Annotated in this window: 61 protein-coding genes and 1 pseudogene (2 of these 62 running past the window's edge); 36 read left to right on the forward strand and 26 right to left on the reverse strand. The window is 62.9% G+C overall.

The window, feature by feature from the left end; translation table 11 throughout:
• The 5 genes from ABVV53_RS07785 to ABVV53_RS07805 all read left to right on the forward strand — a co-directional run.
• A protein-coding gene (locus ABVV53_RS07785; protein WP_353983825.1) for a Rossmann fold domain-containing protein crosses the window boundary here: on the forward strand, positions 1-22 show its end. Its footprint begins 320 nt before the window's first position; the window shows 22 of its 342 coding nt (coding positions 321-342); its start codon lies beyond the left edge, outside the window; its stop codon occupies positions 20-22.
• Positions 19-1,026, forward strand: coding sequence for a GTP 3',8-cyclase MoaA (gene moaA, locus ABVV53_RS07790; protein ID WP_353983826.1), 1,008 nt, complete (start codon positions 19-21; stop codon positions 1,024-1,026). Before ABVV53_RS07785 ends, moaA begins: the two co-directional genes overlap by 4 nt.
• Position 1,027: 1 nt before the next feature.
• Positions 1,028-1,270, forward strand: a complete 243-nt coding sequence (locus ABVV53_RS07795; protein WP_353983827.1) for a MoaD/ThiS family protein — start codon at positions 1,028-1,030, stop codon at positions 1,268-1,270.
• Complete coding sequence (locus tag ABVV53_RS07800) at positions 1,227-1,736, forward strand: molybdenum cofactor biosynthesis protein MoaE (RefSeq protein WP_353983828.1); 510 nt, start codon at positions 1,227-1,229, stop codon at positions 1,734-1,736. Before ABVV53_RS07795 ends, ABVV53_RS07800 begins: the two co-directional genes overlap by 44 nt.
• A gap of 82 nt (positions 1,737-1,818) precedes the next feature.
• Positions 1,819-2,238, forward strand: coding sequence for a hypothetical protein (locus ABVV53_RS07805; RefSeq protein ID WP_353983829.1), 420 nt, complete (start codon positions 1,819-1,821; stop codon positions 2,236-2,238).
• A 69-nt stretch (positions 2,239-2,307) separates the two neighbouring features.
• Here the strand turns inward: ABVV53_RS07805 and ABVV53_RS07810 are convergent, their stop codons facing one another.
• Complete coding sequence (locus tag ABVV53_RS07810) at positions 2,308-2,853, reverse strand: hypothetical protein (RefSeq protein ID WP_353983830.1); 546 nt, start codon at positions 2,851-2,853, stop codon at positions 2,308-2,310.
• 245 nt (positions 2,854-3,098) lie between these two features.
• Here ABVV53_RS07810 and rplU point away from each other — a divergent pair, with 245 nt between their 5' ends.
• The 4 genes from rplU to ABVV53_RS07830 all read left to right on the forward strand — a co-directional run bounded on the left by rplU (position 3,099) and on the right by ABVV53_RS07830 (position 5,182).
• Entirely contained in the window at positions 3,099-3,395 is a 297-nt protein-coding gene (gene rplU / locus ABVV53_RS07815; protein WP_353983831.1) for a 50S ribosomal protein L21, read from the forward strand.
• 25 nt (positions 3,396-3,420) lie between these two features.
• Positions 3,421-3,690: a 50S ribosomal protein L27 gene (gene rpmA / locus ABVV53_RS07820; RefSeq protein ID WP_353983832.1), complete on the forward strand. Its 270-nt coding sequence runs from the start codon at positions 3,421-3,423 to the stop codon at positions 3,688-3,690.
• A gap of 233 nt (positions 3,691-3,923) precedes the next feature.
• Positions 3,924-4,493, forward strand: a complete 570-nt coding sequence (locus tag ABVV53_RS07825; RefSeq protein ID WP_353983833.1) for a GNAT family N-acetyltransferase — start codon at positions 3,924-3,926, stop codon at positions 4,491-4,493.
• 131 nt (positions 4,494-4,624) lie between these two features.
• Positions 4,625-5,182 (forward strand): GNAT family N-acetyltransferase, encoded by a 558-nt coding sequence (locus ABVV53_RS07830; protein WP_353983834.1) that lies wholly within the window; start codon positions 4,625-4,627, stop codon positions 5,180-5,182.
• A gap of 10 nt (positions 5,183-5,192) precedes the next feature.
• Here the strand turns inward: ABVV53_RS07830 and ygfZ are convergent, their stop codons facing one another.
• Positions 5,193-5,942, reverse strand: a complete 750-nt coding sequence (ygfZ, locus tag ABVV53_RS07835) for a CAF17-like 4Fe-4S cluster assembly/insertion protein YgfZ (protein ID WP_353983835.1) — start codon at positions 5,940-5,942, stop codon at positions 5,193-5,195.
• Between the two features lie 55 nt (positions 5,943-5,997).
• On the reverse strand, positions 5,998-6,906 hold the full coding sequence (locus tag ABVV53_RS07840; RefSeq protein ID WP_353983836.1) for a LysR family transcriptional regulator: 909 nt from the start codon (positions 6,904-6,906) through the stop codon (positions 5,998-6,000).
• A gap of 101 nt (positions 6,907-7,007) precedes the next feature.
• Between ABVV53_RS07840 and ABVV53_RS07845 the strand changes: the two genes are divergently transcribed.
• Both ABVV53_RS07845 and ABVV53_RS07850 read left to right on the forward strand, forming a co-directional pair.
• Positions 7,008-7,703, forward strand: coding sequence for a pirin family protein (locus tag ABVV53_RS07845; RefSeq protein ID WP_353983837.1), 696 nt, complete (start codon positions 7,008-7,010; stop codon positions 7,701-7,703).
• A gap of 30 nt (positions 7,704-7,733) precedes the next feature.
• A complete protein-coding gene (locus tag ABVV53_RS07850) occupies positions 7,734-8,312 on the forward strand; it encodes a nitroreductase family protein (RefSeq protein ID WP_353983838.1) in 579 nt (192 codons plus the stop codon).
• Positions 8,313-8,400: 88 nt separating this feature from the next.
• On the opposite strand, the gene ABVV53_RS07855 is transcribed toward ABVV53_RS07850, so the two are convergent.
• Both ABVV53_RS07855 and uvrB read right to left on the reverse strand, forming a co-directional pair.
• Positions 8,401-9,288, reverse strand: coding sequence for an alpha/beta fold hydrolase (locus tag ABVV53_RS07855; RefSeq protein ID WP_353983839.1), 888 nt, complete (start codon positions 9,286-9,288; stop codon positions 8,401-8,403).
• 99 nt (positions 9,289-9,387) lie between these two features.
• Positions 9,388-11,574, reverse strand: coding sequence for an excinuclease ABC subunit UvrB (gene uvrB / locus ABVV53_RS07860; RefSeq protein ID WP_353983840.1), 2,187 nt, complete (start codon positions 11,572-11,574; stop codon positions 9,388-9,390).
• Positions 11,575-11,808: 234 nt separating this feature from the next.
• Here uvrB and ABVV53_RS07865 point away from each other — a divergent pair, with 234 nt between their 5' ends.
• Complete coding sequence (locus ABVV53_RS07865) at positions 11,809-12,582, forward strand: esterase/lipase family protein (RefSeq protein ID WP_419956761.1); 774 nt, start codon at positions 11,809-11,811, stop codon at positions 12,580-12,582.
• 126 nt (positions 12,583-12,708) lie between these two features.
• On the opposite strand, the gene ABVV53_RS07870 is transcribed toward ABVV53_RS07865, so the two are convergent.
• Entirely contained in the window at positions 12,709-13,467 is a 759-nt protein-coding gene (locus tag ABVV53_RS07870) for an EF-hand domain-containing protein (protein ID WP_353983841.1), read from the reverse strand.
• Between the two features lie 414 nt (positions 13,468-13,881).
• Between ABVV53_RS07870 and ABVV53_RS07875 the strand changes: the two genes are divergently transcribed.
• Positions 13,882-14,406, forward strand: coding sequence for a hypothetical protein (locus ABVV53_RS07875; protein WP_353983842.1), 525 nt, complete (start codon positions 13,882-13,884; stop codon positions 14,404-14,406).
• 131 nt (positions 14,407-14,537) lie between these two features.
• On the opposite strand, the gene ABVV53_RS07880 is transcribed toward ABVV53_RS07875, so the two are convergent.
• From ABVV53_RS07880 to ABVV53_RS07890, 3 genes and pseudogenes are all read right to left on the reverse strand, one after another.
• Positions 14,538-16,046 carry a YifB family Mg chelatase-like AAA ATPase gene (locus tag ABVV53_RS07880; protein WP_353983843.1) on the reverse strand — a complete coding sequence of 503 codons (1,509 nt, stop codon included), beginning with the start codon at positions 16,044-16,046 and terminating at the stop codon, positions 14,538-14,540.
• Between the two features lie 397 nt (positions 16,047-16,443).
• A pseudogene (locus tag ABVV53_RS07885) lies at positions 16,444-16,679 on the reverse strand (transposase); the annotation flags it as partial.
• A 252-nt stretch (positions 16,680-16,931) separates the two neighbouring features.
• On the reverse strand, positions 16,932-17,732 hold the full coding sequence (locus ABVV53_RS07890) for a class I SAM-dependent methyltransferase (protein ID WP_353983844.1): 801 nt from the start codon (positions 17,730-17,732) through the stop codon (positions 16,932-16,934).
• A 627-nt stretch (positions 17,733-18,359) separates the two neighbouring features.
• On the opposite strand from ABVV53_RS07890, the gene rpmH reads away from it, so the two are divergent.
• The 5 genes from rpmH (at position 18,360) to yihA (ending at position 21,682) form a co-directional block, all read left to right on the forward strand.
• A complete protein-coding gene (gene rpmH, locus ABVV53_RS07895; protein WP_039388288.1) occupies positions 18,360-18,494 on the forward strand; it encodes a 50S ribosomal protein L34 in 135 nt (44 codons plus the stop codon).
• Between the two features lie 143 nt (positions 18,495-18,637).
• Entirely contained in the window at positions 18,638-18,991 is a 354-nt protein-coding gene (gene rnpA / locus ABVV53_RS07900; RefSeq protein ID WP_353983845.1) for a ribonuclease P protein component, read from the forward strand.
• Positions 18,991-19,218 carry a membrane protein insertion efficiency factor YidD gene (yidD, locus tag ABVV53_RS07905; protein WP_353983846.1) on the forward strand — a complete coding sequence of 76 codons (228 nt, stop codon included), beginning with the start codon at positions 18,991-18,993 and terminating at the stop codon, positions 19,216-19,218. Before rnpA ends, yidD begins: the two co-directional genes overlap by 1 nt.
• 39 nt (positions 19,219-19,257) lie before the next feature.
• Positions 19,258-21,036, forward strand: coding sequence for a membrane protein insertase YidC (yidC, locus tag ABVV53_RS07910; RefSeq protein WP_353983847.1), 1,779 nt, complete (start codon positions 19,258-19,260; stop codon positions 21,034-21,036).
• Positions 21,026-21,682 carry a ribosome biogenesis GTP-binding protein YihA/YsxC gene (gene yihA / locus ABVV53_RS07915; protein ID WP_353983848.1) on the forward strand — a complete coding sequence of 219 codons (657 nt, stop codon included), beginning with the start codon at positions 21,026-21,028 and terminating at the stop codon, positions 21,680-21,682. Before yidC ends, yihA begins: the two co-directional genes overlap by 11 nt.
• 51 nt (positions 21,683-21,733) lie before the next feature.
• Here the strand turns inward: yihA and ABVV53_RS07920 are convergent, their stop codons facing one another.
• Positions 21,734-22,303, reverse strand: a complete 570-nt coding sequence (locus tag ABVV53_RS07920; protein WP_353983849.1) for a hypothetical protein — start codon at positions 22,301-22,303, stop codon at positions 21,734-21,736.
• A gap of 138 nt (positions 22,304-22,441) precedes the next feature.
• Between ABVV53_RS07920 and ABVV53_RS07925 the strand changes: the two genes are divergently transcribed.
• Positions 22,442-23,110, forward strand: a complete 669-nt coding sequence (locus ABVV53_RS07925; RefSeq protein WP_353983850.1) for a glutathione S-transferase family protein — start codon at positions 22,442-22,444, stop codon at positions 23,108-23,110.
• A 30-nt stretch (positions 23,111-23,140) separates the two neighbouring features.
• Here the strand turns inward: ABVV53_RS07925 and ABVV53_RS07930 are convergent, their stop codons facing one another.
• Positions 23,141-23,620: a cupin domain-containing protein gene (locus ABVV53_RS07930; RefSeq protein ID WP_353983851.1), complete on the reverse strand. Its 480-nt coding sequence runs from the start codon at positions 23,618-23,620 to the stop codon at positions 23,141-23,143.
• Between the two features lie 54 nt (positions 23,621-23,674).
• On the opposite strand from ABVV53_RS07930, the gene dapE reads away from it, so the two are divergent.
• The 3 genes from dapE to ABVV53_RS07945 all read left to right on the forward strand — a co-directional run bounded on the left by dapE (position 23,675) and on the right by ABVV53_RS07945 (position 27,916).
• The gene (gene dapE / locus ABVV53_RS07935) at positions 23,675-24,820 is read left to right on the forward strand and encodes a succinyl-diaminopimelate desuccinylase (RefSeq protein WP_353983852.1); all 1,146 of its coding nucleotides are present in this window, start codon (positions 23,675-23,677) and stop codon (positions 24,818-24,820) included.
• A 140-nt stretch (positions 24,821-24,960) separates the two neighbouring features.
• On the forward strand, positions 24,961-26,526 hold the full coding sequence (locus tag ABVV53_RS07940) for a DUF389 domain-containing protein (protein ID WP_353983853.1): 1,566 nt from the start codon (positions 24,961-24,963) through the stop codon (positions 26,524-26,526).
• Positions 26,527-26,614: 88 nt separating this feature from the next.
• Positions 26,615-27,916 carry a dicarboxylate/amino acid:cation symporter gene (locus tag ABVV53_RS07945; protein ID WP_353983855.1) on the forward strand — a complete coding sequence of 434 codons (1,302 nt, stop codon included), beginning with the start codon at positions 26,615-26,617 and terminating at the stop codon, positions 27,914-27,916.
• 2 nt (positions 27,917-27,918) lie between these two features.
• Here ABVV53_RS07945 and nth read toward each other — a convergent pair whose 3' ends face one another.
• Positions 27,919-28,578 (reverse strand): endonuclease III, encoded by a 660-nt coding sequence (nth, locus tag ABVV53_RS07950; RefSeq protein ID WP_353983856.1) that lies wholly within the window; start codon positions 28,576-28,578, stop codon positions 27,919-27,921.
• Entirely contained in the window at positions 28,575-29,315 is a 741-nt protein-coding gene (gene dapB, locus ABVV53_RS07955) for a 4-hydroxy-tetrahydrodipicolinate reductase (RefSeq protein WP_353983857.1), read from the reverse strand. Before dapB ends, nth begins: the two co-directional genes overlap by 4 nt.
• Before the next feature lie 35 nt (positions 29,316-29,350).
• Here dapB and ABVV53_RS07960 point away from each other — a divergent pair, with 35 nt between their 5' ends.
• Complete coding sequence (locus ABVV53_RS07960; protein ID WP_353984205.1) at positions 29,351-30,064, forward strand: NAD-dependent deacylase; 714 nt, start codon at positions 29,351-29,353, stop codon at positions 30,062-30,064.
• Here the strand turns inward: ABVV53_RS07960 and ABVV53_RS07965 are convergent.
• Genes ABVV53_RS07965 through ABVV53_RS07975 form a run of 3 tightly spaced genes read right to left on the reverse strand, consistent with a single transcriptional unit; the run spans position 30,061 to position 31,698 of the window.
• On the reverse strand, positions 30,061-30,480 hold the full coding sequence (locus tag ABVV53_RS07965; protein WP_353984206.1) for a DUF1810 domain-containing protein: 420 nt from the start codon (positions 30,478-30,480) through the stop codon (positions 30,061-30,063). The genes ABVV53_RS07960 and ABVV53_RS07965 overlap by 4 nt on opposite strands.
• A 2-nt stretch (positions 30,481-30,482) precedes the next feature.
• On the reverse strand, positions 30,483-31,262 hold the full coding sequence (locus ABVV53_RS07970; protein ID WP_353983858.1) for a HesA/MoeB/ThiF family protein: 780 nt from the start codon (positions 31,260-31,262) through the stop codon (positions 30,483-30,485).
• A gap of 10 nt (positions 31,263-31,272) precedes the next feature.
• Complete coding sequence (locus ABVV53_RS07975) at positions 31,273-31,698, reverse strand: DUF983 domain-containing protein (protein ID WP_353983859.1); 426 nt, start codon at positions 31,696-31,698, stop codon at positions 31,273-31,275.
• Positions 31,699-31,837: 139 nt separating this feature from the next.
• Here ABVV53_RS07975 and ABVV53_RS07980 point away from each other — a divergent pair, with 139 nt between their 5' ends.
• Positions 31,838-32,200 (forward strand): hypothetical protein, encoded by a 363-nt coding sequence (locus tag ABVV53_RS07980; RefSeq protein WP_353983860.1) that lies wholly within the window; start codon positions 31,838-31,840, stop codon positions 32,198-32,200.
• A 70-nt stretch (positions 32,201-32,270) separates the two neighbouring features.
• On the opposite strand, the gene dnaA is transcribed toward ABVV53_RS07980, so the two are convergent.
• The 3 genes from dnaA to mutM all read right to left on the reverse strand — a co-directional run bounded on the left by dnaA (position 32,271) and on the right by mutM (position 35,431).
• Positions 32,271-33,701: a chromosomal replication initiator protein DnaA gene (dnaA, locus tag ABVV53_RS07985; RefSeq protein ID WP_353984207.1), complete on the reverse strand. Its 1,431-nt coding sequence runs from the start codon at positions 33,699-33,701 to the stop codon at positions 32,271-32,273.
• 510 nt (positions 33,702-34,211) lie between these two features.
• Complete coding sequence (gene rpsT / locus ABVV53_RS07990) at positions 34,212-34,472, reverse strand: 30S ribosomal protein S20 (protein WP_353983861.1); 261 nt, start codon at positions 34,470-34,472, stop codon at positions 34,212-34,214.
• Positions 34,473-34,618: 146 nt separating this feature from the next.
• Positions 34,619-35,431 (reverse strand): bifunctional DNA-formamidopyrimidine glycosylase/DNA-(apurinic or apyrimidinic site) lyase, encoded by an 813-nt coding sequence (gene mutM / locus ABVV53_RS07995; protein ID WP_353984208.1) that lies wholly within the window; start codon positions 35,429-35,431, stop codon positions 34,619-34,621.
• Between the two features lie 129 nt (positions 35,432-35,560).
• Here mutM and ABVV53_RS08000 point away from each other — a divergent pair, with 129 nt between their 5' ends.
• The 5 genes from ABVV53_RS08000 (at position 35,561) to dut (ending at position 41,077) form a co-directional block, all read left to right on the forward strand.
• Positions 35,561-36,292, forward strand: a complete 732-nt coding sequence (locus tag ABVV53_RS08000) for a class I SAM-dependent methyltransferase (RefSeq protein ID WP_353983862.1) — start codon at positions 35,561-35,563, stop codon at positions 36,290-36,292.
• Positions 36,293-36,317: 25 nt separating this feature from the next.
• Entirely contained in the window at positions 36,318-37,886 is a 1,569-nt protein-coding gene (gene ubiB, locus ABVV53_RS08005; protein WP_353983863.1) for a 2-polyprenylphenol 6-hydroxylase, read from the forward strand.
• Positions 37,887-37,987: 101 nt separating this feature from the next.
• Positions 37,988-39,064 carry a hypothetical protein gene (locus tag ABVV53_RS08010; RefSeq protein WP_353983864.1) on the forward strand — a complete coding sequence of 359 codons (1,077 nt, stop codon included), beginning with the start codon at positions 37,988-37,990 and terminating at the stop codon, positions 39,062-39,064.
• A gap of 26 nt (positions 39,065-39,090) precedes the next feature.
• A complete protein-coding gene (locus ABVV53_RS08015) occupies positions 39,091-40,623 on the forward strand; it encodes a bifunctional phosphopantothenoylcysteine decarboxylase/phosphopantothenate synthase (RefSeq protein WP_353983865.1) in 1,533 nt (510 codons plus the stop codon).
• Complete coding sequence (gene dut, locus ABVV53_RS08020) at positions 40,607-41,077, forward strand: dUTP diphosphatase (RefSeq protein WP_353983866.1); 471 nt, start codon at positions 40,607-40,609, stop codon at positions 41,075-41,077. The genes ABVV53_RS08015 and dut overlap by 17 nt, the downstream gene beginning before the upstream one ends.
• Positions 41,078-41,166: 89 nt before the next feature.
• Here the strand turns inward: dut and ABVV53_RS08025 are convergent, their stop codons facing one another.
• Positions 41,167-41,859 carry a DUF4136 domain-containing protein gene (locus ABVV53_RS08025; RefSeq protein WP_353983867.1) on the reverse strand — a complete coding sequence of 231 codons (693 nt, stop codon included), beginning with the start codon at positions 41,857-41,859 and terminating at the stop codon, positions 41,167-41,169.
• A gap of 204 nt (positions 41,860-42,063) precedes the next feature.
• On the opposite strand from ABVV53_RS08025, the gene ABVV53_RS08030 reads away from it, so the two are divergent.
• Entirely contained in the window at positions 42,064-42,717 is a 654-nt protein-coding gene (locus ABVV53_RS08030; RefSeq protein WP_353983868.1) for an MOSC domain-containing protein, read from the forward strand.
• Between the two features lie 16 nt (positions 42,718-42,733).
• Here ABVV53_RS08030 and trpS read toward each other — a convergent pair whose 3' ends face one another.
• Genes trpS through secB form a run of 3 tightly spaced genes read right to left on the reverse strand, consistent with a single transcriptional unit; the run spans position 42,734 to position 45,899 of the window.
• Positions 42,734-43,753 carry a tryptophan--tRNA ligase gene (trpS, locus tag ABVV53_RS08035; RefSeq protein ID WP_353983869.1) on the reverse strand — a complete coding sequence of 340 codons (1,020 nt, stop codon included), beginning with the start codon at positions 43,751-43,753 and terminating at the stop codon, positions 42,734-42,736.
• Between the two features lie 13 nt (positions 43,754-43,766).
• Positions 43,767-45,362, reverse strand: coding sequence for a murein biosynthesis integral membrane protein MurJ (gene murJ, locus ABVV53_RS08040; RefSeq protein ID WP_353983870.1), 1,596 nt, complete (start codon positions 45,360-45,362; stop codon positions 43,767-43,769).
• A gap of 27 nt (positions 45,363-45,389) precedes the next feature.
• A complete protein-coding gene (secB, locus tag ABVV53_RS08045; protein ID WP_353983871.1) occupies positions 45,390-45,899 on the reverse strand; it encodes a protein-export chaperone SecB in 510 nt (169 codons plus the stop codon).
• A gap of 265 nt (positions 45,900-46,164) precedes the next feature.
• Between secB and ABVV53_RS08050 the strand changes: the two genes are divergently transcribed.
• The 3 genes from ABVV53_RS08050 to ABVV53_RS08060 are packed head-to-tail and all read left to right on the forward strand — an operon-like array spanning position 46,165 to position 48,631.
• The gene (locus tag ABVV53_RS08050; protein WP_353983872.1) at positions 46,165-46,839 is read left to right on the forward strand and encodes a Tim44/TimA family putative adaptor protein; all 675 of its coding nucleotides are present in this window, start codon (positions 46,165-46,167) and stop codon (positions 46,837-46,839) included.
• Positions 46,839-48,038: a murein transglycosylase A gene (gene mltA / locus ABVV53_RS08055; protein ID WP_419956769.1), complete on the forward strand. Its 1,200-nt coding sequence runs from the start codon at positions 46,839-46,841 to the stop codon at positions 48,036-48,038. Before ABVV53_RS08050 ends, mltA begins: the two co-directional genes overlap by 1 nt.
• On the forward strand, positions 48,035-48,631 hold the full coding sequence (locus ABVV53_RS08060; protein WP_353983873.1) for a Smr/MutS family protein: 597 nt from the start codon (positions 48,035-48,037) through the stop codon (positions 48,629-48,631). Before mltA ends, ABVV53_RS08060 begins: the two co-directional genes overlap by 4 nt.
• A gap of 87 nt (positions 48,632-48,718) precedes the next feature.
• Here the strand turns inward: ABVV53_RS08060 and ahpF are convergent, their stop codons facing one another.
• From ahpF to aroC, 3 genes are all read right to left on the reverse strand, one after another.
• Positions 48,719-50,329 carry an alkyl hydroperoxide reductase subunit F gene (gene ahpF / locus ABVV53_RS08065; protein ID WP_353983874.1) on the reverse strand — a complete coding sequence of 537 codons (1,611 nt, stop codon included), beginning with the start codon at positions 50,327-50,329 and terminating at the stop codon, positions 48,719-48,721.
• Between the two features lie 122 nt (positions 50,330-50,451).
• Positions 50,452-51,018 carry an alkyl hydroperoxide reductase subunit C gene (gene ahpC / locus ABVV53_RS08070; RefSeq protein ID WP_353983875.1) on the reverse strand — a complete coding sequence of 189 codons (567 nt, stop codon included), beginning with the start codon at positions 51,016-51,018 and terminating at the stop codon, positions 50,452-50,454.
• A gap of 172 nt (positions 51,019-51,190) precedes the next feature.
• Positions 51,191-52,276, reverse strand: coding sequence for a chorismate synthase (gene aroC, locus ABVV53_RS08075; RefSeq protein ID WP_353983876.1), 1,086 nt, complete (start codon positions 52,274-52,276; stop codon positions 51,191-51,193).
• A gap of 56 nt (positions 52,277-52,332) precedes the next feature.
• Between aroC and ABVV53_RS08080 the strand changes: the two genes are divergently transcribed.
• The 3 genes in view from ABVV53_RS08080 to ABVV53_RS08090 are tightly spaced (at most 56 nt apart) and all read left to right on the forward strand, a layout consistent with a single transcriptional unit that may run on beyond the window.
• Complete coding sequence (locus ABVV53_RS08080) at positions 52,333-52,644, forward strand: antibiotic biosynthesis monooxygenase family protein (RefSeq protein WP_353983877.1); 312 nt, start codon at positions 52,333-52,335, stop codon at positions 52,642-52,644.
• A gap of 40 nt (positions 52,645-52,684) precedes the next feature.
• Entirely contained in the window at positions 52,685-53,035 is a 351-nt protein-coding gene (locus ABVV53_RS08085; protein WP_353983878.1) for a hypothetical protein, read from the forward strand.
• A gap of 56 nt (positions 53,036-53,091) precedes the next feature.
• Positions 53,092-53,283, forward strand: the 5' portion of a protein-coding gene (locus tag ABVV53_RS08090; RefSeq protein WP_353983879.1) for an ArsC family reductase. The gene runs 156 nt beyond the window's last position; only the first 192 of its 348 coding nucleotides appear in the window; it begins with the start codon at positions 53,092-53,094; its stop codon lies beyond the right edge, outside the window.

Genomic DNA, 53,283 nt, shown 5'->3' on the forward strand with positions numbered 1-53,283 from the left:
GATGCTATATCCTTCAGGATGACCAGCTCGCTCGCTCCTCTTGTGGATCAGTTCCAGCGGCGAATCACGTACCTTCGCCTGTCCGTGACCGATCGCTGCGATCTGCGCTGCTCCTACTGCATGCCAGAGCGAATGACCTTCCTGCCGCGCAAGGACGTGTTGAGCCTTGAGGAACTGCACAAGCTGGCGCTTGGCTTCATCGACCGCGGGATCACCAAGATCCGGCTCACAGGCGGTGAACCCCTGGTCCGGCGCGACATGATGGAACTGGTCCGGGCGCTCGGTCGGAAGATCGGAAGCGGTCTGGAAGAATTAACACTCACCACGAATGGCACGCGGCTTAACGAGTTCGCTGAGGATCTGTTCGCAGCAGGCGTACGCCGCATCAATGTTTCGCTGGATACGCTCGACCGCGCCAAGTTCGCGCAGCTTGCCCGCCGCGACTCGCTGCCGCAGGTGCTGGAAGGCTTGGCTGCTGCAAAGGCGGCCGGGCTTCGCGTAAAGCTCAACACTGTGGCGCTCAAGGGCATCAATGAGGGTGAGATCGCTGATCTCGTGGCTTGGGCGCATGCACAGGGGTTCGAAGCGACGCTGATCGAGGTCATGCCGCTGGGCGACGTCGAGGAAGACCGCATAGATCACTACCTTCCGTTGATCGCCGTTCAGGACGATCTTGAACGGCGCTGGACCCTTGCCGCCTCGGATCACCGCAGCGGTGGGCCCGCTCGCTACTTCGACGTGAAGGAGACAGGTGGCCGCCTGGGTCTTATCACCCCGCTCACCAACAACTTTTGCGAAGGCTGCAATCGTATCCGCGTGACCGCGACGGGGCAGCTCTTTGCATGCCTTGGTGGCAGTGAGCAGGTGGACTTGCGAGCAGCTCTACGCTCGCAAGATCCGCAGGCGGCGCTTGCCGAGGGGCTAGACACCGCCATGAAGATCAAGCCAGCGCGTCACAACTTTGCAATCGATTCGCGCGGGCAAGCGCCCGCACTCGCGCGCCACATGTCGATGACCGGCGGCTGACGTGCCACTCAAGCTCGTATTTCTTGGGCGCTTGGAGGACCTTGCGGGTGAGCCCGAGAGGGAGGTGCCGACGGTAAGCTCGGTCTCGCAGATCATCGATGCGCTGGAGCCAGACCTCGCCGCTGCACTTAGTGGCGAGCGAATCAAATGTGCGCTGAACGGCGTTCTGGTCCATGATCGAGACGCGGGCGTGCTGAAGGATGGGGACGAAGTGGCGTTCCTCCCGCCGGTTAGCGGCGGCTGACGTGGCGCAGGGTGCGGCGGATGTTCGGCTTTTGAGCGCGCCGTTCGACGCGGGGCGTGAAATGACCGCCTTTACCGCCGCGCACCGGCGAGCGGGTGGTGTCGCCAGCTTCATCGGCCAAGTGCGCGCCGAGGCAGGGGAGAGCGCGGTGGAGGCGCTGGAGCTCCGGCACTACGATCCACTAACGCTTCCCGCCATGCGCGAACTTGCGGATCGTACCCTTGACCGCTGGAACCTTGAGGGATTGCTCATTATCCACCGCAGCGGCCTTATGAGCCCCGGCGATCCCATCGTTCTCGTGGCAGCCGCCTCTCGCCATCGGCGCGCGGCATTCAAGGCCGCTGATTTCGCCATGGACCACCTCAAATCAGAAAGCTGGTTCTGGAAGCGTGAGAAGGTCACGGGGCAGTGGCGGTGGGTCGAGCCGCGCGCAGAAGATTATGAGGATATCGCGCGCTGGTCATGAGAGATTCTCGGGGTCGTTTGATTCGGGTCAAGGTGTGTAGCTGCATTCGCGACCATACCGCCTCTAGTAAAGGAGGTCCGTCATGGTCCAAAGTCTCTCTCATCTCGAACTGAACAAGATTGCCGTTGTCACGACGGCCCCGGTCCGAACCCGAGTTGATCGTAACTTCGGCCTTCCTACCGCACTTTATGTCGCCACCGTCGCACTGTACCTCGCCTTTATTGGTGTGATGGGCACGACGTTCATGAATCCCGAGCTGGCGATACCGGTCGTTATCTTCGCGGGTTTTGTCGCCTTCGGCTTTGGTCTTGCCGGCTACTGGGCAAAGATGAAACCGCACAATGACACATCGCCACTTAGTTGGAGCCAGTTCACCCACGGCGGTATCGAAACAATGACAGGCCGCCTGACTGCGCGCCAAGCGGCGGTTCAGGTGCTGATCCTCCCGGTGCTGATCACGGTGTGGGCACTCGTGATCGCGACGATTGTCGCTTTGACCTGAGGCGTTTCCTGCAATGGATTTAAGACAGCCCCTCTTCCGCCACGTCGGAAAGGGGGGCTTGTCCGATCGCTATCTCAGACGCGCGCTAAGCCGTTCAATCACGGCATTCTCGCTTGAGACCCAACTTTCCACCTGACTGCGAGCGGCTTCGATCGCGGCCGCCGTGGGGCTGACCTGCTCAGGATTGGCGATGCGTGCGTCAGCATAGAGCTGATCGAGTTCACCCAAAGATGTCAGGACGCCGCTTCGCGCAGCCTGAAGGCTGGAAAGCGCAACTTGTGCATTGGTCCAGCTGTCACTGATTGCCCCCCCGACACCGGATATGGCGCGCTCGGCGACAGGTTGTCGTGATTTGAACTTTTCATGAGCTTCGCTCGCAATATCGACGAGTCCTGCAAGACGCGTGGTCAGATCAGCTGTGGGAGCAGGCAGGGCCGGCGGCGCTTCGATACTGCCAGACGCGGCGGAAGCGCTGCCTTCCACTCGCTCGATGTCTCGCACGGCGAGTGAGGGATAGGCGCGCGATCCCGCACATGCGCTGATGAGCAGTACAGCACCTAACGAGAGGGGCAGCGATACAAGGGCCGGGATCGAGCGGTCGGTTGCGCGCATCATTGTTAAGCCATAGCATGACTGTCGCTCACGGCGAGAGGCAATCCGCGCCGAAGCAACTGCAAAGCGACTGCTTGGTTGACTCACCGCCACGCTTCGATTAACGGCACCACTCTTTCCGGCCACCCGTGCCTGCACGGGATGTCCGGCACGTCGCCCGCAGGCGCTTTCCTTATGAAAGCTGCAGTGGCTGGGGCAGGTTGTTTCGGCCCTTAATCGGGCATATTTTGAGATTGGGTAAGGGCACCATGTTCGCAGTAGTGCGCACGGGCGGCAAGCAGTATCGGGTCGCCGCCGGAGACAAGATCGCCGTTGAAAAGCTGGCTGGCGAAGCTGGTGAGACGATCACGCTGGGTGACGTTCTGCTTGCGGGCAAGGACGGCGAAATCGCCGACGCCGGTAGCGTGAAGGTCTCGGCCGAGATCATCGCACAGGCGAAGAGCGAGAAGGTCGTGGTGTTCAAGAAGCGCCGCCGGCACAACTATCGTCGCAAGAACGGCCATCGCCAGCAGATGACTCTGCTGCGTATCGTCTCGGTCGGCTGATCGAAGAAATTCGGAGTAGATTGAAATGGCACACAAGAAAGCAGGCGGCTCTTCGCGCAACGGTCGCGACTCAGCTGGCCGCCGCCTCGGCGTTAAGAAGTTCGGCGGTCAGGAAGTGATCGGCGGCAACATTATCATCCGTCAGCGTGGCACTCGCGTGTACCCGGGCGTGAACGTGGGCATGGGCAAGGACCACACCCTGTTCGCTCTCGCGGAAGGCCGCGTGCGCTTCCATGATGGCAAGCTCGGCCGCAAATACGTGTCGGTAGACATGATGGCAGAAGCTGCTGAATAACGGACGGCTGTAAAAGGGCCGTCCCTCGGGATGGCCCAGCCGGCTCCCCAGAGCGGGAACTCCGGCCAGATGGAAGGGAGAGGGCCACCCCCGCTCCCTTTTTTTTGTGTCTCCCTTTTGTCAAGCTGGCACCGATGCGACAGGCGTGCGTTCCTGCCGCGCAGGTGCGTAACGCCTGTGTCATCCGCCTGGTCTAGCTGGACCGCGGCGGGGGCCTTTGAACGGAGACTTTCATGTTCATTCGCACGGAGCGATTGTTCCTGCGCCCGGCCTGGCCGGAGGATTGGCAGGAACTGTACGCGGCTATTGCTGACGAGCGGATCGTGCGCAATTTTGCTCGTATGCCGTGGCCCTACACGCCGGAAGCAGCGCGCGCGACGGTCGCGCGTCCGCAGGATCGACGCCACCCCTGCTTCCTGGTGACCTTGCCCAACGCGCGGGGCTCGCGTGTGATCGGCGGCACCGGCTTGGCGGCCGAGGATGGCGAGACGCAGTTCGGGTTCTGGATCGCGCCTGACAGTTGGGGCTGCGGATTCGCCAGCGAGGCGGCAAGCGCGGTGCTGCGGCTGGCGCGAACACTCGGCCATCGGCAAATCGCTGCTCGCCCATTTGCAAACGACGCCGCCTCTGCTCGGGTTCTTGAGAAAGCTGGCTTTCGGCAGACAGACCGAGTCGTCGAGCGCCACAGCCTGGCACGCGGCGGTGCCTTTCCGGCGCGCGAGTATGCGATCGAGTTCGAATCGGCCAGCGACTGCGATGGTGACGCTGGCGTGGCGTGTCAGCCCGACATGCGAGCGGCCTGAACCGGGCTTCTTTCGCAGTCCTGAGGGGTTCTTGAACGTAGTCGCTCCGAATGTTCGTTTCGGCGCTTTGTAGGTGCATTCGCCACCGAATCAGTGCAGCATCCTCAGGCGGGAATGACGGAGACGATAACATGTTCATCCGCACGGAGAGGTTGTTCTTAAGGCCAGGCTGGCCGGAGGACTTTGACGAACTGGTTCAGGTGGTGGACGATGCCGCTGTTGAGCGCAGCATCGGCGGGCCGGAACTTCCACATACCCCAGCAGAGGTGCGCTCGTACCTAAGGCGGCCGCGCGACGTCCGTTTGCCGCACTTCTTGATCAACTTGCGCGAGGAGGGCGGTGCCAAGGTCATTGGCAGCGTAGGGCTGGCGCGCGCCGGGGCGGAAGTCGAACTCAGCTGCTGGATCGTGCGAGGGTACCAGGGGCAAGGATACGCCGCTGAAGCCGTTCGGGCGGTGCTGACTCAGGCGCGTACGCTGGGGTATCGCCGCGTCATCGCAAACGACTTTTCGGAATCGAGCGCTTCAGCGCGGATACTGCAGCAGTCCGGCTTCAAGCCCAGCTGCGAGATCGGCTCGCCCTTCCAACTCGCACGCACACAGGGGCGGCACGCCCGACGCTACGTGGCTGTCCTGGCGGACAAGCTGGCAGATCTCGTCAGCGTATCTCGTGGCGCGGCTCACGCCTGAAAACGCTCGGTTATTCCCCAGGGTCGCCGGTTGAAAGGATCAGCCAGGGGGGACTGACTTCCGGCTTGATGTCATCGATCCGCAAGTGGTCGACGGCCAACCCAAGCTCTGGGTAGGCCGCGCGCTGCCGTTTGAGCTCGGATTGGCTGAGAGGCACGACTACAAGTCGCCGATTCACTTTCTGACGCCAGTTCATCCGGGCGGTGTTCTCTTGCCCGACGTAGCACCCCTTGCTGAAGCTGACGCCGTGCAGCTCCACCGCGTTGCATTCCAGCCAAAGCGTGGCATCGCTTCCAAGCTCGGCCTGCCCCTCCGTGACTCCCAGCTTGAGCCGGTGGGTCAGGTATGCCTCATCCGCGCTAGCGTCCTCGTCAGAAGCAGGGCTTAGCCAGCGAACGCCGAGAACGGGCAAGCGCGGGTCTGGGGTACCACCTTCGCTATGGTCGGGACGCCAGTGAACCGCGATCGAGGGATCCACAGCGATGTCGATAGCGCGGCGCAGGCGATAGAGCGAGAGGCGCTTCACCAGCGCTTGGGCGGCCTCAGCCTCGCAGTCCAGGAGGTAATCGTCGCCGTCGCCCCACACGATGAAATCGAACAGCGCCTTGCCCTGTGGACTGAGGAGCCCCGCCCACACTGGCAGGGTGCCCTGCACGTCAGAGGTGACGAGCCCCTGCAGGAACGGGGCTACGGCCTCCTCAGCGCCGGAGCGTGGCGAGAGGCGGATTACGGAGCGGCGGGTAAGTCGAGTGGCTGTCATATGCCGAAGGTGGGGTGCGGATGGGCGCGAGGCAATCGTCGGTGCGCGTGTTGGCTCAGCGCGGGCATTGCGCGAGCAGCACTGGCAGCTTGTCCAGGACCCAGGTTCCCGCCGGACCCGGCCGCGTATCCTTACGCCAGAGCGCGACAAGGGCATAATCCATGGCCGGTCGTTCTGGTAAAGTCAGCTCGACCAACGCTCCACTCGCAAGGTCATGCCGGACGACGTGGCGCGGCATCGAACCCCAACCGATGCCTTCCTTCAGCAGCATGTGCTTGGAGCCAAGGTCTGCCAGACGCCAGGTGCGTGGGCTGAAGACCGAGAAATCGCGTCCTTCGGTGAGCGGTGAACGGTCTGTCAGCACCAGTTGCAAGTGCTTGCGCGCTTCGCCCGGTGGGATGCGCTCCAAGGTGCTCAGGGGGTGTCCCGGCGCTGCGACGGGCACCAGTTCGACCGCACCGACCGTTTCGCGTTCGATCTCGGGCAAGTCCAGAATGTCAGGGCCGCCGATTGCCAGGTCTGCCCGGCCATCCAGCACCAGAGCGGCAACCGCTCCCAAAGCCTCCACATGCAGCCGCAGCGCAACGCTGGGGTACATGGCCTGGAACTCGCGCAGGAGGCGAGCCAGGGCTTCGCCCGGCATCATCACGTCGACCGCCAAGGAGAGTTCCGCTTCCAGTCCTTGCCGCAGGGCTCGAACTTTGGCGAGCAGCGCATCGACAGTGTCCGAGATCGCATGAGCCTCGCCAACGAGTGCTATCCCAGCGTCCGTCAGATGCGGACGACGCGAACCCTCGCGGTCGAACAGCCGCACGTCGAGCTGAGCCTCGAGCTGAGCGATGGCATAGCTGACAACCGAAATCGCGCGCCCCAGCTTGCGCGCGGCAGCGTTAAAGCTGCCTTCCTCCACGACGCACAGGAACACGCGCAAATGGTCCAGACTCGGTGGGACGAGATCAACCATTCAACTCTTTCGAACATCTTTGGCTGATTTATCTCACTTATTGGATAGCGGCGCTAGGGCCATATTCCACTCACGAACTGAAACTCACTCACGAGGAAGCCATGATCGAACTTCGGCCTTTCCAAAGCCTCGGCGCTGCAAACCATGGATGGTTGGACGCTCACCATCACTTCTCGTTCGCCTCGTACCACGACCCAGACCGGGTGAACTGGGGCCGGCTGCGGGTCTGGAACGATGACACGATCGCCCCCCAATCCGGATTTCCCGCTCACCCGCACAACGACATGGAAATCATCACTTACGTGCGCAAAGGCGCGATCACCCATCGCGACAGCCTGGGCAATCAAGGTCGCACCGAGGCGGGCGACGTTCAGGTGATGAGCGCCGGTACAGGTATTCAGCATTCCGAATTCAATCTTGAGGATGAGGAGACCACGCTCTTCCAGATATGGATACTCCCCGACCGCAGGGGTGAGGCACCCAGCTGGGGCGCCCGTCCGTTTCCTAAAGATGCTCGTAACGGACAATTCGTGACGCTTGCCTCCGGCATGGCTGATGACGATGCCTTGCCGATCCGTGCGGATGCTCGCGTACTGGGGGCTACCGTTAAGGCGGGCGAGAGCGTGACTTACACGACCCGCGCCGACCGGCACGCCTACCTGGTGCCTGCCACCGGCAAGATCAAAGTCGGTGACGTCGAGGCCAACGCCCGAGATGGTGTCGCCATCACCGGTCTCGACGCGATCACTGTTACCGCTCTGGAAGATGCAGAACTTGTCCTCGTCGACGCAGCCTGAACACATCTCGAAATTCGAAAGGATACTCTCATGACCGGTCGTATAGCACATCCCAAGGTCGAAAAGCTGATCGTCAATCGCTGGAGCCCGCGCGCCTTCGATGGCAGCGAGATCCCACAGGAAGACCTCGACGTTATCTTCGAGGCCGCGGGCTGGGCACCTTCCGCCTACAATGTGCAACCCTGGACATTCCTGTACGCCCGGCGCGGTGATGCGAACTGGGACCTGTTCCTGTCGCAACTCATCGACTTCAATCAGGGATGGGCAAAGGACGCTTCGGCGCTCGTTTACCTGGTGTCAGACAAGTACATGCGCGCAGAGGGCGGCAACACGGACAATCACAGTCACAGCCTTGATGCGGGCGCTGCGTGGATGCTCGCTGCGATTCAGGCGCAGGCGCTTGGCTATCACACGCACGGGATGACCGGCATCAAGTTCGGCGAGGCTGAGGCAGCGCTTGGCATCCCAGCCGATCACCGCCTTGAGGCCGCTTTCGTGATCGGCAAGGCAGCGGGCAAGGAGATCCTGCCGGATTTCCTGCAGGAGCGGGAGGTTCCCAGCAATCGCAAGCCTGTGAATGAGATCGCCAAGGCCGGCAAGTTCTCCTGAAGGGAACCACGTGCAGCGTTGAGCGCATAAGAACCACTGTCGCCGCCCGACTTCCCGGGCCTTGCCCAAAAACGGCGGTGAGAGTTCTTCAGCTTAGAGGTGGCCGTTCCTGGCGGACAAGCGCCAGTAGCTGATCGGCCACGTTCGCTGGCTGCTCCAAATGCAGCCAGTGCGTAGCCTCCGGGATTAAGGTCATCGACGCGGCATCGCACATCGAGGCGCTTTCGCGCGCCAGGCGATTGTCGAGGAAAGAGTCGCGCTCTCCCCAAATGATCGCCGTTGGGCACCGGATGCGGTCGATCGGCGCTTCGCCGGGTATGCTCAGCGCGCGATAGTAGTTGAGCATTGCCGTGAGCGCGCCGTGTCCACTCCAGCTTTCGACATAGTGGCTGAGAACATGACGCGGGAAGATACCGCTTTTGGCGCTCGTTTTCATCGTGGCGCGCAGGATGGCGAAATCGAGAGCGCCCAGCATCGTCTCTGGCAAGAGTGGTAACTGGAACCACGCGACATAAGCGCTGCGCAACGCTTGGGTGGGGTGGCGCATCGAGAAACGGCTCCAAACGTCCGGGTGCGGTGCATCGAGGATCGCGAGGCGCGTGACGCGGCTTGGGTGCCGGGCCGCAACGTGCCAGGCCACCAGGCCACCCCAGTCATGCCCGGCCAGCGCGAATTGTTCATATCCCAACGCCGTAGCGAGGCCGGTCACGTCGCCCACGAGTTTGCGTACTGCGTAAGCTTGCACCCCCTTGGGCCTATCGCTCTCGTTATAGCCGCGCATGTCTGGCACGATTACGCGCAATCCCGCGTCCGCCAGCCTATCGATCTGGTTTCGCCACGCCCACCAGAACTCCGGGAAACCATGGAGCAGGATTATGGGTGCTCCATCCGCAGGGCCGGCTTCGACGACGTGCAGCCGTACGTCGCCAACCCATACGTGCCGCTCTTGCCATCCTGGCGACAGAAGTTCGCTCATACCGGGTGAAGCCCGCGAGGACGCCAGGTGTTCCCGGCATTTCCCCCCGTGCGAGGCAGAACCCTAAGGCAGACCTTTTCGAAAGAGACGAGAGGCGTTCTAGCGCCCGAACTTGCGTTGTGTCTTTCCGTAGCGCAGCTTGCGTGTACCGGGTTTGCCCTCGTTGCTCCGCCCGACTTTGGGCGCCTTGTGCTCGCTCGCGGGAAGCCCGAGTTCCTCGCCTTCAAGCTTGCGAATCTCGTCACGCAGGCGGCCGGCTTCCTCAAACTCGAGATCTGCTGCCGCAGCGCGCATCTTCTTCTCGAGCTCTTCAATGTAGCCACGCAAGTTGTGGCCGACGAGGTTGTTCTCGCCTTCCGCATCGATGTCGATGAGCACGCCGTCGCGGCTGGCGGTATCCGCCACGATGTCGGCGATGCGGCGCTTGATCGTCTGCGGAGTGATCCCGTGGAGTTCGTTGTACTCCTGCTGTCTCGCGCGGCGGCGGTCGGTCTCTGCGATCGCGCGTTCCATCGAGCCGGTCATCCGGTCGGCATAGAGGATGACGCGGCCTTCGACGTTGCGCGCGGCGCGCCCGATGGTCTGGATCAGCGAGGTCTCCGAGCGGAGGAATCCTTCCTTGTCGGCATCAAGGATGCAGACGAGACCGCACTCGGGAATGTCGAGGCCTTCGCGCAGCAGGTTGATGCCGACCAGCACGTCGTAGACGCCTAGCCGAAGATCGCGGATCAGTTCGATGCGCTCCAGCGTTTCGACATCGGAGTGCATGTAGCGCACGCGCACGCCAGCCTCATGCATGAACTCGGTCAAATCCTCGGCCATGCGCTTGGTGAGGGTGGTGACAAGCGTGCGATACCCCTTCGCTGCCGTCGCCTTGCACTCCTGAATGCAGTCCTGGACCTGGTCCTCCACCGGGCGGATCTCCACCGGCGGGTCGATGAGCCCGGTCGGGCGGATCACCTGCTCGGCAAAGACGCCGCCCGCCTCCTCGATTTCCCAGCTGCCCGGCGTTGCGGAGACGGCGACGGTCTGCGGGCGCATCGCGTCCCACTCGTTGAAGCGCAGCGGGCGGTTGTCGATGCAGCTTGGAAGGCGAAATCCATATTCGGCAAGCGTGATCTTGCGCCGGTGGTCGCCCTTCGCCATCGCCCCGACTTGCGGCACCGTCTGGTGGCTCTCGTCCACGAAGAGCAGCGCGTTGTCGGGCAAGTACTCGAACAGCGTCGGCGGCGGTTCTCCCGGCAAGCGTCCGGTCAGAAAGCGGGAGTAGTTCTCGATACCGTTGCATGCGCCGGTTGCGGCAATCATTTCGAGATCGAAGTTGGTGCGCTGCTCCAGTCGCTGAGCCTCCAGAAGCCGGCCTTCTGCCTCCAGCTCCTTGAGGCGCTCCGTCAATTCAAACCGGATCGCTTCCGTTGCCTGCTTCATCGTTGGCCCTGGGGTAACATAGTGCGAGTTTGCGTAAACGCGCACCTTGTCGAGGCTCTGACCCTTCTTGCCAGTCAGCGGGTCGAACTCAGCAATATCCTCGATCTCGTCCCCAAAGAAGCTGATGCGCCAGGCGGTGTCCTCAAGGTGCGATGGGAAGATCTCGAGGCTGTCGCCGCGGACGCGGAAATTGCCGCGTGCGAAGGCCACGTCGTTGCGCTTGTACTGTAGAGCCACCAGCTTGCGGATCGTTTCGCTCTGGTCGACGGTCTCGCCTTTCTTGAGGTCAAAAATCATCGCCGAGTACGTCTCGACCGAGCCGATACCGTAGAGGCAGGAGACGGAAGCCACGATGATCACATCATCACGCTCCAGCAGCGCGCGCGTGGCGGAGTGGCGCATCCGATCGATCGCCTCGTTCACCGAGCTTTCCTTCTCGATGTAGGTGTCGGACCGCGGCACATAAGCTTCGGGCTGGTAGTAGTCGTAATACGAGACGAAATACTCGACCGCATTATCCGGGAAGAAGTCGCGAAACTCGGCATAGAGCTGCGCGGCCAGGATCTTGTTGGGCGCCAAAATCAAGGCAGGCCGCTGCAGTTCCTCGATCACCTTGGCCATGGTGAACGTCTTGCCTGAGCCGGTCACACCCAGCAGCACTTGTGTCTTTTCGCCTTCACGCGTCGCCGCCACAAGATCTGCGATCGCAGTCGGCTGGTCGCCGGCCGGTTGATAGTCCGACTGAATCACGAAACGCTTGCCCGGCAGCGACTTGTCCGGGCGTTGCGGCTTGTGCGGTACGAAGTTGCCGGAAGTGTCAGGCTCTTCCAGCCCCCTGCGGATGACGAGTTCTGCCATGGCGGAACATATGGGGTATGTGGCTGCGCTCCGCAACGATGGTGCGCTCTGTCGGCGTCAGCAGCTGACGGCCACGCAACCGGATGACGCTTTTGTTACAGCGAGCCAGTTCAAGTGACGTTTAGCTGCCCCTGCTATAGGCAGAAACCTTCGGCTCCGCTGACACGTTGCGGTTAGAGAGCGTAGCGCACGATCCGTGCGGACGGAGCATAGGGATAAGCGGGCAAAACGAACGTGTTGGCAGTTGCGAACAACTTCTGGAAGATCGCCGGGGAGCGAGCCGGCCGGGCGCGGGGCGAGATCCTGCGACGGTCCGCGCTTGCACGCGAGCCGCGTCCCGAAGGTGTTAGCGGGCCGCCGTTGCGGTACTTGCTGGGCGAACTTGCGTCCTTTCGCCGTGTGCCCGAACGGCACGAACCTGCCAAAGCCCGCAATCCCCAGCCCGTCATGCTCTTGCCGGGCTTTGGCGCGCATCCGGTCCGCATGCGGCCTATGGCGGATGCACTCACGGGCGCGGGGCATTCTTTGCATGATTGGGGCCTGGGACTGAACTTGGGGCCTACCGAGCAGAACTTTACTTTTCTCATGCGCCGGGTCGGTGCGCTTGCCCGGCAGCATAAAGCTCCCGTAGCGCTCGTCGGCTGGAGCTTAGGCGGCCTGTTCGCCCGCGAGATCGCGTGCCGCCAGCCGAACAATGTGTCGCGCGTGATCACCATGGGCACGCCCTTTTCGGGCAACCCACGGGCGAACAACGCTTGGCGCGCTTATCAGGTCATCACCGGTCACTCGGTTGACGAGCCGCCCATCGAGTGTGAGCTGGGCGGCAAGCCCCCGGTGCCAACGGTTGCCTTGTGGAGCCCGCGCGACGGCGTTGTTCACCCACGGTCCGCTTGCGGCTGGCCGGGTGAGCGGGACCGTGCAGTGGCTCTGCGCTGCACCCACCTTGGGTTCGCATGTGACCCGCAAGTGATAGCCGAGGTTCTGCGCCAGCTCGACGCGGAGGATTGATCTTTTCGCTCTTGCGCTGAGGCTGACTCCGAGCCGCACGTGTCGGGAACGGCGGGAGTTCAGCGCTAGCTGACGCCACGCATTGTTGCTCGTGGCGCCAGATTAATGCGATGGCGTTATCGTGGGTCAGATTTGGTACAGGCGTTCGACCCGCTCAGGATTTTCGATGACGCGAGCGTCGGTTTCCCGAAGAAATTCTTCACCGCGTGACGATAGCATCACCGAACTGCCATCCCGGAACAGCAGGACGTCATCCAGGGGTACGCCTGCCTCGTCGCGGCGAGTATTGCCAAGCATATAGTACGGCGTACCCTGCAAGTCGATCATCGCATAATAGCGGTTTTCGTCTCGCGTGCGAACGATTCTATCGATCCTGCCAACCCGCTCACCCTTGAGATTCACCACGGGTTTGCCCTCGACTACCTTCGCGTCGACCGGCTGAATCGTCATGTAGTATGTTGCGGTGACGTAGTCAGGATTCGACCAGTCGCTCGTTGTTCGCGCAGATGCGCTTGTCGCGTTGGCGCTGTTGTTGATTTTTGCCGGCTTTGTCACCGCAGGTGCGTTTGCAAATTCTGTCAGCGAAACCGTGCCGTTGCCGTCTTGGTCCAGCTGGGCAAAGCTCCTGTCGACCGGAGAAAACATCGAACTGCGCCTGTCTGCGCGGTACATCGCCAGCTGGTCGCGTGGCATCGTGTTCGTCCGGAAGTCGCGAAACTCTGCCCGCGAGAGTTGCTCGTTGTCGTCGCGGTCGGCAGCTTCGAACCAGCTGGCGCGATCATGAACACCCATGTGCATTGGCTTCGCGCCGGCTTGTGCTGCGGCGGTGGGAGCGCCAACAGCCAAGGCGGCAATCAGCGCGACGGCGGATAGTGGCTTATGCATAACTGTCCTCCATTGTTATAGATGACGCCGGAATGTCGCGGCAGTCTGCTTTGTAACGGAGTGCCGATCCCGTTGGTTCCTATAAAATCAATCCTCGGACGATCTGCGAACACACAATGTCGAGTGGATTATCCTGAGAACTGTACTTTAGGTTCTTTATAGAAGCCCTCAACTGAACGAAGGATGTAGTTTGTCAGTTGGCAATCGGCTGATTCCTTTGACTCGGCAGGTAGCGATGTCACCTAACTCTGAAGGAGCCTGGAGCAGCGGTGGAGTCCTGCTTCTCAGTCATCACACGCACGGCGGACGCCTCTCGCTGACGAAAGGCGACTGGAAGGGCAAGTTCGGAACGATTGCCCGCTCCTCCGGTTAGAGGTGTGGCCGACTCGCGGCTTCGCAGAGGAGAGAATGTTCATGAGTAAAGCTTCAGCAATTTTCGATACGCACGCGGAAGCGGAGCGTGCAGTTTCGGAACTGAGAGCGCTCGGTCTTAGCGACAACGATCTTTCGGTTATTGCCCATCATGGCGGCACGACCACCGCACGCTCTGGCGATGGTGAGATAACCGACGAGCATCACCGCAACATCCTACGCGGCATCCTGGGCGGTGGCGCGCTTGGCGCGGGTCTTGGCGTAGCCGCGCTCGCCATTCCAGGAGTCGGCGCCTTGGCCGCTGCCGGCGCGATTGCTGCTACCGCGGTTCCCGAGGCGATGGGCATCGGTGCAGCTGTGGGCGCGATTGGCGGCACCTTGAATGAGGCTCTGACCAAGCACGGCGTCAGCAAGGAGGATGCTTCCTACTACGGCGACCGTATGAAGGACGGCGCTGTGCTCGTGGTGGTCGAGGACACCGGAGTGGATACCCAGCGTGTCCGTGAGGTTCTTTACCGCAACGGCGGGCACAACTCCTCGCAAGCGCGTACGCCCCGTAGCATCTAAGAGCGACACGGCTCGCGAGCGGAATGAGGCGAAAGAGCAACCCCGGCGCCACCGTAACTGGTTGGGGCCGGGGCCCTCGACAATCTATCATCTGTCCCGAGCATCGTCGATATCGGTCGCCAGCAGCGGAGCTAAGCGCGTGGCGGCTGACGGCGATAGCTCAGCGCCTCGGCTATATGAGCGCGCCCTATGATCGGGGCGCTCGCGAGGTCAGCGATGGTTCGCGCGACGCGCAAGATTCGCGTGTAGCCTCTGGCCGAAAGCCTGACGGCCTCGGCCGCCTGGAGCAATAGCTTCCTGCCCTGCTCGTCCGGCGAAGCGTGTGCGTCCAGGAGGTCGCCCTGCAGTTCAGCATTGGTGCGAGCAGAGGTGCCCTTGAGACGCTCCGACTGAATGGCGCGCGCTAGCCGCACACGCTCTGCCACTTGCTCGCTGCCCTCACTAGCTGGCGGAAGAGCCAGATCTGCCGCGCTGACCGCCTCCACTTCAACATGAAGATCGATGCGGTCGAGCAGTGGACCGGATACTTTGCTTTGATAGTCCGCAGCGCAACGGGGTGCTCGGCTACAGCCTAGCGCCGGGTCGCCCAGGTGTCCGCAGCGGCAGGGATTCATCGCTGCGATGAGTTGGACGCGAGCAGGGTAGGTCACGTGGGCATTGGCTCTTGCGACGGTCACCTCGCCGGTCTCGAGCGGCTGGCGCAGCGAATCGAGGACCGCTCGTTGAAATTCGGGCAGCTCGTCGAGGAACAGCACGCCAAAGTGCGCCATCGAGACCTCACCCGGCTTCACTTTCAACCCACCGCCCGTCAGTGCTGCCATCGAGGCTGAATGATGGGGCGCACGATACGGCCTGGCGCGGCTGATGCGGCCCCCTTCCAACGTTCCGGCCACGCTTGCGACCATAGAGGTCTCCAGTGCCTCTTCCGGAGTGAGCTCGGGCAGGATGCCGGGAAGGCAGCTTGCCAGAAGGGATTTTCCTGCTCCCGGCGGTCCGATCATCAGCAGGTTGTGAGATCCGGCCGCGGCGATTTCAAGGGCGCGCTTGGCGATCTCCTGCCCTTTCACCTGCCGCAAATCCGGCCCGAGCACCGGCGGATCAGCTCGCCCCAATTCAGGTGTCGGGAGCACTTGGGTGCCCTTGAGGTGGTTGAGCAGGCTAACAAGATTGGGAGCCGCGAGCACGGGGACGCCGCTGGCCCAGCGCGCTTCGGAGCCTTGTCCGGCAGGGCAGATCAGGCCTTTCTCGGAGGCGCTGGCGTGCAGCGCGGCAAGCAGAACACCGGGTGACGGAATGAGGCGGCCATCCAGCGCGAGTTCGCCGACAGCGACAAAGTCTCCGAGTTGCTCGGCATCGGCAACTCCCATGGCGGCTAGCAATGCCAGTGCGATGGGGAGGTCGTAGTGGGAGCCTTCTTTCGGCAGGTCGGCGGGCGAAAGGTTGATGGTGATGCGTTTGGGCGGGAGGGCGAGCCCCATCGATGAGAGCGCCGCGTTAACGCGTTGCCGGCTCTCGCCAACGGCTTTGTCCGGAAGCCCGACGACCTGGAAGGCGGGCAAGCCGGCAGCAATCTGGCACTGCACCTCGACACTTCGTGCTTCTAGGCCGAGGTAGGCCACTGTCGAGACTAGCGCGACCACCCGGCTCCCCCACTTGGCTTCACGTATGTGCTGCGCGATGGACTGCAGGTCGCAACGTGTCGAGTTACAAAGCTTTCACATTGGCGCCGGAACGGCGGTAACAATGAGGCTAGCGCGGCATCTACGGCGGCGGTGACGCAGTTTCAAATTAGCGACACGGAGACTGACGGCTTGTACATAGATGCTGTCCCGACGGGCCGCTCACTTGGCCGAGCGATCAGAGGCGGCGACCATAGCGGTAAAGCGTGTAGTATTCGCCAAAGCACTTTTTGCACGGTTTGTGATATTCCGGCTTGCATGAGGAGGCATGGGTAATGGCCTCTTCGAGCGTCGTGGTTGGGAAGTGCCATGCCGTCGAGAAGCCATGTAATATTAACTGGTTAATGGAGGCTTCTAGCTTTGCGAGATGATCCTTCAGGCCGGCATCATCAAGCATCGTCTCAATCAGGCGCCGCTTCAGCTTGGCGTTCTCATCCTCAGGCGCTCGTAGCCGCTTCGCCTCGGACACCTCCAGGTCATTTTTGACCCGCCACTTGTAGATCATCGCTTTCGAGACGCCAGGACGCCGGGCCAAATCGCTGGTCTTCGCCCCTGCCTCGGCCTCATTTAGCACCCGATGACCTGCTCTTCCATGAACCTTTGTCGCTTCCTTGTCCGTCCTTCTTTCGGGCAAGACTCTATTCGGACTTGGAGGAAAACCGGGGGGGGGCACGTCAGATAGGGCAACCAACATGGCGCTCTTCACCGACCTGCGCGAGTTGATCCTACGGTGGCCCCTGTTATCAAGCGAGCGAAGAAAGCGGCGTATCGTAAGCTCCGAGGCGAGGTGCAGGATCATCCGAACTGGGGCGATCGGCAGGAGCCGGATTAGCCGGCCCCCGCCTGTCACTGGATGCGCGTAACCTCGACCGCAGCCTGCTCCCAAGAGAAGCCTATGAACTTTGCTGCGTAGCCAGATGTCGGCAACCACTCCTCAAATGCGAGCTTTTCGCCAACCTTCCAACCGGGAAAGGAGTGGTACTCATCAAAAACGAAGATGGCCCGGTCAGCGAGCCAGGGGGCCACTGTCGCCAGCGCGTATTTGGAAGACTCGTAGGTATCAAGATCGAAGTGGACGAAAGCTACCGACTTCTTCGGCCGATCAGCAAGGAACGGCGGGAGCGTATCCTGAACCCATCCCGGCACGAGTGTGACATTCTCTTCCACCTCGGGGAGTTGGGAATTTAGATCGAACCCGCCGGCGAGCGCCACGTGGCCCACCCAATCTTCGCGCAAGCCCTGAAAAGAGTCAAAGCCGTAGATTTTTGCCGGCGCGATCACTTTCGCGATATGATTGGTGGAGGTCGCCTGGAATACGCCAAACTCGATTACATCACCAGCGCTCGCCTTCTTCAAAGCATATTCAAGAAGGTCGAGGTGGCTGTGCAGAAGAACTGCACTATGAAGATTTTGATAGATGAAGTCGGCCGATTCCTTCTTGGCCACATCGTATAGGTAGTGAAAAATGTGGCGCGTCCGGTCGTCACCACGAGATTGGAGATCTTCCGTGCGATCCGCGATTTCGCGTATGGCGTTTTGGAGCTTTTCCGTCCGACTAGCGATCTCGCGGATCTCGGAAAGGATGATCTCAGTTGGGGGGGGCACTGCAGGCGTAGCGTTATGTCTGCCTCTATCGAAAAGCGTCATGAGTGCCTGCCTCCCTGCGGCAAGTGAGGTCTGAATTGAAGGAATGAGAGTACACTAGGTCTCTAGGCAGGGGAAGGGTGCCGGCCATCTGGGCTCAGGCTCACGACCACCTGTCCCAGCCGCAAGATGAGGGTGGCTGTGAGAGCCATGCGGGAAGAAGGAGGTCGGGCGGCGATCTTAGCGGGACGAGGCGGCGCCAGTCCTGCATTGGGCGATCAACTTCTTGAATCACTCGCGCCCGGTAACAGCCAGTCGTATTCAAGCTGACGAATTATGCCCCGTCGTCGGCGTAAATGATCGGGGCTCTGCGCTCAAAAGGGCGGATGGCGGAGTCTGCTGGGTTTACCTCACAGTGGATCAGCCCACTGGGCTGGTCTTTTTCTACCACATCTGACTTCGCGGCAAAGTAGACACAACAAAGTTCTTCCGGAAACCCGAACGCGCGCTTGTGAAAGGCAGCACCGGAGAAGTCGTGGTCAATTTTGAAACTGCGTCAACACCCTCTACGGGGAGTGGCTTGACTCGCTCGGCGTGCTGCACTAGTCGCGCCAGCCTGATGAACGGTCGCTCCGATGTGAGCGGCCCTTTTTGTTCGCGCCGTGATGGCGCCAATTTTGAGGTTTCGCCATGAAGCGCACATTCCAGCCCAGCCGCCTTGTCCGCGCTCGCCGCCATGGCTTCCGCGCTCGCACTGCGACTGTCGGTGGTCGCAAGGTCCTGCGTGCCCGCCGTGCGCGCGGCCGCAAGAAGCTGTCGGCCTGAGCCAACTTCCGCTGGGGGCTTGCCCCCCTGCTTGGCGGCGCCGCATCTCGCTTCCGCATGATTGTTGCGGAGGCGAGATGCGGTGCCGCTTTGTTTGGCGGAACTCTGTCCCTATCTCTGGCCGCGTGGCTGCACCCTACCTCATGATGACTCGGCGGGCCGACTTCCTGGCCGCCAATCGCGGGTTGAGAGTGGCGCGGCCGGGTTTCGTGCTCCTGGCGCGGGGCAACGAGGGGCAGGGGCTTCGTCTCGGCATCACGGTCACCAAGAAGATCGGCAACGCGGTTGTGCGCAATCGCATGAAGCGCCGCTTCCGCGCTCTCGCGCGCGAGGTCCTCGCGGATCACGGTCTGCCAGATACCGATCACGTCCTGATCGGACGTGAAGGGGGGATGGAACGAGACTTCTCGCGATTGCGCGAAGAGCTTGTTGCGGCGCTCGCCCGGGCGCGGGCAGGCAAGGGTGACTCGCCCCGGCGCAAGCGCGAGAAGCGCTGATGCGCTGGTCCGACCTCCCGCGAAAGGCGTTGATTCTAGTGGCTCGCGCGTGGCAGCTCGGGCCTTCGCAGGTAATGCCGCCCACTTGCCGCTACCAGCCGTCGTGCTCGCAGTATGCGATCGAGGCTTTGGGAAAACACGGTGCGATTAAGGGTGGCTGGCTGGCGATCAAGCGTATATTGCGCTGCCACCCTTGGGGCGGGCATGGCCCGGACCCCGTGCCCTGACGCTCGGGCAACCGCTCAAAAACGGGACTTGAAAGCTTCGTGGAGAATCAGCGCAATATCATCCTTGCGGTCCTGCTGACTGCGCTCGTCCTGTTCGGGTGGGACGCGGCGGTCGGGTACTTCTACCCGCAGAGCAAGACCCCCACTCAAGTGGTCGAGAGCGGCGGTGCCGACAATGCGGTCAGCCCTGGCAAGCCGACGCGCGAGGGTGGTTTGACCGACGCCGCCGACGTTCAACTGGAGCAGCAGGACCTCAGGACTGCTCTCTCTTCCGGCGGGCGTGTTCCGATTGCTGCCGACGGCGTCTCCGGCTCGATCAATTTGCGGGGCGCTATCATCGACGATCTCGTCCTCAATCGCCATCGCGAGATGGTCGACAAGGACTCGGGCCCGGTCCGCCTCTACTCGCCGGCAGGAACGCCAGCGCAGCAGTTCGCGCAGTTCGGCTGGGTTGGTGAGGGCATCGATACTCCGAACGCCAACACCGTCTGGACAGCGCCCGAAGGCGCGAAGCTGACGACGCAGTCTCCGCTGACGCTGACGTGGCAGAACGGTTCGGGACAGACCTTCGCGATCACATTCAGAATCGACGAGGACTATCTGATCACTGCCTCCCAGCGGCTTATCAACCGCGGAAGCGGTGCGGTCGCGGTGCAGCCGTTCGGCCTTATCAATCGCACGGATCGGACGGCAAGCCTCGATACCTGGAACGTCCATTCCGGTCCGATCGGCGCCTTCGACGGCTCCGTCGCTTTCGGCACCGACTACAGCGATGTCGTGGAAAGCGGCACCGTGAGTACGGCGGGGCGTGCCAACTGGATCGGCTTCACGGACGTCTACTGGATGTCTGCATTGGCTCCGGCCGAAGCGGCTGCCTCCGGCACGTTCCGTTCGCTGGGTAATTCGCTGTTCCGCTCGGACCTCGTCTATGACAAGACAGTGGTGCAGCCGGGCCAGCAGCTGGCGCTCACGACCAAGCTGTTCGCCGGCGCCAAGGAACACGCCGTGCTCGACCGCTACGAAGAGGGCGGAATCAAGAATTTCGGCCTCGCGATCGACTGGGGCTGGTTCCGCTGGTTCGAAAAGCCGATCTTCTGGCTGCTGTTGTCTCTGTTCAAGCTCGTCGGCAATTTCGGTGTGGCCATCATCCTGCTGACGGTCGTGGTTCGCGGCATCATGTTCCCGGTCGCACAGCGCCAGTTCGCCAGCATGGCCGCGATGCGTGCTATCCAGCCCAAGATGAAGGCGCTGCAGGAGCGCTACAAGGACGACAAGCAGACGCAGCAGCAGAAGATCATGGAACTGTACAAGCAGGAGAAGGTGAATCCGCTCGCCGGGTGCCTTCCTGTCTTCCTGCAGATTCCGGTGTTCTTCGCGCTCTACAAGGTGCTGATCCTCGCCATCGAGATGCGTCACCAGCCCTTTGCGCTGTGGATCAAGGACTTGTCTGCGCCCGATCCGCTGCACATCCTTAACCTGTTCGGCCTGCTTCCATTCGATCCGCCCAGCTTCCTTGGCATCGGCGTGCTCGCGGTGGTGCTTGGCGTCACGATGTACCTGCAGTTCAAGCTCAATCCCGCCCAAGGCGATCCTGCTCAGCAGCAGGTCATGATGCTGATGCCGTGGATCATGATGTTCGTGATGGCGCCCTTTGCTGCGGGTCTGCTGATCTACTGGATCACCTCCAACATCCTGACGATCGCGCAGCAGAAGTTCCTCTACAGCCGCCATCCGCAGCTCAAGGCGCAGGCGGAGAAGGACGCCGCCGACAAGCGGCGCGCCAGCGAGCAGGACAAAGCTGCAAAACATGGTGCCTGAAGAGATGAACGAGACCGAGGTTGTTGATGTGGAGCGTGCGCGCAAGCTGTTCGCGGGCCCGGTCACCTTTCTGCTGAGCGCCCCGCAGCTTCAGTTCCTGCCGGAGCCAGAGGTCCCCGAGATTGCTTTTTGCGGGCGCTCGAACGTCGGAAAATCGTCGCTGCTCAATGCTCTTACGGGGCGAAAGTCGATTGCGCGCACGTCGGTGACGCCGGGTCGGACGCAGGAACTCAACTTCTTTGAAGTCGGTACTCCCACAATCTTCAGACTCGTGGATATGCCCGGCTACGGTTTCGCCAAGGCCCCGCCCGCAGTCGTCGAGAAGTGGCGGCGGCTCGTACGTGACTATCTGCGCGGCCGAGTGGTCTTGAAGCGCAATCTATTGCTGATTGACGCGCGCCACGGTGTGAAGCCGGTCGATGCAGAGATGATGCAGATGCTGGACGAAGCGGCAGTCGGATACCGCATCGTTCTGACGAAGGCAGACAAGATCAAGGCAAGCGAACTGGAGGCGGTGACTGCCGCGACTGTGGCTGAGGCTCGCAAGCACTCTGCCGCCTATCCGGAGGTACACGTTACGTCTTCGGAGAAGGGCCTGGGCATCGCCGAGCTGCGCGCTGCAGTGCTGGCCGACAGCGAGATTTAGGCGGCAGCTCGCTGCCGTCACAGGGCGTCGGCATTCTCGACCAGCAGAGAATCACGCGTCTTTCAGATCGGCTGAATCGATGTGCCAGCGCAGTTGCTCCGGCGTTGCGCCTTCCACATCATTTACGTGCCGAAGGATCACTTCACCTGCCAGGCGGAATGGATCGCCCGAACTGGTCGTACCCGTGATCGTCACCGGCGCTGAGTAGTAAAGAGAGCCTGCCGCGCCCTCGATCGTGCCGGCGTTGACCTGCACATTCATGGTGCGATAGCGCTGCCACCACCGCGCGTAAGCATCTCGTGAGGCTGGGGGATTTCGAAATTGATCCCAAGCAGCGCCGAATTGATGATTTTCCAAGGCCCGAGCCCATGCGGCAATCACCGCCCGAGCGCCCGGCGCACCCTTTGCAGCTTCCGCTGAGAGTTGCTCTGGCACAGCGACAGCATTCTGCGCTGCCGAAGACGACTGCCCGGAGGCTGAAGCGGAGGGCGCTAGGCGCGCGGCCGGGGTCATGCCGGAAGTCGTGGGGCTTTCCTGATGGGCCGTCTCTGTCTGTGCGGGACCGCTGCAGCCGATGAGCGCAGCGGAGGCGGCGGTGACGGTCAGAATCGCTTTGATCATAGTGGATCGCTCCCTGTCCTGACCAACTCGCGCGGGGAAGGTGAGGTTGCGTGTGCATCCGTTCGCGCCGTCCGGCGTTCAGTATCGACACCGCAAGAATGAACCGATAGCTGAACAGGAGAGGGAGGGGCGCCGCCCATGAAGCTGATCATCGGCAATAAGAACTATTCGAGCTGGAGCCTTCGCGCCTGGCTTGCCTGCAAGCAGTCGGGTCTGAGCTTCCAGGAGCTGACGGTGCCGATTCTGGGCGAGGACTGGGAGCAGCAAAAGCGCGACTCGGAAGAGCTCGCACCCTCATCGGGCAAAGTGCCGGTCTTGTGGGATGGCGACGCGGTCGTCTGGGACAGTCTCGCCATCATCGAGTACCTGGCCGACAAGGTCGGGCGCGACAGGTTCTGGCCGAAGGAAGACGCCGCTCGGGCCATGGCCCGCTCAATGGTTGCCGAAATGCACTCGAGCTATCTGCCGCTGCGTCGCTCCTGTCCGATGAACGTGCGAGCCCGGACGCGAGGCGCCAGCCTCTCCCCTGAGGTTCGCGACGACATCGTACGGATTCTAACTCTGTGGGCTGAGGCACGCGCTCGCTTCGGGCAAGGTGGGCCGTTTCTGTTCGGCACATTCTGCGCTGCCGACTTGATCTACGCCCCTGTCGTGAGTCGTTTCCTGACTTACGGCATCCCGATGCCGGGCTTCGCGCAATCCTATGTCGAGGCCGTCTGGGAACATGAGTGGATGCGCCAGTGGTTCGCCGCTGCGGAGAGGGAGGACTGGGTGATCGAGCAGTTCGAGGTGCCGGTCACGCAATGAGCCGGTAGTCCGATGAGCCAGCGAGGCAGGTCAGCGTAGCAATTCAGTGGGGTAAGCCGTGCCATCCTTGCGGAAATATCTGTCGGCATTGAAGACCATGTCGATGTCAGCATAACCGCCGGAGCCTTGGCTGTTGCCGGCGCTCACCGCGAGAAAGCTGCACGGCTCCTCGCTCTCATTTACGATATGATGGGCGATCCCGTCCCCGCTGGCCCACGAACAGATGTCGCCCGGATTCAGCGGGGTGCGCTTCGGCTCCTCTCCCGCCGGGCCTTCCACAAGCACTGCGCAGCCGGTGAGCACGACGACCAGTTCATCCTCATCGTCGTGCCAGTGGCGCTGGCTATACCAGGCGCCAGGTTCGAGCACGACGTGACTGGCTCCCATGTGCGTCAGGCCCACGATGGGGCCGAGGCGCCGCCACCAGCGTCCGGCTACGGCTTCGTCGTAAGGGGAGGGATAGCCGGTACGGTTCGCCTGTTGAATCTCGTCGACGTCGAGCTTGGGCATACAATCACTCGCGCTTGTGTCGTATCGCAAGCGTGCATATGCGATAGCGCCAAGATGAGCCAGTCCGCTATCCTTTCGCCGAGCGTTGCCAAGATGGCAGAAGCGCTGATTGCCTGCCCCAGCGTAACGCCTGCCGCTGGCGCGGTGTTCGACTGCTTGGAAGCGCAGTTCGCGCCGCTCGGCTTTGAGGTCATCCGCTTCACCACAGGCGCGGCGCCTGATGGTCCGGTAGAGAATCTGCTAGCGGTCCGCCGAGGCCCGGAAGGTTCACGCCATTTCGCATTCGCCGGCCATGTGGACGTCGTCCCGCCGGGCGAGGGGTGGACGAGCGCGCCTTTCTCACCGGAGATCCGGGGCGAGTTGCTTTACGGTCGTGGTGCAGTGGACATGAAGGGGGCGATCGCGGCCATGGTCGGCGCTGTCCGCAAGATTCCGGCGGATGCGGGTACGATCAGCTTCGTAATAACGGGCGACGAGGAAGGCCCCGCGCGGTTCGGAACCCTCGCGCTGATCGACAAGATGCGTGAAGTCGACGCCATTCCCGACTTGTGCCTGGTGGGGGAGCCGACGTCGGTCAACCGGCTGGGCGACGTGGCCAAGATTGGGCGGCGCGGTTCGGTGAACATCTTCCTCGATGTCGAGGGGGTACAGGGCCACGTCGCTTATCCGCACCTCGCGGACAATCCGATTACCCGCTTGGTGGCGTTGCTGGCCGAACTCAAGGCCATGCCGCTCGACGAGGGCACGGATTGGTTCCAGGCCTCGAACCTGGAAGTCACCGACCTCACTGTCGGCAACCCGGCTCACAACGTCATCCCGGCCAAGGCGAGCGCGCGCATTTCGATCCGGTTCAACGATTGTCACACAGGAGCGGGGCTGGCCGACCGCGTGGCCGAAGTGGCTCAACGTCATGGTGCAACCGCTCGGCCGCTGATTTCGGGCGAAGCTTTCCTGACTCCGCCGGGCGCGTTCTCTGACATGGTGAGCGCCGCCATAGAGGACGAGCTGGGCTTCAGGCCGGAGCTTTCCACCAGCGGAGGCACCTCCGACGCGCGGTTTCTCAAGGACCTCTCGCCGGTGATAGAGTTCGGCTTGTGCAACGCGACGATGCACAAGCGGGACGAGGCTGTGGCGCTTGCCGATCTGGAGGCGCTTGCTCGCATATACCGCCGGATCGCGCAGGCGGCGCTGGCACGCTAGGGGAAGGGAGTGGCTCCCCCGCCTGCGAGCGTCATACGGAGCAGGTTGGATCACGGCAAAGACCCGGTTAAGTGTGCTGCGCTAGGCCGTTTGCGCCTGTCGATTTGAAGGAAATGCCGCCGCTGCGGCCAGGAGGCCGAATGGCGCATGTGCTACAAACGGAGGGGCTTGCCTCGGCGGTGCACGATCGTCTGGATGATGTCCCGCTCTATCGGTGGTGGCGTGAGCACATCGTGGGGAGCGTCGATCATGGCCGGGTGATCGAAAAGATCGTCGACGAGAGCGGGTGGTCGCCTCGATACCTGTTCATGACGATGATGTCGGCCGGGATTGCTGTGCTCGGCCTGCTGCTTTCCTCGCCAGCGGTGGTGATTGGCGCCATGCTCATCTCGCCGCTGATGAGCCCGATCCTGGGGCTTGGTTTCAGCTTGGCGCTATTCGACTTCGCCGAGATGCGCCGGGCGATGATCGCGCTAGCGGCAGGATCGGCCTGCGCGGTGCTGTTTACCGGGCTGATCGTCGCGTTTTCGCCACTGCAGGCGCCCACCACTGAAATCATCGCGCGGACGCGGCCGAACTTATTCGACCTGCTCGTCGCGCTCTTCGCTGCCCTGGCAGGCACCTTTGCGATTATCCGCGGCCGCGGCGAGACGATCGTCGGCGTTGCCATCGCCACTGCTTTGATGCCGCCGCTCGCCGTCGTCGGTTATGGTCTGGCCACATGGAACATGCCGGTTCTGGCGGGTGCCTCTGCGCTTTACGTGACGAACTTCGTCACCATCGCGCTTTCGGCCACCGTGATGGCGCGGTTCTATGGTTTCGGCCATTTCCTCTCGAGCCAGCAGAGTTGGATGCAAACAGTGGTGCTCCTTCTGGTTTTTGCGGGAATGGCGATTCCGCTCGGCTTGTCGCTCAAGCAGATCGCCAGCGAAGCGCTGACCGTCTCCCAGGTGCGCTCCTTCTTGTCCGAACAGTTCGGCGCGGAGGCTCGCGTTACCCAGCTTGACGCCAACTTCGATGCAAGCCCGGTCCGCTTCCGCGCGGTGGTCATCACGCCGCGTACCCGCATGCAGCGCTCTGCCGCCCTGCAGGAGGAGCTTGAGCAGCGCGTCGGAAAGCCGCTGCGGCTGCAGATCGATCAGGTGCTGCTGCAACCGGGCGCGGGGGCGCTTGATGCGCAGCGTGAGGAACTACGGCAGGCCGCCGATGCATTGAGCGGTCAGAACGCACGGGTGGCGGCCCTCGCCAGGGTGCTTGCGCTGGCGGCAGGCGTAGCGCCGGAGATGGTGACGGTCGACCGGGACCATCGGCGTGCCACAGTCGTTGCTGCACCGCTTCCTGGCGCCACGCTGGAAACGTATCGTGCCCTGGAAGAGCGGGCGCAATCCGATACCCCGGGATGGAGTATAGCCATCATTCCACCCCAAGGCCCTTTCCCAACGATCACGTTTGCAGACGGCGAAGACACTCTTCAAGGCGCCACGCGGGAGGCCGTGCTGACCACCGTTTGGGCCGCGCGGCGCTGGAATATCGGCGCCCTGGCGGTGCCTGGTCTCGTGGAGCCCACACCGGAGCGCCCGTTGCTCGCGCAGCGGCGTGCTGCGGCCATTGCCACGCTATTGCGCGAACAGGGGCTTGAGGCCGTTGCAGCACCGCCCGAAGGACAATCCTTCCGCCTTGCCGCACCACAGGCCGAAAGCTCATGAACGCCACGCAACTGCGGGCTTGCGCCCAAAGCCTGCGCTTGCTTCCCTTGTGCCTCATTTACATACACACCGAAGGACACCCAGCTGCATGAATGACGTCACCGCTGCCGAGCAGCCCGTGGGCGAGGCGCAGTCGGGTGCGCTGCAGTGGCGGATACTGATCGGGTTCGTTGGCGGCCTTGTCGCCGGCCTGCTGGTCTATACCTTCGCGGCCGGTGCTCCGTGGGTTGCAACTGTGGTCACTTACGTCACCGGGCCGATCGGGCAGGTATTCCTGCGCCTGCTGTTCATGCTGGTGTTGCCGCTGCTGTTCTCTGCGTTGGTGATCGGCATTGCCGAGATGGGCGAGATCAGAGCGCTGCGTCGCATGGGACTTGCGACGCTGGTCTATACGGTGATCGTGACCGGCATCGCGGTTGCGCTCTCGCTGACGCTCGTGAACCTGCTGCGTCCGGGAGCTGGCGTCGATCGCGATGCAGCGCAGGCTCTCCTGGAGCAGGGCGGCCAGGCGGCAGCCGGGATCGTCGCCAGTTCCCAGGAGTCTGCCAGCGGCGTTGATGCGGTGCTGGGTCTGGTGCCGACGAACATCGTTTCGGCGATGAGCCAGAACGACATCCTGGCGGTCATGTTCTTCGCGCTGTTCTTCGGGATCGGTCTGCTGCTGGTGCAAACGCCGCGCTCCCTCACTCTCAAGGACTCGATCGAAGGTATCTTCGAAGTTGCGATGAAGCTGATCGGCATCGTCATCCAGCTCGCGCCGATCGCGATCTTCTGTTTCATGTTCAACTTGTCCGCGCAGTTCGGCTGGGACTTGCTGTTCAAGCTGGCGGCTTACGTGGGCGTGGTCCTGCTCGCGCTCGGGCTCCAGATGTTTGGCGTGTTCTCGGCGCTGCTGGCGTTCGTCGCCAAGCGGAACCCGGTCACCTTCTTCCGTCAGACGCGCGAAGCGAGCCTCATGGCCTTCTCGACAGCCAGTTCCAACGCGACGCTGCCCACGGCGCTGCGCGTTGCCGACACGGAGCTGAAGCTGCCGCCCAAGGTCGCCCGCTTCGTGCTTACGATCGGCGCGACTGCCAACCAGAACGGCACCGCCATGTTCGAAGGCGTGACAGTGCTGTTCCTGGCGCAGTTCTTCGGTGTCGATCTCGATCTGGGGCAGCAGTTCTTCGTTATGCTGGTGTGCATCCTGGCGGGCGTGGGTACAGCAGGCGTACCGGCGGGATCGCTTCCGGTAATCGCGCTGATCCTCGGCAGCGTGGGCGTGCCGCCGGAAGGTATCGGCTTGATCCTGGGCGTGGATCGCTTCCTCGACATGTGCCGCACCACGCTCAACGTCATCGGCGATATCGTCGCCGCCACGGTGATCTCAGCTGTGGTTGGCGAGGGCTAGGCTCAGGAGAGCGCTTTCCGGCCCGGCTTCTCCAGCACCTTCGCTTTGTAGGCGCACAAGTCCACCACAGGGCAGCGCCAGCACTCAGGCGTCCGCGCCTTGCAGATGTAGCGGCCGTGCAGGATCAGCCAGTGGTGCGCTCCGACGCGAAAGGGGCCGGGCACTTTCTTCTCCAGCCCAAGCTCGACAGCGAGCGGGGTCTTTCCCTTGGCAAGGCCCGTGTGATTGCAGACGCGGAAGATATGGGTGTCCACCGCAAAGGTCTCCGCGCCATGCGCCGAGTTCAACACGACGTTGGCGGTCTTGCGGCCCACTCCCGGCAGCGCGGTGAGGGAGTCGCGGTCAGCGGGTACTTCGCCGCCGTAGTCCCGCTCGAGTATCTCGGACAGCCCGATGACGTTCTTCGCCTTCGAGTTGAAGAGACCAATGGTCTTGATGTGCTGCTTCAAATCCTCTTCGCCCAGCGCGATCATCTGCGCGGGGGTTTTCACGTCGCGGAACAGCGCGCGTGTCGCCTTGTTGACGCCCACGTCGGTCGACTGCGCCGATAACACCACCGCAACGAGGAGCTGATAGACGTTGCCGTATTCCAGCTCCGTCTCCGGATCCGGGTTCAGCTCGGCAAGGCGACGGAAGAACTCGAAGATGTCGGCCTTTTTCAAAGACCCAGCACCTCCGGCATGGTGTAGCGGCCAGCGCTTTGGCTCGCGAGCCATTCGCATGCGCGCACGGCCCCCTTGGCGAAGATGCTGCGATCTTCGGCTAGGTGAGAAAGCGTGAGGCGCTCGTGCGCGCCGAGGAACAGGACCGAGTGGTCGCCCGCCACAGTGCCGCCTCGCAGCGCTGCAAAGCCGATGGTGCCGGTGCCGCGCTTGCCGGTCATGCCGTCACGTCCGCGTTCAGCATCGGTCGCAAGGTCGATGCTGCGCGCCTCGGCCGCCGCTTCGCCCAGGAGCAGGGCAGTGCCCGACGGCGCGTCCACCTTCATCCGGTGGTGCGTCTCCACGATCTCGATGTCCCAATCCTCGCCCAAGCGGCTGGCGGCTTCCTTTACGAGGTGGGCAAGAAGCGTGACGCCCAGCGATGTATTGCCGGTTTGGAGTACCGGTATCGTTTCCGCCGCGTGATCGATCAGGAAGTGGTGGCGCTCCTCAAGGCCTGTGGTGCCGATAACGACAGGCACGCCGGCCGTGGTCGCCGCATCGAGATTGCCTTCCAGCGCTGCCTGAGAGGAGAAGTCCACTAGAACGTCGCTTTGCGCTGCCAGCGCGGCGACGTCTCCATCCTTGTCGATCCCGCCGGCAAGCACGTGCCCAGCCTCACTGATGGCGGCGGCGATCGCCTGTCCCATGCGTCCAGCGCTGCCAATGATACCGATTCTGGTAGCCGAACTTGTCATTGCATGATCCCCTTTGGCGGTGTCTCATGGCGGCGATGAAGAACATCCGCAACATCGTCATCCTTACCGGAGCCGGGGTGAGCGCCGAGAGCGGCATCGACACCTTCCGCTCCGAAGGCGGCCTGTGGGAGCAGCACCGCGTGGAGGACGTGGCGACACCTGAAGCCTTTGCGCGTGACCCCGACCTGGTGCTGCGCTTCTACGACATGCGGCGGGAGGCGATCCAGACCAAGGAGCCGAATGCAGCGCACCATGCCCTCGCGCGGCTCGACACCGAGTGGGACGGCGATCTGCTGATCGTGACGCAGAACGTGGATGACCTGCACGAGCGTGCGGGCGCCAGGCGTGTCCTGCACATGCACGGCGAGCACCTGCTGGCGTGGTGCACGGCGTGTGACGTACGTTCGCCGTGGGCCGAGCCGCTGCTTCACCGCCCGCCTTGCCCTGAGTGCGGTGAGGCGGCACTCAGGCCCGATGTCGTGTGGTTCGGTGAAATGCCTTACCAGATGGAGCGGATCTACGATGCGCTTCGTGCTGCCGATCTGTTCGTGTCGATCGGAACTTCGGGCGCTGTCTACCCCGCGGCGGGTTTCGTGCGGCAGGCTCGCGACCTTGGGGCAGCCACGCTGGAACTCAATCTGGAGCGCTCTCAAGGCACGCTCTGGTTTGATGAGGCGCGCCAAGGGGCGGCGACGAAGCTCGTCCCAGTCTGGGTTGACGAAATATTGGCTTCAGCTGCCCGCGGCTAGCGCTGGGCTGCCGATAGCAGTTCCAGGGTGCTGGGATCGCGGCTGCCGAACCAACGCTCGATCGTGGCTGCGAACGGCGCGCCGGCTGCGTCGAACAAGGTGAGCGAGGAGCGCAGCTTCGTCGCGTCAATAGAGCCGAACACGTGCTCGGCACTGGTGTCGCTCAGCGCGTTGAGCGCAGCAACGCATTCATGCAGACGAGCGCCCAGGATCGGATGCGCGAGGTACGCCCGTGCTTCGTCCAGGGATACAATCGCGTAGCGCTGCGCCATCCCGCTACGGCCCAGCCCGGCGATCTGGGGGAAGATGTACCACATCCAGTGGCTTCGCTTCGCGGCACGTCGGATCTCGGCAAGCGCCGTGGTGTAGCTTCCTTCCTGGGCATCGACGAAGCGGCTGAGGTCGTAAGTGCCCATCGTCAAGCTGGCTTGCTGCCGCCACAGCCGCTGCAGTCGGGGTCCTTGACGATCGAGATGGCGCGCAGCGAAGGCGCGAGGCCGTCGAGCAGGTGCAGCTTGCCGAACTGTGGATCGCCAAGCGCCGCTTGCCCTTGCAACAGCACGCGCATGGCCTGCATCGCGCCGAAAGTGCCCACCATTCCCGCCATTGCGCCCAGCACGCCGTCCGCCGCGCACGTATCGCAATCTTCGGCGTCGAACGCGTCGCCGACAAAGCAGCGGTAACAGGGCTGGTCGGGCAAGTGCCCGGCGAAACTCGCGACTTGGCCCTGAAAGCGGCCGATTGCAGCGCTTGTCAAAGGGACACGGGCTTCGACACAAGCGTCCGAGACGATCAGGCGAGTCGCAAAGTTGTCACAGCCGTCCAGTACAAGGGTGGCGCCGGAAAGGGCGTGCGCGACGTTTTCCTGATCGACCCGCTGGACCAGCGCGCGAACCTCCAGGCCAAGATCAAAGCGCTGCACCCATTCGGCTGCAACTTCCGCCTTCGAGCGGCCCACATCTGACGGCGCAAAAATCGTCTGACGCTGCAGGTTGCTGATATCGATCGTGTCGGAATCGATCAATGTCAGTCGTCCGATGCCGGCTGCGGCGAGATACTGGAGCGCCGGGCTACCGATCCCGCCGCACCCGACAAGCACGACATGCGCCTGGGCAAGCGCGACTTGTCCGGTTCCGCCCACTTCGGGCAGAACGATGTGCCGGGCGAACCGTGCGAGACGATCGGGCGCAAGGCTCATGAGGTCGGCTTCATTCGCTCGAAGTCGGGCCTGGCTCCGGCTGGCGCTCTTTCACGAAGCCGTGCAGCCCGTGCCACCACTGTGTCGCAATCACGGCACCCTTGGCCGGCTGCAACATGCCCAGCATCATAGCAACCGAAAGCGGAATAAGCAGCGCAAAGACGGCCAGCGGCGACCAGTCGTAGTCGAGCGGTAACGCGATCATCAACGGTGCAAGCACGTGGCCGGTGACGAGGATTGCGATGTAGGCAGGGAAGTCGTCCGCGCGGTGATCGGACCAGTCCTGTCCGCATGAAGCGCAAGCCTCCACTGACTTCAGCCACTTGCGAAACAGCCGTGCTTCGCCGCAGCGCGGACATTTGCACAAGGTCCCGCGCTGAGCTGCCTGCCAGTACGAAGCGGGCAGATTTGCGCTAGTGGATGAGAGGGGATTCATGCTCGCCCGCATAGAGCACCGCGATGCTGATGGAAAGCACGGTGCGGTGGCTCGGCGGCGCCACGAACCGGACTTCAGGAGCGGGAACGGCCACCTGCGCGTGGTGTTGTTCTTCCGAGACGCCGTTTTGGAGATACGCATGGACTACAGAAAATTCAGCATCGGCCTTGGCCTGTTCTCATTTGCGCTAGGCGCGGCTGAGCTCATGGGCTCTCGTCGGATTGCCGGCAAGCTCCACGCCCGCGGCAGCGAAGGCCTAATCCGCGGCTTTGGCGCGCGAGAAGTTCTGGCCGGTGCCGGCCTGCTTGCTGCTCCCTCGCGTCCCATTGCCGTATGGAACCGTGTTGCAGGCGATGCGATGGATCTGGCTGCGCTCGGTGCTGCAGCGAGGAAGTCGCCGCGCAGCCAGAATGTGTGGGGCGCCATCGCCTTTGTAGTGGGCGCCACCGCGCTGGATATCTTCGTGGCACGTGGGCTGAGCCGCGGTACGGCGAAAGCCTGATCGTCCGAGCTAAATGAACAAGACCGGGAAGCTGGTACCGGCCTTTAAGTAGTCAGACCCGTTGCGGGCCTCAGCTTTCGAGCTGCCGAAGCAGGCTGCGAACGTCGCCGTCCATATCGGCATCGCGGGTGCGCAGTTCCTCGATCAGGCGCACAGCGTGGATGACCGTGGAGTGATCACGCCCCCCGAACTTGCGACCGATCTCCGGGTAGGAGCGGGGCGTGAGCACTTTCGCGAGATACATGGCGACCTGGCGGGGGCGCACGACGGCGCGCGCGCGACGCTTCGAGCTCATCTCGGTCTTGTCGATGCGGTAAAACTGGCAGACCGTGCGTTGGATCTCGTCGATCGTGATCCGGCGGCGGTTGGCTGAAAGAATGTCGGTCAGCTGCTCTTCGGCGAGCTGGAGCGAAACCTGCTGCCCGGTAAGTTGCGCATAAGCGATCAGTTTGTTGAGGCCCCCCACGAGCTCACGCACGTTGCGGTTGATCGTCCGGGCCAGGAACTCGATGACATCGGCAGGAACCTGAACCGCCGCGAAGCGAGTGAGGCGGCTTTCGAGGATCGAGCGGCGCAGTTCGATATCGGCAGCCTGGATGTCAGCGACGAGACCCATGGACAAACGCGACAGGAGGCGCGGCTCGACGCCGTCGAGGGCCTGGGGAGCCCGGTCAGCGGCGAAGACGAGGCGCTTGCCTTCCTGCAGCAGCGCGTCGATCGTGTAGAGAAGCTCTTCCTGCGCGCTCGCTTTGCCGATGATGAACTGAATGTCGTCCACCAGCAGCAGATCGAAGCCGCGCAGGCGCGACTTGAATTCCATCATCTGGTTGTGCCGCAAGGCCTGCACAAACTCGACCATGAAGCGCTCTGCAGAGCAGTAGAAGATGCGCGCTTGCGGGTGGCTAGCGAGATACGCGTGGCCAATTGCGTGCAGGAGGTGGGTCTTGCCCTGGCCGGTAGCGCCCTTGAGATACAGGGGCGAAAACTGTGGCGTCTCCGGTGCTGCCATGCGCTGCGCGGCGTTGCAAGCAAGCACATTGCTGGTGCCGGTCACGAAGGATGCGAACGTCTGTGAGGCGTCGATTCCTGCCGCGCCCTGGCCCAAGGAAGCGAAAGCCTCCCCCTCAAGAGCCGCACTGAGCGAATCAGAAGCACCTTGCGCGGAATCGTTGGCGGGGCGGCGAGGGTTGCCGCCATTGCCCAGGCGTAGTTCCGGAAGCGGACGGCGACCAGGGTGCACCAAGATGCGCACGTGGCGCACGTCGGGACGCGCAATCTTCCAGGCCAGCGAGAGCCGATCGGCAAAGCGGTCAGCGACCCAGTTGGCCGAAAATTCGGTGGGCAGATAGAGATCGAGCGTGCCGGTCTCGCCGCAGTAGTTGCCTGGCTGGATCGGCTTGATCCATTGGCTGTGGACCTGCTGGCCGAGGTCCTTGCGCAGCCCCTGGCTGATGTCGGCCCAATCGGCCGCCAGGTTCAACGCTTCCTGATCCTCTTCCATTTCCACCCGCACTGCTTTCACTTTCCTGCCCGCGACCATTGCCGGCTGTAATGCTGAAGTTCCCGTCACCCCGACCGCCTCCTGCTTTCGAGTTGCCCGCATCCTGATTTCCGGCATCTCTCCGGCACTTTGCCGGGCATAACTCCGCCGTCGGTTGCAAACGATTATTTGCGACCCAGTTCTTGCACGCTATCGATTTCGACCCAGGCACGTTCCGCGACGGCCGTGGACCTTTCTAGGAAGGCATCAGCCGCCAAGGCAAGAGCGCGTCCCCAAATAAAAAAACTATTTGCAGTTGACAGCCGGGGCACTGACGCAAAACCTTAATAGTCAAATTAAGTATTCGTTTTCAAGTACTTGTCTTCGTTTGGGTCACGAATCGTAGCAATTCCGGGGGCTTGCGAAAATGCGCTTGTCGCATCCTCGACAGACACGAAAGAGGCCGGGAGTTTCCCCCCGGCCTTCGTTCTTGTTCCGTACTGTTTTCAGCTCAACGGGAGCCGAATCAAGTCACAGCGCAGCGACGCGCTTCGACAGGCGCGACATCTTGCGCGCTGCAGTGTTCTTATGAAGCACGCCACGGGCGACGCCACGTGCCAGCTCTGGCTGGGCGGCCTTGAGTGCTTCGGCTGCAGCGGTCTTGTCGCCGCCGGCGATCGCAGTCTCAACCTTCTTTACGAAGGTGCGGAGACGGCTCACGCGGTTGGTGTTGATCTCTGCGCGACGCTCATTGCGGCGGATGCGCTTGCGGGCTTGCGGCGTATTGGCCATGTCTGTCCTCGTACTGGCCGATCGCGGCCTTCGCTGTCGGTTGAAAGTTATGCTGGCGAGCGGACTCACCGGGAAGGGCGCCCCTTAGCGACATGCCCCTAAATCGTCAAGCATGTGCTGGTGTTCGCGCGTCTCTCTCGCGGCGTCTACGTCTGACACTTGCGGCACCAGAAGGTGCTGCGTCCACCTTGCACGAAGCGCTCTACCACGGAACCGCAGGCGCATGGATCACCTTCGCGGCCGTAAACCTGCCATGAGGCGGCGAAGTAGCCGAGTTCGCCTGAAGGCTGCGCATAATCGCGAATGGTCGAGCCACCTGCTGCTATCGATTCGGTGAGGACGTCTCGCACCGCCGGGACCAGTCGCTTGAGCGCGGGCAAGCTTACGCGCCCAGCTTCCTTGTCGGGCCGGATTCGCGAGCGATGCAGCGCTTCGCAGACATAGATGTTGCCCAGTCCGGCGACGATTCCCTGATCCAAAAGGAGTTGCTTCACAGGAGCGGTGCGCCGGGAAAACGCGCGCTGCAGGTGCATGGGGGTCAACTCTTCACCGAGCGGCTCGGGTCCCATTGCGGCGAGCGGCCCCCAGCTATCGAGCTTGTCCGTGGCCACAAGGTCCACCGAACCGAAGCGGCGCGCATCGTTGAGTGCAAGTACATGGCCTGACCCCGTCTCGAGCACGAGGTGGTCGTGCTTTTCAGCAGTGACCGGCTGAATCCGCCAGCGGCCGGACATGCCGAGATGAAAGACCATGGTGGAGCCGCGCTCGGTATGCACCAGCCCATACTTGGCGCGCCGTCCCAGCGTCGTGACGCGAGCTCCGGTAAGCGCTTGAACCAGATCGTCTGGGAATGGGCGTCGCAAGTCTGGGCGGTTCAGCGTGACGCGAGCGATCCGCTCACCCTCCAGATAGCGCGCAAGGCCGCGCACAGTGGTCTCGACTTCAGGAAGTTCAGGCATCGCGCCCGTATATAGGATGGCCTGCGCAAACCGCGAGATGAGGCGGTGATCGGCACTTGCCCTGAACCTTGGGGTCACTTCCGCGCTCTGGCCTTTGCGCTCCGGTCAAATCCCCGTAAGGCGGAGTGCATGAGCGATACCGTTTCCTTCGGCTATGAAGAGGTCAGCCCCGCGGAGAAGACTGAGCGAGTCGGCTCCGTGTTCTCCAACGTCGCGCGCAAGTACGACGTGATGAACGATGCGATGTCGGGCGGCATGCATCGATTATGGAAAGACCGCTTCGTACGGCGGGTAAAGCCGCGCGAGGGCGAAGCGATTCTCGACATGGCGGGGGGCACGGGCGACATCGCCTTCCGCCTGGCCGAGCGAGGGGCGCAGGTGACGGTGAGCGACATTAACCAGGACATGCTCGACGTGGGCGTGGAACGCGCCATGCAGCGCGGGATCGATGGCCTTGTGTGGTCGCGGCAGAATGCAGAGGAGCTTTCGTTCCCCGATCGCTTCTTCAATGCTTACACGATCGCGTTCGGGATCCGGAACGTGACGCATATCGATCAGGCGCTCTCCGAGGCCTTCCGCGTGCTGCGCTATGGCGGCCGCTTCTTCTGCCTTGAGTTTTCGACAGTGGAGTGGCCGGGCTTCAAGGAAGTCTATGACGCTTACTCACACCGCCTGGTGCCGAAGCTGGGTCAGGCCATCGCAGGCGACGCGGATTCCTATCGCTATCTGGTCGAATCGATCCGCAAGTTCCCCAAGATGACGGAGTTCGAGGCAATGATCCGCCAGGCCGGGTTCGTGCACACCAAGGTCGAGCCAATCATGGGCGGCCTCGTGGCGATCCACAGCGGCTGGAAGGCGTGACGGCTCCACAAGCGAGAGTCTGCGCGTGACGCGTCCTGCCACTCACATACTGCGCCTGCTTAAGTGGGGGCGCGTGCTTGCGCGGCATGGAGCGCTGCGCATCATCGAGGAAGGGCGCAACACGCCGTTGCCGGTGCGGCGGCTCTGCCGCATCGCGCGATTCGGGACGCGGCAGCCGCGCGTTCCCGATTACGCACGCGCTTTCCAGGAGATCGGCCCTGCGGCGATCAAGCTGGGGCAGACACTTGCCACTCGACCGGACATCGTCGGCGAGGAGGCGACACGCAATCTGCTGAGCCTGCAGGACAGTCTGCCGCCTCTGCCCTTCGAACTGGTTAAGCGGCAGATTGAGGACAGCTTCGGCGCGCCGCTTGAGGTGCTTTTCGCATCGTTTAATCCCCAGCCGATCGGGTCCGCCTCGATCGCGCAAGTCTATCGCGCCACGACGAACGAGGGCGCGACAGTCGCGGTCAAAGTGCTGCGCCCCGGCGTGCGCGAGCGTTTTTCGCGCGACATCGAAACATACGAGTGGGCCGCTGCGCACCTTGAGGCGCTTGGCGGCGAGGCATCTCGATTGCGCCCGCGCGCGGTCATTGCAAACCTCAAGCGCTGGACTTTGCGCGAACTCGATCTGCGCCGGGAAGCCGCATCAGCCTCTGAACTCGCCGAAGCGATGAAGGGGTACGAGGGATACCGCGTCCCGCACATCGACTGGGACCGCACCAACGGCCATGTGATGACGGTTGAGTGGATCGACGGCATCAAGATCAGCAACATGGCGGCGCTGCGTGCGGCCGGGATCGACATGCCGCGACTGGCCAGACGGCTTGTCTTGGCGTTTCTGACTCAGGCGATCAACGCCGGCTACTTCCACGCCGACATGCACCAGGGCAATCTCTTCGTGCAGCCCGATCCGCACGATCCCGCCGGGACGGTCGTCGCGATCGACTTCGGGATCATGGGCCGAATAGACCGTCAGGCGCGGCAATGGCTGGCGGAGATCCTCTATGGCCTCACCACCGGCAATTACCGCCGCGTGGCCGAGATCCACTTTGAGGCGCAGTATGTGCCCTCCTACCATTCACTCGAGGAGTTCGCGACGGCGTTGCGCGCGGTGGGCGAGCCGATGCGGGGGAAACCGGTCAGCGAACTCTCGGTTGGCCAGATGCTCGACGGCCTCTTTGCCATCACCCGCGACTTCGACATGCAGACCCAGCCGCACTTGCTGCTGCTGCAAAAGACGATGGTCATGGTCGAGGGGCTGGCGACGGCGCTCGATCCCGAGATCAACATGTGGGATGTCGCTGCGCCGTTCGTGCGCAACTGGATCCGCGACGAGTTGGGCCCCGAGGCTTTCATCGCCGACCGTCTGCGCACCGATCTCGATACGCTGCTGCGGCTGCCGGCACTGGTGCGGCGGATCGAGGAAAAGTACCCCGCAAAGGGCGGTGCGCCAGAGCAGGCACCCTTGCCGCGAGTCGACTTAATATGGGCTCGTAAACGCCGTTCTAACCATTGGAGTGGATATGCTGCCGCCGCGATCGGTGGAGGTGTGGCCGCATGGTTTCTGGCGCTATCGGGTTTGCTGGGCTGACAGCCCACACCACGCGGGATTCTGCGTGTGATGTAGCGCAAGTCAGTGCGCCCTGTTGGGACCGCTTTGCGAACTGGCCGCCACGCGCTGCGCGCCTTGGCTTGACAGCACTCCTGCTCCTGCTGATCGCGTCTGCTATCGTGCCGCTGAAGCGCCCGGTAGACCGCCCGAACGCCGCCATTTCCCAGAACGTGGGCGCGGCCTCAGCAGCTGTGCAGGATGATGAGGACATCGCACTTTACGAAGCCGTGATCCGCAAGATCGAGGCCGGTCAGCATTACTATGACTTCATTGCGGACGAGCATCGCCTGCGCCGCTTTCCAGTAACTCCGGGGTTTGCCGTGAGGCTGCCGAGCCTGGCCTATATCGAGGCTGGGCTGAACAAGCTTCATCTTGGCGTGCCAATGTCGATCGCCATCATGCTGGCGACGGTTGCCGCATGGTGGCGCCGCTTCAGTGAGGAGCCGGGTATCGGGCGCTTGCACCGGCTCGCGACGGCCATGGCGTTCGTAGGAGCGTCGCTTGCGGTCAACGCCCACTACTATGCCCTGCACGAGTTGTGGGCGGGCATGCTGCTTATGTTGTCTTTTGGTCTGCATCGCCCTGGTACGGCGGAACAGCCTGGGCGCTGGGGGGCTGCTCTCCTGTGCGCGGCCTTGGCGCTGTTCATTCGAGAGCATTCGCTGCCGTTCGTGCTGTTGATGGGAGCGATCGCCGGGTGGCGGCGGCAGTGGCAGGAAGCCGCTGCCTGGATCGCTCTGGTGGTCGCGTTCCTGGCCGCGCTTGCCCTACACCTGCATATTGTTTCCGGTTTAACCCTGCCGACCGACCCCCACGGGGAGAGCTGGCTCGCGTTCCGGGGGCTCTCGGGCTGGCTGGGCAACATCGTTCAGTCCGGCAACTTGCGCCTGCTTCCTCACTGGCTCGCCGGACCGCTGGCGGTGCTGACGATGTTGGGCTGGGCGGGCTGGCGCTCACCCGCCGGCACGTTCGCGTTCCTGATCTCGGTTGGGTATGGCTTTGCGTTCATGATCGCGGGCCGTTGGGATAACTTTTACTGGGGGGCGATGATCGCCCCGATGCTCACGGCCGGGCTGATCTTCGCGCCGCGCGCGCTTCGCTCGCTTGTGACAGCTGCAGGTCCTGGGGAGCAAGCGCGCAAGGCCATTGCGCGCTAACCGGCACTGTTGCAGAAGCGGGCGCGATGTCTGGCCCGCGCATCCTGCTCGTGGTGGGCGGCGGAATCGCCGCTTACAAGTCTTGCGAACTCGTCCGCATGATCCGCAAGGAAGGCGGCTCTGTGACGTGCGTGTTGACGGAGGGCGGCAGTCACTTCGTCACGCCGATGGCGCTTGCGGCCTTGTCCGAGAACCCCGTCTTCACCACGCTCTGGGATCTCAAGAACGAGACGGAGATGGGCCATATCCAGCTTTCGCGGCAAGCGGACCTTGTTGTCGTCTGTCCGGCAACCGCGGATCTCATGGCCAAAATGGCGGCGGGCATTGCGGACGATCTCGCGACGACGCTGCTGCTGGCAACTGACAAACCCGTGATGGCGGTGCCCGCGATGAACGTGCGGATGTGGCAGCATCCCGCGACGGTGCGAAACGTCCAGCTTCTGCGTCGATCCGGCGTCGACGTCATGCAACCCGAAGAAGGCGCCATGGCATGTGGTGAGTTCGGGCCTGGCCGCTTGCCCGAGCCGCTGGCTGTGTGGCAGCGCATCTCCTGGGCGCTGGGGCTGGAGCCGATGGAAGTGGCACCTCTGCCCGGAGAGGATCGCGCCGGGGTTCTGTCAGGCTTCACTGGCGCGCCTCCAGCCTTCACTTCGGCGGCAGAGGAGGGGAGTGATACTCTTGCCAACCTGTCCGGCTCGATGATCGCTCGCGGCGGCGAGCGCGCGAAGATGGTGATGGGGCCGGCCTCCGCGCATGAGCAGCCGCTCGCAGGTGCAGAGACAGAGCCATTGCTGCCCCGCAAGGGCGAAGCTCGCGCCGCTCCGCCGACGGATCCCGATGCACTGAACCAAACCGCCGGTCCTGCTCTCGGTAACCCGCTGAGCGGTCAACCGGACTTCGAGGATGCCGCGCATCGTCCGCTTTTCGGCCGACACGTGCTGGTGACGGCGGGGCCGACGCACGAACCGATCGATCCGGTGCGCTACATCGCAAATCGCTCTTCAGGAAAGCAGGGCTTTGCCATTGCTGCCGCCGCCGCTCGAGCGGGTGCGCGTGTCACGCTTGTTGCAGGGCCTGTCCACCTGGCAACGCCTCCCGGTGTCGACCGTGTCGACGTCGAGACCGCTAGAGAGATGGCGGAAGCAGTCAGGCAGGCGCTCCCGGCGGATGTGGCGATCATGGTGGCCGCCGTCGCAGACTGGCGCACGAGCACGGTTGCCGAAGAGAAGATGAAGAAGCGTGGCTCTGCGCCTCCTGCGCTGTTGCTGACAGAGAACCCGGATATCCTCGCGACCGTAGCCACCAGTACGCAGCGCCCGTCGCTGCTGATCGGTTTTGCTGCCGAGACTCAGGATGTGATCCGCCATGCGCAGGAAAAGCGGCTGCGCAAGCAAGCCGACTGGATCGTAGCCAATGACGTCTCGGGAGACGTCATGGGCGGAGACGCCAATGCCGTCCACATCGTGCGCGCTGACGATGTGGTGAGCCTGCCAGAGATGCCCAAGGAGGACGTCGCGCGCATCCTCGTCGAAAGGATTGCAGATGCACTCGCCCTCTAACGTGCCCGTACCCGTCAAGCGTCTTCCTCACTTCGAAGGGCTGGAACTGCCGGCCTACGCCACTGAGGGAGCTGCTGGCATGGACGTGCTCGCGGCGGAGGACGTCACGCTCGCGCCCGGCGCACGGCACCCGGTGGCAACCGGGTTGGCCTTCGCGATTCCGCACGGGTTCGAGATACAAGTGCGGCCGCGGTCGGGCCTGGCGCTGAAGCACGGGATTACCGTGCCAAACACGCCCGGCACGATCGATTCTGACTACCGTGGTGAGTTGAAGGTGATCCTGATCAATCACGGAGCCGAGGTGTTCGAGATCCGGCGCGGCGATCGCGTGGCGCAACTGGTGCTGGCTCCGGTAACGCGAGCATCATGGCTGAAGGTGGATGAGCTCGATCATACGGAACGAGGCGAGGGCGGATTTGGATCGACCGGCGGAGTGGTCTCGCTGGGGAATTGATCCTACGCGGCAGGTTGAAGTGCATAAAAAAAGGACGGGCTCGCTTCGCAGCGAACCCGTCCCTCGGTGCCTCCCCTGAGGGAGCTCGATTATCTTCTGGTCTTCTCTGGCGCGACGGTAATGCGTACGGTCTCTCCCGAGTTCCCGGGGAAGTTGGTGAACATGGCTTCTACCAGATTGGGCACCAGGTACTGGAGCTTGTTGGAGGTCGAAACTGCCTCTGCCTCACCTTCGAAAAGTCGCTGGCTATCTGCACGGCGATCGATCTTCAGCGAGACGCCACTGGTGTAGACCGTGTAGCTTTCGACGCCGTTGTCAAAGAACGGATCGTACCAGCCATAGCGCCACGGGCCACCGAAGCCGCCAAACCCTCCGAAGCGGCTATATCCACCCCATGGACCGTAGGGGCCATAGCCGTACCATGGGCTCCATGCCGGGTAAGCGCCCACTCCGGTGGAGCGGATGCGCTCGCGACCTTTGTCCACGCCATAATCGAAACGGACAAGAAGCTGCGCCTGTTCAGGATTCGCCACAGGAGTGTAACCCTGCTGCGCCAGTTTCGCCTCTACAAGGCGTGCGTAGTTGTTGAATTCGATGCCACCGGCCATGGATGGATCGTCCGCAACCACTGCAAATGTCTGGCCAGCCGGGGCTGGAAGTTGCGACTGGAATCGCGAAACCTCGGCGCGGAACGGCGAAGCGCAGGCGGCGAGTGTCGCCAGCATCATCACCACGGCCACGGCCCGCAAGCGGCCCAGGCCGTCTTTGGGGATTTTGGTCATGCTTTTGTTCTCCATGGGTCGAGCGACCCGAGACGCCTCTCCCGACGCGGCTCACCCAGACACTTCCCGTCGATTACATAAGTCCGGCTGAATACCGGTTGAATAGAGGCACTTATGCGGCAAAATGCACTCGGGGGCGTCCATGATCCTGTTGTGCACTCCCGCTCGCCTCTGCACTTTTGAATGTAGGAAACTCGATCTGCGATGACGACCCCGATTCTATCGATCAACTGCGGAAAGGCCGTGCCGTTCCGAGGCACCGAATCGAGCGCAATTGCAAAGCGGCCGGCAACCGACCCCGTGCACGTGGCTACGTTGGGTCTCGCGGGTGATGAGCAAGCGGACCTCTCCGTTCATGGCGGCCCGGAGAAGGCAATCCACCACTATCCCGCAGACCACTATGAGTGGTGGCGGCAAGCCGTCGGTCACCACCCGTTGTTGAGCGCGCCTGGCGGATTTGGCGAAAACATCTCCACGCATGGGCTGACCGAGGACGCGGTCTGCATCGGCGACAAGTGGCGCCTGGGCTCGGCGCTCGTCGAAGTCACTCAGGGCCGGCAGCCCTGCTGGAAGCTTGATCACCGTTTCGATGGCGCCGCGGTGATGAAGTCGATGATAAGGTCGCGACGCTCCGGGTGGTACTACCGAGTGCTTGAGGAAGGCGAGGTTGCCGCGGGCGATGTGATGCAACTTGTTGATCGCCCCTTTGCGGATTGGAGCGTCGCACGCGTGTTCGGCCTCCTCATCGCGGGCGACCACAAGCAGGATCCCCAAGGTCTCGACGCGCTTGCCGCGGTGAGCGCCCTGTCAGGCGCGTGGATCAGGCGCCGTGCTGCACTTGTGGGCCCATCCGGCTGACCGGGTGTCTCCCGGCTCAGCCGCGTACGAGGCCCAGCGCGTTGTACGTCGCGTCCAATGTGGGCAGGGCAAGGGTCCGGGCCTTTTCAGCACCGCTCTTCAGGATAGCGTCGAGCGCACTGTGGTCGCCGCGCAGCTCCACAAAGCGCTGGTTGATCGGCGCGAGCTTTTCCACCAGCAACTCGCCCAGAGCGGGTTTGAACTTGCCAAAGCCTTCTCCGCCAAAGCGGGTCAGCACGCCTTCAACGCTTTCGCCCGACATGGCGGCAAAAATGCCCACCAGGTTGGTCGCCTCGGTACGCCCCGCCAGACCCTCCTTGTCGGAAGGCAGAGGTTCGGGGTCGGTCTTGGCCTTCTTCACCTTCTGCATGATCGTATCGGCATCGTCGGTGAGATTGATTCGGCTCATGTCCGAAGGGTCAGACTTGCTCATCTTGGCCGAGCCGTCGCGCAAGCTCATGATCCGGGCAGCTTCAGCCGGGATGAACGGTTCCGGCAACGTGAAAACCGGCGCATCTTCGGACGCGAAGTCATTGTTGAACTTCTGCGCTATGTCGCGGGCAAGCTCCAGATGCTGTTTCTGATCGTCGCCCACTGGCACGTGGGTGGTTTGGTAAAGCAGGACGTCGGCGGCTTGCAGCACCGGATAAGTGAATAGTGCGACACTGGCACCCTCACGGTTCTTGCCCGCCTTGTCCTTCCACTGAGTCATGCGGTTAAGCCAGCCCATCCGGGCCGTGCCGTTCAGCAGCCACTGCAGTTCGGCGTGCTGCGGCACCTGCGCCTGATTGAACAGGATCGAACGCTCTGGATCGATCCCGCACGCAACCAGTGCCGCAACCATCTCACGGGTGTTGGACGTAAGATCCCCCGGGACGTGCGGCATCGAGATCGCGTGGAGGTCTGCCAGGAAGTACAGGCACTGCCCGCCCTGAGCTTGCGCGTCGTCCTGCATGCGCACCCAGTTGCGGATTGCGCCCAGATAGTTGCCGAGGTGCAGATTGCCGGTAGGCTGGATGCCGGAGACGATGCGCATGTGCAGGACCTGATTATTCCGAAAGATTAGCCGGCTGCTTGGCCGGTCGGCGCCGCCGTAGCTGGGCGAAGTGGCTCTTGTCGAGCGCGCCTACGAGCCAGGCGATGCTGAAGAAGACGATCCCCCCCGCAGCCACGAGGACACTCAGCGACCATGCGCGCTCGAACAGGCTGCCATGATAACGCTCGGCCATCAATGGCAGCAGCAGCCAAAGAGCGAACGCCATCACTGCTGCGGCCACCCCTTGCCGCGCGATCCGCGCGATGAGGGTCGGCGTCATCCGGAACCAGCCGCGCGCGTGAAGGACGGCGTAGAGTGTCGCGACGTTGAGTGTCGAGGTGAAGGCGGTCGCGGCAGCCAGCCCGACGATGCCGTAGCGCGGTATGACCATGAAGTTGACGCCGATGTTGATGACCAGCGACCCCGCGGCAATCCACACGGGCGTGCGCGTGTCCTCGCGGCTGAAGAAGCCGGGCTGGAACACTTTGACCAGAACGTAGGCCGGCAGCCCGCAGACGAGCGCCGCCACGATCTGAGCCATGATCGCACCGTCAGCCAGGGTCATCTTGCCGCCCACGAAAAAGGCCGTGACGAAGGCCGGAGCACAGACAGCCAGCGCTGCGGCGGCGGGGATCGTGAGCAGTGTCGCCATCTCGACCGCGTTCGCCTGCAGGCGTTGCGCGCCGTCCTCGTCGCCCGACTGTAACTGCCGCGCCAGCATCGGAAGGATCGCGGTGCCAAGAGCGATGCCGACGATGCCGAGGGGCATCTGGTTGAGCCGATCGGCATACTTCAGCAGCGTGAGCGATCCCTGTTCCAGAGAAGTCGCGAAGAACGTGTCGACGAATTGGCTGATCTGGTAGATGCCCGCGCCGAAGGTGGCAGGAAGGATCAGCATGCCCATGCGCCTGACTTCGGGCGTGAGGCGCGGCATCGTAAGTGTCAGCCGAACCCCTGCCTTGCGTGTGGCCCACGCCATGTAGACCAGCTGAACCACGCCCGCCGCACACACTGCCGCCGCGAGGGACCAGGCAACGGTGATGTCATCGCCGCCACCCTCTCGCAGGAAATAGCCCACGACGATGCCGGTGATCAGCGTGATGTTGAGCAACACCGGCACGAAGGCGCCAGGCGCGAATTTCGAATGCGCGTTGAGTACGCCCGAGAACATCGCCACCAGGCTCACAAGGCCAAGGTAGGGGAACGTCAGGCGGCTAAGCGCAACGGCAAGTTCAAACTTGCCGGGAACGCTCTGATATTCGCTGGCGAGGAGCCATACGATACCGGGCATCGCCAACATGGCGAGCGCGGAAAAGCCCAGCAGCACCCAGACGAACACGGCGAGTACATCGGTGGCAAAGCGCACTGCGGCGGCCTCGCCTTCCTCGCCGTGGAGCGCGCGCGTGTACATCGGCACGAAGGCGACCGAGAAGGCGCCTTCGGCAAAGAGGCGGCGGAAGGTGTTAGGCAGGACGAAGGCGAGCTGGAATGCATCGGCCGCAAGACCTGCGCCCAGCACGCGCGCGAGCAGAATGTCGCGCACGAAGCCGAATACGCGGCTGACGGCTGTCAGCCCGCCGATCGTCCCAACGTTGCGGATGAGGCCCATAGTGCGAGACTCATCCCCACCGTATGATCAAGCGTTCCCCGCGGGCGGGGCACCGGCCCCCTGCTGCGAGGAGAGCTGCTGCACATAGAGCCCGTTGAAGTCGATCGGCTCCAGCATCAGGGGCGCGAACCCGGCATCGCGGACGGCTTCAGCGATGATATGGCGAGCGAAGGGGAACAGGATGCGCGGCGCCTCTGCGAACAGGAAGGCGTGCGCTTGCGCATCCGGCAGGTTGCGCATGCCGACCAGCGCGCAGTAGCTAAGGTCTACCGCGAATGCTGTCCCGGCATCGCTGCGGGACGTCACCACGATCTTCAGCTCCACTTCATGGACTTCGCCCTCGATCGGGTTGGCGCCGATGTTGAACTGCACGTCGATTTGCGGCTGATCCTGCCACTGGAAGCTCTGCGGGGCGTTGGGATTCTCGACCGACAGATCTTTCACATACTGCGAGATGATTCCCGCGGCAGGAGCATTGTCGTCGCCGTTGCCGCCATCCACGTTCAGGTCGGAAATAATGTTGCCTTCGTCGGCCATTGTGCCCGGTGCTTTCTCAAGAAGTGGTCGGTAGTGTTAGCGGGCGCGCCTAGCATCGGCGCGGCCCGGCGGCAATGCGCGAGTCGCTTGTCCCCCGCCTTTGTGAAGCGTGATCCACTTCTATCCGGCCGTATCCAGAATGCTCTCCGACTGGCGCTTTTTTTAGAGTTTCGCGGCAACTCACGCGTTGTTCATTTGTAAACATTACCTATCTGGGGCTATGCTGTCGGACTATCCGACGGAGAGGAAGGACGGTTAGTTAGACGTGACGGTCGAAATCGTAATCCTGGCGATGATCGCGGCCTTTTTGGGGCTGCGTCTCTATTCTGTGTTGGGCCGTAGAGCCGAGCACGAGGAAGAGGCGGTACCCGGTCGCGTCGAGGGGCGCCGCGGAACCGCTGGTGCGCCACGCGTTCAGGCGCCTGCGAAGTCAGAAGACGGGACTGGCCCAGCCAACGCGCGCCAACGCGAAATGCCTGCGGTGTCTCCGGCGGTAGAGCGTGGGTTGCGTGAAATCGCCGCAGCTGATCGTCGCTTCGATCCCTTTGCCTTCATTGATGGTTCACGCAGTGCATACCGCATGATCCTCGAAGCCTTCTGGCAAGGCGACAAGGAAGAACTGCGCCACTTGTGCGATCCGGCGGTTTCGGACGGCTTTGCCGCTGCCATCGACGCGCGGCACGAAGCTGGCGAAACGCTGGACAACCGCCTCATCCGAATCGAAGATAGCACGATCACTGCGGCTGGCCTGGAAGGCAACCGCGCTCGGATAACCGTGCGCTTCCGCAGTGACATCGCAGCAGTCACGCGCAACGCAGAAGGTGCTGTCGTTGCCGGTTCCCTGGATGACGCGATCGAGGCGGTGGATATCTGGACTTTCAGCCGCGATGTCTCCTCGCCCGATCCGGACTGGTTGCTCGACGAGACCGACGAGGGCTGATCTTGCACTTGCGGCGTGGGGTTCGGCTCGCAGCCGCTTGTGGCTTGGCCTTGCTGGCGGCCGCTTGCGGACGGCTGGTGCCGGAGGCCAATAGGCCGTCAACGCCACCTCCGCTGCCGTCCGCGGAGACCGCGCTCCAGCTTGGCCTGCGTGAAGGGCCTTCAATTTCCTCGCTGCGCATCCGTCAAGACGATGCCGCAGCGGCCATGCTCTCGTTCCGCGAAAGCTGTCCGAAGCTGACAGCGCGCGCCGACGTGAGCGGCTTAACTCAACCCGGCGATTGGACGGCTGCGTGCGACGCTTTCGCACGCTGGCCGTATGGTCAAGCTGAGAGCTTCTTCGACCGGTATTTCGAGGCCGTTCAGGTCGGTGACGGCCGTGCCTTCGCGACCGGTTATTTCGAGCCCGAGATTGCCGGATCGCGCGTGCGCCTCCCCGGCTACGAGGTCCCCGTCTACGCCCTGCCGGCAGACCTCGTTCGCGCTCGACCGGGAGACGCGCCACCGCTCGCCAGCGGGCGCATGCCCATCGGCCGCTACGACGCGAACGGGCGCTTTTCTCAGTACTATGATCGCACGCAGATCGAGAATGGTGCGCTTGCGGGCAAAGGCCTGGAGATCGCCTGGGTTCGCGATCCTGTCGAGTTCTTCTTCCTGCAGGTTCAAGGATCCGGAAGGATTCGGCTGCCTGACGGGGGCATGATGCGGATCGGTTACGCGGGCCAGAACGGGCACGCGTATACAGGTATCGGCGCTCTCATGCGTGAGCGGGGATTGGTGGGCGAAGGTCCTGGCAAGTACCCCGGCTCGATGCAGGGCATCATCCAATACATCCGGGAGAATCCGGTTGAGGGCAGGGCTCTCATGCGCGAAAACAAGACCTGGGTCTTCTTTCGGGAGCTTACCGGTGACGGGCCGATTGGTGCTCTGGGAGTGCCAGTGCGGGCGGAGAGCTCTGTCGCGGCTGATCCCAGGTTCGTACCGTTGGGCGCGCCGGTCTGGCTCGATCTGGACCGCCCTGTGGCAAACGGACTGTGGGTGGCGCAGGATACCGGAGGCGCCATCAAGGGTGCCAATCGCTTTGACACCTTCTGGGGAGCAGGTGAGGATGCACGGCGAATTGCCGGCGGTATGAGCGGGCGCGGCCGGGCCTACGTCCTGCTTCCCAAGGGAACGCTCGACCGCCTGCGCGCAAGATGAGGCCGCCCCGGCGCTTATCCCCCGAGGAAGCCGCGGTCTGGCGTAGAGTGGCGGAGACCGTGAAGCCCCTCAACCCGCAAAAGGCGGCCCGTATCGATGCTGCGCCGCAGCTCCCGAAGGAGCCATTGCCGCAAGCGGCGAGTTCGCCCCCTGGTTCCGCGCCGCACCCGAAAGCACGTCAGACCGGCAGCGTCATCTCCAGCACAGCTGTGCGGCCCGCACCTCCTGCTCGCTCTGGGCACGACAAGGTTGGGCTCGATTCGTCGTGGGAGCGCAAGGTAGCACGCGGCGGTATGGAGCCGGATTTCAGCCTCGATCTTCACGGCTCGACGCTGGATCAGGCATATAGCCGCCTGATCCATGGGCTCTCGCAAGCCAAGGCCATGGGCGCCCGAGTGGTGCTCGTGGTCACTGGAAAGCCGCGTCCCGCCGAAGCTGCCGATCGGGGCACTGCGCGCGGGGCCATCCGGGCCAAGCTGATGGACTGGCTCGGCGCCAGCGAGCATGCGAGTGCCATCGCCGCCATTCGCGGGGCTCATCGGCGGCACGGAGGGCCAGGCGCCGTCTACATCATTCTAAAGCGGCGGCGCTGATCGAGCAAATTCGCCGCGAGCTTGTAAACAGAAAGGGCGGCAGTCCTGAAACCACCGCCCTCCAGCCTTCAGTGCGACCCGAGGACTTCACTCTGCCGCGACAGCCTCCTGGAAGCCTTGCGCGATATCTTCGACTGCCTCGTTCCGGATCAGGTAGTCGAACGCGCTGAGCGCTGCCTTCGAGCCTTCACCCATGGCGATAATGATCTGCTTGTACGGCACCGTCGTCGCATCTCCCGCCGCGAAGACGCCCGGCAGGTTGGTGGCATTGTGCGCGTCCACGACGATCTCGCCGAAGCGCGTCATTTCGAGGCCGGAGTCCTTGAGGAACTCAGTGTTGGGCACGAGTCCGATCTGCACGAACACACCTTCCAGCTCGATCTTGTGCTCCTCGCCAGTCTCGCGATTCTTGTAGACGAGCGCGTTCACTCTTTCGCCATCGCCCTCGACCTCGGTGGTCTGGGCGGAGGTGAGAATGTCGACGTTCGGCATCGAGCGCAGCTTGTCCTGCAGCACCTGATCGGCGCGTAGCTTGCTGTCGAACTCGATGAGGGTGACGTGGCCGACGATGTTGGCCAAATCGATCGCGGCTTCCACGCCGGAGTTGCCGCCGCCGATCACGGCCACGCGCTTGCCCTTGAACAGCGGTCCGTCGCAGTGCGGGCAGTAGGCAACGCCCTTGTTGCGGTATTCGGCTTCGCCGGGCACGCCGAGGTTGCGCCAGCGCGCGCCGGTAGTGAGGATTACTGAGCGAGCCTTGAGCGATGCACCGTTGGCAAACACGACCTCGTGCATGCCGCCCCGCTGCTTGGCCGGGATCAGCTTTTCAGCCCGCAGCAGGTTCATGGAATCGATGTCGTACTCCCCAACGTGCTGCTCCAGCGCACCTGCAAGCTTCGGCCCCTCGGTGTAGGGTACGGAGATGAAGTTCTCGATGCCCATCGTGTCCTGCACCTGGCCGCCGAGGCGCTCGGCGGCGATGCCGGTGCGGAAGCCCTTGCGCGCCGTGTAGATGGCCGAGGCTGCTCCCGCAGGGCCGCCGCCGATGACCAGCACTTCGTAAGGTTCTTTGTCGGCGAGCTTGGCCGCGGCGCGGGCTTCGGCTCCGGTGTCGAGCTTGGCGAGGATTTCCTCCACGCTCATCTTGCCCGAACCCCACATTTGGCCGTTCAGGAAAACCGCAGGCACGGCCATCACGCCGCGTTCGTCGACTTCCTGCTTGAACGTGCCGCCCTCGATCAGGGTCGCGGTGACTCGCGAATTATAAAGCGCCATCAGGGTGAGCGCCTGCACCACGTCGGGGCAGTTGTGGCACGAGAGCGAGAAGTACATCTCGAACTCGAAATCACCTTCCAGATTGCGGATCTGCTCCAGCGTCTCGTCAGAAACCTTAGGCGGATGGCCGCCGGCCCACAGCAACGCCAGCACCAGTGAGGTAAACTCGTGGCCGAGTGGCAGCCCGGCGAAGCGGACCCACTTCGTAGCGTCGGAGGCGCGGCGGATGATGAAGCTGGGGCGGCGCGCGTCGTCGCCATCGAACGTGGCGGTGACCTTGTCGGAAAGGTCGGATATGATCTCCAGCAGTTCGCGCGTTTCCGCCGACTTCGCATCGTCGCCAAGCGAGGCGACGAGCTCAATCGGCTCGCGCAGCATGCCGAGATATTGCGAGAGCTGTTGCTTCAGATTGGCGTCGAGCATGGTCGAAACTCCGGGTCTTTGTCTTTGGAGGAGGTTGGCGGCCCCGGGGCTGATGGGGGTGAGCCCCGGGGCCGCTCCTCAGGCAGCGTCAGGCGCCGCCTGGATCGTATAATTCGAGCGAATCAGAGCTTGCCGACGAGGTCGAGCGAAGGAGCGAGCGTCTCGCTGCCTTCTTCCCAATTGGCCGGGCAAACCTGGCCGGGGTGCTCGCGCCAGTACTTGGCAGCCTTGATCTTGCGGACGAGTTCGGTGGCGTTGCGGCCCACGCCCTCGGGAGTGATCTCGACGAGCTGGATCACGCCGTCCGGATCGACCACGAAGGTCGCACGGTCGGCAAGGCCAACGCCTTCACGCAGCACGCCGAAGTTGTTGGTGAGAGCGTGGTTCTGGTCACCCAGGAACGCGTACTTGAGCTTGCCGATCTTCTCGGACGTGTCGTGCCAGGCCTTGTGGCTGAAGTGGGTGTCGGTTGAAACGCCGAACACCTCAACGCCCATGCCCTGCAGAGTCTCGTACTGCTCGCCAAGGTCTTCCAGCTCGGTCGGGCAGACGAAGGTGAAATCGGCGGGATAGAAGAAGAACACAGCCCACTTGCCTTCGATGTCCTTCTCGGTGACGTCAAAGAAGTCCTTGCCCGCCTGGAACGCCGTGTTCTTGAACGGCTTGATGGTGCTTCCGACAATACCCATGAATGTGTCTCCCTCGTTGCATGGTGAGTTACCGCAACGGGAGATAGGCTCTGAAGGTGTCAGTTTGTAGCCGGAAGCTCCGATTGGCTTGATCGCTACTGTCGATCACCGGTCGGCGGACTGTGCGGCTCTGGCGATCAATCGAACGAAACTACGATCGCTCTTTTATGCGTCAGGTGCCGCACTGACCGCGATGCAGCAGCTTGTGGTCAGCGAGCACCAGCGCCATCATTGCCGAGACGACCGGCGCCCCTCGGATGCCGACGCAGGGATCGTGGCGCCCCTTGGTGAACAGTTCGGTTGCTTCGGACTGTCCGTTCTCGCCCGGGCGCGTGATCGTTGCCTGTGGTGTAAGGATGGAACTGGTGGGTTTGAAGGCGACGCGCACCACCACCGGTTGTCCCGTCGAGATCCCGCCCGCGATACCGCCCGCGTGGTTGGCCTCGAACATAGGCCCTTGCGCTCCTGGACGCATTGGGTCGGCGTTCTGTTCACCAGTGAGGCGAGCGACAGCGAAGCCATCGCCGATTTCCACCCCTTTGACCGCGTTGATCCCCATCATCGCAGCGGCGAGGTCCGCGTCCAGCTTGCCATACAATGGCGCGCCCCAGCCCGCGGGCACTCCCGTTGCGACGCACTCCACAACCGCGCCAATAGACGAGCCTGCCTTGCGCACGGCGTAGACCTGCTCGGCCCAGCGCTCGGCGGCGCTGGCATCGGGGCAGAAGAAGGGATTGCGATAGATCTCGGCAGGATCGAAGCTCGCGCGATCGATCGTATCGCCGCCAATCTCGACCACATAGGCCAGGATCGACACTTCCGGAATCACCAGCCGCGCAACGCCACCGGCCGCAACGCGCGCTGCGGTCTCGCGCGCCGAACTGCGGCCGCCGCCGCGGTAATCGCGGAAGCCGTACTTGGCGTCGTAAGCGTAGTCCGCATGGCCGGGACGGTACGCCTGGGCCACCTCGGAATAGTCCTTGGAACGCTGGTCCACATTCTCGATCATCAGCGAAATCGGAGTACCCGTCGTCCTGCCTTCGAACACACCCGAGAGAATACGGACCTGGTCCGGCTCCTGCCGCTGTGTCGTGAACTTCGATTGTCCGGGGCGGCGCGCATCAAGGTAGGGCTGAATCGCGTCCTCGGTGATTGCGAGGCCGGGCGGGCACCCGTCCACGACCGCGCCGAGTGCCGGCCCATGGCTTTCGCCCCAGGTGGTGAAACGGAAAAGGTGGCCGAAGCTGTTGACGCTCATGGGGCTGGCTTTGTCGCGCGATTGGCGCTTTGTCCAGCCGGCGCTATGGAGAGGGCATGTTCCTCGTCGTCTTCCGCAACCGTAAACGTGCCGAAATCGATGCCGCGGCCTATGCTGCTGACGCGGCTCGCATGCTTGAGCTGGCGGTGCAGCAGCCGGGCTATCTCGCTTTCAAGAGCTACGCCTCGGAGGATGGCGAAGTCGTGGCTATCTCGGAGTGGGCGGACGAAGCTACCGCCCGCGCTTGGGCGCGCCACGTCGAGCATGGCCCGGTTCAGGGCAGGGGCCTCGCCGAGTACTACGAGGACTATACCCTCTTCGCCTGCGCCAATCCCCGCATTCACCACTTCGAGCGGGAAATCACATGAGCACCTGTTATGTGGCTCCAAGTGCGGGAAAGAAGCGCGTATGCTGAGGCGCTCGCTCCCGATCTTTGTAGTGCTCGTTGTCGGCCACGCCTACTGGCTGTTGGTCAGTCACGTTGAAGGCGTTGAGGAGCCTTGGGATGCCGAAGCCTACTGGGCGCTATGGTATCCCGGTTCGATCCTTCTATCCGCCGGAGCGGGGGTATTGCTACGGCGCTTGGGATGGGTGGCGGGAGCGTTGTTTACCTTCTGCCAGCTCCCGATCATGTGGCTCAACAACGGCTCCGGCCCGCTGTGGGGCGTCGGTTTCCTGTTCCTATGCCTGCTGGCCATCCCTGCGGGTGCGGCTTCGTCCCTGGCTGGCCGCCTGGCACGTCGCGGTCAGCGGCCTTGATGATCAGCTGCCGCATCCGCTTTGTTTATGGGCAGGACTGGCGTTAAGAGGCTGTGATGACACTGACGATGTTTGGCATTCCGAATTGCGACACGATCAAGAAGGCGCGCGCTTGGCTTGACCAGCAGGGCTTCGGGTACCGCTTCCACGACTACAAAAAGCAGGGGGTGGATCGTGAGCAGCTAGTGCGGTGGGTAGATCAGGTGGGTTGGGAAGTCTTGCTCAACCGCCGCGGAACCACGTTCCGG

Source organism: Novosphingobium kalidii, from assembly GCF_040534015.1.
In the GTDB taxonomy this organism is placed as follows: Bacteria; Pseudomonadota; Alphaproteobacteria; order Sphingomonadales; family Sphingomonadaceae; genus Novosphingobium; species Novosphingobium kalidii.

What these genes read in the sequence shown, in the direction of transcription:
- ABVV53_RS08025 (WP_353983867.1), bottom strand. Translation starts at nt 41,859, where the DNA reads ATGACCAAAATCCCCAAAGACGGCCTGGGCCGCTTGCGGGCCGTGGCC.
- ABVV53_RS08030 (WP_353983868.1), top strand. Translation starts at nt 42,064, where the DNA reads ATGACGACCCCGATTCTATCGATCAACTGCGGAAAGGCCGTGCCGTTC.
- ABVV53_RS07890 (WP_353983844.1), bottom strand. Translation starts at nt 17,732, where the DNA reads ATGACGCTTTTCGATAGAGGCAGACATAACGCTACGCCTGCAGTGCCC.
- mutM (WP_353984208.1), bottom strand. Translation starts at nt 35,431, where the DNA reads ATGCCTGAACTTCCTGAAGTCGAGACCACTGTGCGCGGCCTTGCGCGC.
- aroC (WP_353983876.1), bottom strand. Translation starts at nt 52,276, where the DNA reads ATGAGCGTCAACAGCTTCGGCCACCTTTTCCGTTTCACCACCTGGGGC.
- rpsT (WP_353983861.1), bottom strand. Translation starts at nt 34,472, where the DNA reads ATGGCCAATACGCCGCAAGCCCGCAAGCGCATCCGCCGCAATGAGCGT.
- ahpF (WP_353983874.1), bottom strand. Translation starts at nt 50,329, where the DNA reads ATGCTCGACGCCAATCTGAAGCAACAGCTCTCGCAATATCTCGGCATG.
- ABVV53_RS07825 (WP_353983833.1), top strand. Translation starts at nt 3,924, where the DNA reads ATGTTCATTCGCACGGAGCGATTGTTCCTGCGCCCGGCCTGGCCGGAG.
- murJ (WP_353983870.1), bottom strand. Translation starts at nt 45,362, where the DNA reads ATGGGCCTCATCCGCAACGTTGGGACGATCGGCGGGCTGACAGCCGTC.
- ABVV53_RS07930 (WP_353983851.1), bottom strand. Translation starts at nt 23,620, where the DNA reads ATGCCCAAGCTCGACGTCGACGAGATTCAACAGGCGAACCGTACCGGC.
- ABVV53_RS08060 (WP_353983873.1), top strand. Translation starts at nt 48,035, where the DNA reads ATGAGGCCGCCCCGGCGCTTATCCCCCGAGGAAGCCGCGGTCTGGCGT.
- ABVV53_RS07800 (WP_353983828.1), top strand. Translation starts at nt 1,227, where the DNA reads ATGGGGACGAAGTGGCGTTCCTCCCGCCGGTTAGCGGCGGCTGACGTG.
- ahpC (WP_353983875.1), bottom strand. Translation starts at nt 51,018, where the DNA reads ATGGGTATTGTCGGAAGCACCATCAAGCCGTTCAAGAACACGGCGTTC.
- uvrB (WP_353983840.1), bottom strand. Translation starts at nt 11,574, where the DNA reads ATGGCAGAACTCGTCATCCGCAGGGGGCTGGAAGAGCCTGACACTTCC.
- ABVV53_RS07875 (WP_353983842.1), top strand. Translation starts at nt 13,882, where the DNA reads ATGAGTAAAGCTTCAGCAATTTTCGATACGCACGCGGAAGCGGAGCGT.
- dapB (WP_353983857.1), bottom strand. Translation starts at nt 29,315, where the DNA reads ATGACAAGTTCGGCTACCAGAATCGGTATCATTGGCAGCGCTGGACGC.
- ABVV53_RS07805 (WP_353983829.1), top strand. Translation starts at nt 1,819, where the DNA reads ATGGTCCAAAGTCTCTCTCATCTCGAACTGAACAAGATTGCCGTTGTC.
- yihA (WP_353983848.1), top strand. Translation starts at nt 21,026, where the DNA reads ATGGTGCCTGAAGAGATGAACGAGACCGAGGTTGTTGATGTGGAGCGT.
- ABVV53_RS08080 (WP_353983877.1), top strand. Translation starts at nt 52,333, where the DNA reads ATGTTCCTCGTCGTCTTCCGCAACCGTAAACGTGCCGAAATCGATGCC.
- ABVV53_RS08000 (WP_353983862.1), top strand. Translation starts at nt 35,561, where the DNA reads ATGAGCGATACCGTTTCCTTCGGCTATGAAGAGGTCAGCCCCGCGGAG.
- ABVV53_RS07965 (WP_353984206.1), bottom strand. Translation starts at nt 30,480, where the DNA reads ATGGGCACTTACGACCTCAGCCGCTTCGTCGATGCCCAGGAAGGAAGC.
- ABVV53_RS07870 (WP_353983841.1), bottom strand. Translation starts at nt 13,467, where the DNA reads ATGCATAAGCCACTATCCGCCGTCGCGCTGATTGCCGCCTTGGCTGTT.
- ABVV53_RS07940 (WP_353983853.1), top strand. Translation starts at nt 24,961, where the DNA reads ATGGCGCATGTGCTACAAACGGAGGGGCTTGCCTCGGCGGTGCACGAT.
- dapE (WP_353983852.1), top strand. Translation starts at nt 23,675, where the DNA reads ATGAGCCAGTCCGCTATCCTTTCGCCGAGCGTTGCCAAGATGGCAGAA.
- dut (WP_353983866.1), top strand. Translation starts at nt 40,607, where the DNA reads ATGCACTCGCCCTCTAACGTGCCCGTACCCGTCAAGCGTCTTCCTCAC.
- rplU (WP_353983831.1), top strand. Translation starts at nt 3,099, where the DNA reads ATGTTCGCAGTAGTGCGCACGGGCGGCAAGCAGTATCGGGTCGCCGCC.
- ABVV53_RS08085 (WP_353983878.1), top strand. Translation starts at nt 52,685, where the DNA reads ATGCTGAGGCGCTCGCTCCCGATCTTTGTAGTGCTCGTTGTCGGCCAC.
- dnaA (WP_353984207.1), bottom strand. Translation starts at nt 33,701, where the DNA reads ATGGAAGAGGATCAGGAAGCGTTGAACCTGGCGGCCGATTGGGCCGAC.
- ABVV53_RS07840 (WP_353983836.1), bottom strand. Translation starts at nt 6,906, where the DNA reads ATGGTTGATCTCGTCCCACCGAGTCTGGACCATTTGCGCGTGTTCCTG.
- ABVV53_RS07945 (WP_353983855.1), top strand. Translation starts at nt 26,615, where the DNA reads ATGAATGACGTCACCGCTGCCGAGCAGCCCGTGGGCGAGGCGCAGTCG.
- rnpA (WP_353983845.1), top strand. Translation starts at nt 18,638, where the DNA reads ATGATGACTCGGCGGGCCGACTTCCTGGCCGCCAATCGCGGGTTGAGA.
- trpS (WP_353983869.1), bottom strand. Translation starts at nt 43,753, where the DNA reads ATGCGCATCGTCTCCGGCATCCAGCCTACCGGCAATCTGCACCTCGGC.
- ABVV53_RS07855 (WP_353983839.1), bottom strand. Translation starts at nt 9,288, where the DNA reads ATGAGCGAACTTCTGTCGCCAGGATGGCAAGAGCGGCACGTATGGGTT.
- ABVV53_RS08015 (WP_353983865.1), top strand. Translation starts at nt 39,091, where the DNA reads ATGTCTGGCCCGCGCATCCTGCTCGTGGTGGGCGGCGGAATCGCCGCT.
- ABVV53_RS07975 (WP_353983859.1), bottom strand. Translation starts at nt 31,698, where the DNA reads ATGAATCCCCTCTCATCCACTAGCGCAAATCTGCCCGCTTCGTACTGG.
- ABVV53_RS07960 (WP_353984205.1), top strand. Translation starts at nt 29,351, where the DNA reads ATGAAGAACATCCGCAACATCGTCATCCTTACCGGAGCCGGGGTGAGC.
- moaA (WP_353983826.1), top strand. Translation starts at nt 19, where the DNA reads ATGACCAGCTCGCTCGCTCCTCTTGTGGATCAGTTCCAGCGGCGAATC.
- ABVV53_RS07850 (WP_353983838.1), top strand. Translation starts at nt 7,734, where the DNA reads ATGACCGGTCGTATAGCACATCCCAAGGTCGAAAAGCTGATCGTCAAT.
- ABVV53_RS07845 (WP_353983837.1), top strand. Translation starts at nt 7,008, where the DNA reads ATGATCGAACTTCGGCCTTTCCAAAGCCTCGGCGCTGCAAACCATGGA.
- rpmA (WP_353983832.1), top strand. Translation starts at nt 3,421, where the DNA reads ATGGCACACAAGAAAGCAGGCGGCTCTTCGCGCAACGGTCGCGACTCA.
- ABVV53_RS07980 (WP_353983860.1), top strand. Translation starts at nt 31,838, where the DNA reads ATGGACTACAGAAAATTCAGCATCGGCCTTGGCCTGTTCTCATTTGCG.
- ABVV53_RS07970 (WP_353983858.1), bottom strand. Translation starts at nt 31,262, where the DNA reads ATGAGCCTTGCGCCCGATCGTCTCGCACGGTTCGCCCGGCACATCGTT.
- ABVV53_RS07810 (WP_353983830.1), bottom strand. Translation starts at nt 2,853, where the DNA reads ATGATGCGCGCAACCGACCGCTCGATCCCGGCCCTTGTATCGCTGCCC.
- ABVV53_RS07830 (WP_353983834.1), top strand. Translation starts at nt 4,625, where the DNA reads ATGTTCATCCGCACGGAGAGGTTGTTCTTAAGGCCAGGCTGGCCGGAG.
- secB (WP_353983871.1), bottom strand. Translation starts at nt 45,899, where the DNA reads ATGGCCGACGAAGGCAACATTATTTCCGACCTGAACGTGGATGGCGGC.
- ABVV53_RS07925 (WP_353983850.1), top strand. Translation starts at nt 22,442, where the DNA reads ATGAAGCTGATCATCGGCAATAAGAACTATTCGAGCTGGAGCCTTCGC.
- yidD (WP_353983846.1), top strand. Translation starts at nt 18,991, where the DNA reads ATGCGCTGGTCCGACCTCCCGCGAAAGGCGTTGATTCTAGTGGCTCGC.
- ygfZ (WP_353983835.1), bottom strand. Translation starts at nt 5,942, where the DNA reads ATGACAGCCACTCGACTTACCCGCCGCTCCGTAATCCGCCTCTCGCCA.
- ABVV53_RS07920 (WP_353983849.1), bottom strand. Translation starts at nt 22,303, where the DNA reads ATGATCAAAGCGATTCTGACCGTCACCGCCGCCTCCGCTGCGCTCATC.
- rpmH (WP_039388288.1), top strand. Translation starts at nt 18,360, where the DNA reads ATGAAGCGCACATTCCAGCCCAGCCGCCTTGTCCGCGCTCGCCGCCAT.